The sequence below is a fragment of the Cupriavidus sp. Agwp_2 genome (genome assembly GCF_040784895.1).
Taxonomy (GTDB): Bacteria; Pseudomonadota; Gammaproteobacteria; order Burkholderiales; family Burkholderiaceae; genus Cupriavidus.
On the sequence record NZ_CP088083.1, the window covers coordinates 2,767,438 to 2,822,951 of the forward strand.

General features: G+C 66.8%; 54 protein-coding genes, 2 tRNA genes and 1 riboswitch (1 of these 57 running past the window's edge). Of the genes, 28 read left to right on the forward strand and 28 right to left on the reverse strand.

The features are described from left to right. Positions 1–65 precede the first annotated feature (65 nt). Positions 66–1,259, forward strand: a complete 1,194-nt coding sequence (locus tag LPA45_RS12975; protein WP_116320795.1) for an acyl-CoA dehydrogenase — start codon at positions 66–68, stop codon at positions 1,257–1,259. Between the two features lie 169 nt (positions 1,260–1,428). On the opposite strand, the gene LPA45_RS12980 is transcribed toward LPA45_RS12975, so the two are convergent. After that, positions 1,429–2,070, reverse strand: a complete 642-nt coding sequence (locus LPA45_RS12980; protein ID WP_317924938.1) for a peroxiredoxin — start codon at positions 2,068–2,070, stop codon at positions 1,429–1,431. 252 nt (positions 2,071–2,322) lie between these two features. Here LPA45_RS12980 and LPA45_RS12985 point away from each other — a divergent pair, with 252 nt between their 5' ends. The 3 genes from LPA45_RS12985 to LPA45_RS12995 all read left to right on the forward strand — a co-directional run bounded on the left by LPA45_RS12985 (position 2,323) and on the right by LPA45_RS12995 (position 3,712). Continuing rightward, positions 2,323–2,649: a YqjD family protein gene (locus LPA45_RS12985; RefSeq protein WP_317924939.1), complete on the forward strand. Its 327-nt coding sequence runs from the start codon at positions 2,323–2,325 to the stop codon at positions 2,647–2,649. Positions 2,650–2,822: 173 nt separating this feature from the next. Next, on the forward strand, positions 2,823–3,203 hold the full coding sequence (locus LPA45_RS12990) for a phage holin family protein (RefSeq protein ID WP_317924940.1): 381 nt from the start codon (positions 2,823–2,825) through the stop codon (positions 3,201–3,203). Then, entirely contained in the window at positions 3,200–3,712 is a 513-nt protein-coding gene (locus LPA45_RS12995; protein WP_317924941.1) for a DUF3318 domain-containing protein, read from the forward strand. Before LPA45_RS12990 ends, LPA45_RS12995 begins: the two co-directional genes overlap by 4 nt. Before the next feature lie 16 nt (positions 3,713–3,728). Here the strand turns inward: LPA45_RS12995 and LPA45_RS13000 are convergent, their stop codons facing one another. The 11 genes from LPA45_RS13000 to ybgC all read right to left on the reverse strand — a co-directional run bounded on the left by LPA45_RS13000 (position 3,729) and on the right by ybgC (position 14,587). Next, positions 3,729–6,560: an EAL domain-containing protein gene (locus tag LPA45_RS13000; RefSeq protein ID WP_367394579.1), complete on the reverse strand. Its 2,832-nt coding sequence runs from the start codon at positions 6,558–6,560 to the stop codon at positions 3,729–3,731. A 282-nt stretch (positions 6,561–6,842) separates the two neighbouring features. Further along, a tRNA-Lys gene (locus LPA45_RS13005) sits at positions 6,843–6,918 on the reverse strand. 69 nt (positions 6,919–6,987) lie between these two features. Then, positions 6,988–8,103 carry a YeeE/YedE family protein gene (locus LPA45_RS13010; protein ID WP_317923052.1) on the reverse strand — a complete coding sequence of 372 codons (1,116 nt, stop codon included), beginning with the start codon at positions 8,101–8,103 and terminating at the stop codon, positions 6,988–6,990. Positions 8,104–8,148: 45 nt separating this feature from the next. Further along, positions 8,149–8,832 (reverse strand): 7-cyano-7-deazaguanine synthase QueC, encoded by a 684-nt coding sequence (gene queC, locus LPA45_RS13015; protein WP_317923051.1) that lies wholly within the window; start codon positions 8,830–8,832, stop codon positions 8,149–8,151. Between the two features lie 138 nt (positions 8,833–8,970). Continuing rightward, entirely contained in the window at positions 8,971–9,729 is a 759-nt protein-coding gene (gene ybgF / locus LPA45_RS13020; protein ID WP_317923050.1) for a tol-pal system protein YbgF, read from the reverse strand. Positions 9,730–9,747: 18 nt separating this feature from the next. Continuing rightward, the gene (pal, locus tag LPA45_RS13025) at positions 9,748–10,257 is read right to left on the reverse strand and encodes a peptidoglycan-associated lipoprotein Pal (protein ID WP_116320788.1); all 510 of its coding nucleotides are present in this window, start codon (positions 10,255–10,257) and stop codon (positions 9,748–9,750) included. Between the two features lie 15 nt (positions 10,258–10,272). Then, complete coding sequence (tolB, locus tag LPA45_RS13030) at positions 10,273–11,625, reverse strand: Tol-Pal system beta propeller repeat protein TolB (protein ID WP_116320787.1); 1,353 nt, start codon at positions 11,623–11,625, stop codon at positions 10,273–10,275. A 208-nt stretch (positions 11,626–11,833) separates the two neighbouring features. Then, a complete protein-coding gene (tolA, locus tag LPA45_RS13035; RefSeq protein ID WP_317923049.1) occupies positions 11,834–12,925 on the reverse strand; it encodes a cell envelope integrity protein TolA in 1,092 nt (363 codons plus the stop codon). Between the two features lie 70 nt (positions 12,926–12,995). Then, entirely contained in the window at positions 12,996–13,439 is a 444-nt protein-coding gene (gene tolR / locus LPA45_RS13040; RefSeq protein ID WP_029045462.1) for a protein TolR, read from the reverse strand. Between the two features lie 63 nt (positions 13,440–13,502). Further along, positions 13,503–14,186, reverse strand: a complete 684-nt coding sequence (gene tolQ, locus LPA45_RS13045) for a protein TolQ (protein WP_317923048.1) — start codon at positions 14,184–14,186, stop codon at positions 13,503–13,505. Continuing rightward, entirely contained in the window at positions 14,183–14,587 is a 405-nt protein-coding gene (ybgC, locus tag LPA45_RS13050) for a tol-pal system-associated acyl-CoA thioesterase (RefSeq protein ID WP_116320785.1), read from the reverse strand. The genes tolQ and ybgC overlap by 4 nt, the downstream gene beginning before the upstream one ends. A 154-nt stretch (positions 14,588–14,741) precedes the next feature. Beyond that, positions 14,742–14,843: riboswitch (ZMP/ZTP riboswitch) on the forward strand. A gap of 133 nt (positions 14,844–14,976) precedes the next feature. Between ybgC and glyA the strand changes: the two genes are divergently transcribed. After that, positions 14,977–16,224 (forward strand): serine hydroxymethyltransferase, encoded by a 1,248-nt coding sequence (glyA, locus tag LPA45_RS13055; RefSeq protein ID WP_116320784.1) that lies wholly within the window; start codon positions 14,977–14,979, stop codon positions 16,222–16,224. A 158-nt stretch (positions 16,225–16,382) separates the two neighbouring features. Next, the gene (nrdR, locus tag LPA45_RS13060) at positions 16,383–16,847 is read left to right on the forward strand and encodes a transcriptional regulator NrdR (protein WP_116320783.1); all 465 of its coding nucleotides are present in this window, start codon (positions 16,383–16,385) and stop codon (positions 16,845–16,847) included. Between the two features lie 34 nt (positions 16,848–16,881). Here the strand turns inward: nrdR and LPA45_RS13065 are convergent, their stop codons facing one another. From LPA45_RS13065 to LPA45_RS13090, 6 genes are read right to left on the reverse strand one after another with little or no spacing between them, the layout of a single operon-like run. Then, positions 16,882–17,349: a type IV pilin protein gene (locus LPA45_RS13065; RefSeq protein WP_317923047.1), complete on the reverse strand. Its 468-nt coding sequence runs from the start codon at positions 17,347–17,349 to the stop codon at positions 16,882–16,884. Then, the gene (locus LPA45_RS13070; RefSeq protein WP_367394580.1) at positions 17,346–20,900 is read right to left on the reverse strand and encodes a pilus assembly protein; all 3,555 of its coding nucleotides are present in this window, start codon (positions 20,898–20,900) and stop codon (positions 17,346–17,348) included. The genes LPA45_RS13065 and LPA45_RS13070 overlap by 4 nt, the downstream gene beginning before the upstream one ends. A 41-nt stretch (positions 20,901–20,941) precedes the next feature. Further along, positions 20,942–21,568, reverse strand: coding sequence for a pilus assembly protein (locus LPA45_RS13075; protein WP_317923045.1), 627 nt, complete (start codon positions 21,566–21,568; stop codon positions 20,942–20,944). Beyond that, on the reverse strand, positions 21,569–22,393 hold the full coding sequence (locus LPA45_RS13080; RefSeq protein ID WP_317923044.1) for a PilW family protein: 825 nt from the start codon (positions 22,391–22,393) through the stop codon (positions 21,569–21,571). After that, positions 22,366–22,956 carry a type IV pilus modification protein PilV gene (gene pilV, locus LPA45_RS13085; RefSeq protein ID WP_317923043.1) on the reverse strand — a complete coding sequence of 197 codons (591 nt, stop codon included), beginning with the start codon at positions 22,954–22,956 and terminating at the stop codon, positions 22,366–22,368. Before pilV ends, LPA45_RS13080 begins: the two co-directional genes overlap by 28 nt. Next, positions 22,947–23,579, reverse strand: coding sequence for a GspH/FimT family pseudopilin (locus LPA45_RS13090; RefSeq protein ID WP_317923042.1), 633 nt, complete (start codon positions 23,577–23,579; stop codon positions 22,947–22,949). Before LPA45_RS13090 ends, pilV begins: the two co-directional genes overlap by 10 nt. A gap of 710 nt (positions 23,580–24,289) precedes the next feature. Here LPA45_RS13090 and LPA45_RS13095 point away from each other — a divergent pair. From LPA45_RS13095 to LPA45_RS13145, 11 genes are all read left to right on the forward strand, one after another. Then, complete coding sequence (locus LPA45_RS13095; RefSeq protein ID WP_317923040.1) at positions 24,290–25,177, forward strand: PilW family protein; 888 nt, start codon at positions 24,290–24,292, stop codon at positions 25,175–25,177. 11 nt (positions 25,178–25,188) lie between these two features. After that, complete coding sequence (locus LPA45_RS13100) at positions 25,189–25,743, forward strand: pilus assembly protein (RefSeq protein ID WP_367394581.1); 555 nt, start codon at positions 25,189–25,191, stop codon at positions 25,741–25,743. Next, positions 25,740–27,566: a PilC/PilY family type IV pilus protein gene (locus LPA45_RS13105; RefSeq protein WP_317923038.1), complete on the forward strand. Its 1,827-nt coding sequence runs from the start codon at positions 25,740–25,742 to the stop codon at positions 27,564–27,566. The genes LPA45_RS13100 and LPA45_RS13105 overlap by 4 nt, the downstream gene beginning before the upstream one ends. After that, the gene (locus tag LPA45_RS13110; RefSeq protein ID WP_317923037.1) at positions 27,563–27,997 is read left to right on the forward strand and encodes a type IV pilin protein; all 435 of its coding nucleotides are present in this window, start codon (positions 27,563–27,565) and stop codon (positions 27,995–27,997) included. Before LPA45_RS13105 ends, LPA45_RS13110 begins: the two co-directional genes overlap by 4 nt. Position 27,998: 1 nt before the next feature. Continuing rightward, positions 27,999–28,535, forward strand: coding sequence for a GspH/FimT family pseudopilin (locus LPA45_RS13115; RefSeq protein ID WP_317923036.1), 537 nt, complete (start codon positions 27,999–28,001; stop codon positions 28,533–28,535). Positions 28,536–28,605: 70 nt separating this feature from the next. Further along, entirely contained in the window at positions 28,606–29,721 is a 1,116-nt protein-coding gene (gene ribD / locus LPA45_RS13120) for a bifunctional diaminohydroxyphosphoribosylaminopyrimidine deaminase/5-amino-6-(5-phosphoribosylamino)uracil reductase RibD (protein WP_317923035.1), read from the forward strand. Between the two features lie 39 nt (positions 29,722–29,760). Continuing rightward, on the forward strand, positions 29,761–30,381 hold the full coding sequence (locus LPA45_RS13125; RefSeq protein ID WP_317923034.1) for a riboflavin synthase: 621 nt from the start codon (positions 29,761–29,763) through the stop codon (positions 30,379–30,381). Between the two features lie 222 nt (positions 30,382–30,603). Beyond that, complete coding sequence (gene ribBA / locus LPA45_RS13130) at positions 30,604–31,713, forward strand: bifunctional 3,4-dihydroxy-2-butanone-4-phosphate synthase/GTP cyclohydrolase II (protein WP_116320771.1); 1,110 nt, start codon at positions 30,604–30,606, stop codon at positions 31,711–31,713. A 72-nt stretch (positions 31,714–31,785) separates the two neighbouring features. Further along, positions 31,786–32,283: a 6,7-dimethyl-8-ribityllumazine synthase gene (gene ribH / locus LPA45_RS13135; RefSeq protein ID WP_029045447.1), complete on the forward strand. Its 498-nt coding sequence runs from the start codon at positions 31,786–31,788 to the stop codon at positions 32,281–32,283. Further along, positions 32,276–32,803: a transcription antitermination factor NusB gene (nusB, locus tag LPA45_RS13140; protein ID WP_317923033.1), complete on the forward strand. Its 528-nt coding sequence runs from the start codon at positions 32,276–32,278 to the stop codon at positions 32,801–32,803. The genes ribH and nusB overlap by 8 nt, the downstream gene beginning before the upstream one ends. A 121-nt stretch (positions 32,804–32,924) precedes the next feature. Beyond that, positions 32,925–34,109: a pyridoxal phosphate-dependent aminotransferase gene (locus LPA45_RS13145; protein WP_317920763.1), complete on the forward strand. Its 1,185-nt coding sequence runs from the start codon at positions 32,925–32,927 to the stop codon at positions 34,107–34,109. A 72-nt stretch (positions 34,110–34,181) separates the two neighbouring features. On the opposite strand, the gene LPA45_RS13150 is transcribed toward LPA45_RS13145, so the two are convergent. After that, positions 34,182–35,264, reverse strand: coding sequence for a lytic transglycosylase domain-containing protein (locus LPA45_RS13150; protein WP_317920761.1), 1,083 nt, complete (start codon positions 35,262–35,264; stop codon positions 34,182–34,184). A 671-nt stretch (positions 35,265–35,935) separates the two neighbouring features. On the opposite strand from LPA45_RS13150, the gene ubiD reads away from it, so the two are divergent. Together ubiD and LPA45_RS13160 are read left to right on the forward strand one after the other, a co-directional pair. Further along, a complete protein-coding gene (gene ubiD / locus LPA45_RS13155) occupies positions 35,936–37,465 on the forward strand; it encodes a 4-hydroxy-3-polyprenylbenzoate decarboxylase (protein ID WP_317920759.1) in 1,530 nt (509 codons plus the stop codon). 121 nt (positions 37,466–37,586) lie between these two features. Further along, entirely contained in the window at positions 37,587–39,611 is a 2,025-nt protein-coding gene (locus tag LPA45_RS13160) for an acetoacetate--CoA ligase (RefSeq protein ID WP_317920757.1), read from the forward strand. Between the two features lie 15 nt (positions 39,612–39,626). Here LPA45_RS13160 and LPA45_RS13165 read toward each other — a convergent pair whose 3' ends face one another. Further along, positions 39,627–40,280 carry a glutathione S-transferase family protein gene (locus LPA45_RS13165; RefSeq protein WP_116320766.1) on the reverse strand — a complete coding sequence of 218 codons (654 nt, stop codon included), beginning with the start codon at positions 40,278–40,280 and terminating at the stop codon, positions 39,627–39,629. 240 nt (positions 40,281–40,520) lie between these two features. On the opposite strand from LPA45_RS13165, the gene LPA45_RS13170 reads away from it, so the two are divergent. Then, positions 40,521–41,735 (forward strand): polyhydroxyalkanoate depolymerase, encoded by a 1,215-nt coding sequence (locus LPA45_RS13170; protein ID WP_317920755.1) that lies wholly within the window; start codon positions 40,521–40,523, stop codon positions 41,733–41,735. A gap of 78 nt (positions 41,736–41,813) precedes the next feature. Then, positions 41,814–42,716 (forward strand): aldose epimerase, encoded by a 903-nt coding sequence (locus tag LPA45_RS13175; RefSeq protein WP_317920767.1) that lies wholly within the window; start codon positions 41,814–41,816, stop codon positions 42,714–42,716. A 33-nt stretch (positions 42,717–42,749) separates the two neighbouring features. On the opposite strand, the gene LPA45_RS13180 is transcribed toward LPA45_RS13175, so the two are convergent. The 3 genes from LPA45_RS13180 to LPA45_RS13190 form a co-directional block, all read right to left on the reverse strand. Further along, on the reverse strand, positions 42,750–43,127 hold the full coding sequence (locus LPA45_RS13180) for a DUF5594 family protein (RefSeq protein ID WP_317920754.1): 378 nt from the start codon (positions 43,125–43,127) through the stop codon (positions 42,750–42,752). Positions 43,128–43,197: 70 nt separating this feature from the next. Then, positions 43,198–44,331: a CoA transferase gene (locus tag LPA45_RS13185; protein ID WP_317920752.1), complete on the reverse strand. Its 1,134-nt coding sequence runs from the start codon at positions 44,329–44,331 to the stop codon at positions 43,198–43,200. Between the two features lie 8 nt (positions 44,332–44,339). Continuing rightward, the gene (locus LPA45_RS13190) at positions 44,340–45,353 is read right to left on the reverse strand and encodes a tripartite tricarboxylate transporter substrate binding protein (RefSeq protein WP_317920750.1); all 1,014 of its coding nucleotides are present in this window, start codon (positions 45,351–45,353) and stop codon (positions 44,340–44,342) included. Positions 45,354–45,443: 90 nt separating this feature from the next. Between LPA45_RS13190 and LPA45_RS13195 the strand changes: the two genes are divergently transcribed. Beyond that, a complete protein-coding gene (locus LPA45_RS13195; RefSeq protein ID WP_317920748.1) occupies positions 45,444–46,424 on the forward strand; it encodes a LysR family transcriptional regulator in 981 nt (326 codons plus the stop codon). Between the two features lie 29 nt (positions 46,425–46,453). Here LPA45_RS13195 and LPA45_RS13200 read toward each other — a convergent pair whose 3' ends face one another. Both LPA45_RS13200 and LPA45_RS13205 read right to left on the reverse strand, forming a co-directional pair. Then, positions 46,454–46,912 carry a hypothetical protein gene (locus LPA45_RS13200; protein WP_317920746.1) on the reverse strand — a complete coding sequence of 153 codons (459 nt, stop codon included), beginning with the start codon at positions 46,910–46,912 and terminating at the stop codon, positions 46,454–46,456. Between the two features lie 438 nt (positions 46,913–47,350). Beyond that, positions 47,351–48,238 carry a phage integrase N-terminal domain-containing protein gene (locus LPA45_RS13205; RefSeq protein ID WP_317920744.1) on the reverse strand — a complete coding sequence of 296 codons (888 nt, stop codon included), beginning with the start codon at positions 48,236–48,238 and terminating at the stop codon, positions 47,351–47,353. 1,553 nt (positions 48,239–49,791) lie between these two features. On the opposite strand from LPA45_RS13205, the gene LPA45_RS13210 reads away from it, so the two are divergent. From LPA45_RS13210 to trmB, 4 genes are all read left to right on the forward strand, one after another. Next, entirely contained in the window at positions 49,792–50,007 is a 216-nt protein-coding gene (locus LPA45_RS13210) for a helix-turn-helix domain-containing protein (RefSeq protein ID WP_116320757.1), read from the forward strand. Positions 50,008–50,026: 19 nt separating this feature from the next. After that, positions 50,027–50,179, forward strand: a complete 153-nt coding sequence (locus LPA45_RS13215; RefSeq protein WP_158577674.1) for a hypothetical protein — start codon at positions 50,027–50,029, stop codon at positions 50,177–50,179. Between the two features lie 561 nt (positions 50,180–50,740). After that, positions 50,741–50,815 (forward strand) — tRNA-Gly (locus LPA45_RS13220). A gap of 75 nt (positions 50,816–50,890) precedes the next feature. Further along, positions 50,891–51,679, forward strand: coding sequence for a tRNA (guanosine(46)-N7)-methyltransferase TrmB (trmB, locus tag LPA45_RS13225; RefSeq protein ID WP_367394582.1), 789 nt, complete (start codon positions 50,891–50,893; stop codon positions 51,677–51,679). Between the two features lie 74 nt (positions 51,680–51,753). On the opposite strand, the gene LPA45_RS13230 is transcribed toward trmB, so the two are convergent. The 3 genes from LPA45_RS13230 to LPA45_RS13240 form a co-directional block, all read right to left on the reverse strand. Continuing rightward, positions 51,754–52,635, reverse strand: coding sequence for an undecaprenyl-diphosphate phosphatase (locus LPA45_RS13230; protein WP_317920765.1), 882 nt, complete (start codon positions 52,633–52,635; stop codon positions 51,754–51,756). An 89-nt stretch (positions 52,636–52,724) separates the two neighbouring features. Then, positions 52,725–53,285: a DUF1439 domain-containing protein gene (locus LPA45_RS13235; protein ID WP_317920740.1), complete on the reverse strand. Its 561-nt coding sequence runs from the start codon at positions 53,283–53,285 to the stop codon at positions 52,725–52,727. Between the two features lie 52 nt (positions 53,286–53,337). After that, complete coding sequence (locus LPA45_RS13240) at positions 53,338–53,643, reverse strand: hypothetical protein (protein WP_029045432.1); 306 nt, start codon at positions 53,641–53,643, stop codon at positions 53,338–53,340. Between the two features lie 284 nt (positions 53,644–53,927). On the opposite strand from LPA45_RS13240, the gene LPA45_RS13245 reads away from it, so the two are divergent. Continuing rightward, positions 53,928–54,758, forward strand: a complete 831-nt coding sequence (locus LPA45_RS13245; RefSeq protein ID WP_367394583.1) for a TetR/AcrR family transcriptional regulator — start codon at positions 53,928–53,930, stop codon at positions 54,756–54,758. After that, positions 54,755–55,514, forward strand: the 5' portion of a protein-coding gene (locus LPA45_RS13250) for an efflux RND transporter periplasmic adaptor subunit (RefSeq protein WP_367394584.1). It continues 353 nt past the right edge of the window; only the first 760 of its 1,113 coding nucleotides appear in the window; the start codon lies at positions 54,755–54,757; its stop codon lies off the right edge, out of view. Before LPA45_RS13245 ends, LPA45_RS13250 begins: the two co-directional genes overlap by 4 nt.

The window sequence follows — 55,514 nt, forward strand, 5'->3', positions numbered from 1 at the left end:
AACCACACTCCGGAAGCACCCGCGCAAGACGCCCCGCTTCCGCCGCGCCACCGAAGGAGACCTGCATGGCTGCCAACGCCGAATTCCACTGGGCCGATCCCCTGCTGCTCGACCAGCAACTCACCGCCGACGAACGCGCCGTGCGTGACGCCTCCGCGGCGTACTGCCAGGACAAGCTGATGCCGCGCGTGCTCCAGTCCTTCCGCAACGAAAAGACCGACATCGAGATCTTCCGCGAGATGGGCGAACTCGGCCTGCTCGGCCCGACCATCCCCGAGCAGTACGGCGGCCCCGGCCTGAACTACGTCAGCTACGGCCTGATCGCCCGCGAAGTCGAGCGCGTCGATTCGGGCTACCGCTCGATGATGAGCGTGCAGTCGTCGCTGGTGATGGTGCCGATCTATGAGTTCGGCACCGAGGAACAGAAGCAGAAGTACCTGCCCAAGCTGGCCACCGGCGAGTGGATCGGCTGCTTCGGCCTGACCGAACCGAATCACGGCTCCGATCCGGGTTCGATGGTCACCCGCGCCAAGAAGGTCGACGGCGGCTACGAGCTGACCGGCGCCAAGATGTGGATCACCAACTCGCCGATCGCCGATGTGTTCGTGGTGTGGGCCAAGCTGGCAGGCGAAGACGGCAAGGAAGACATCCGCGGCTTCATCCTGGAAAAGGGCTGGAAGGGCCTGAGCGCCCCGGCCATCCACGGCAAGGTCGGCCTGCGTACGTCGATCACCGGCGAAATCGTGCTCGATCAGGTCTTCGTGCCGGAAGAGAACATCATGCCGGGCGTGAAGGGCCTGAAGGGCCCGTTCACCTGCCTGAACTCGGCCCGCTACGGCATCGCCTGGGGCGCGCTGGGCGCCGCTGAGTTCTGCTGGCACACCGCGCGCCAGTACACGCTGGACCGCAAGCAATTCGGCCGTCCGCTGGCCGCGACGCAGCTGGTGCAGAAGAAGCTGGCCGACATGCAGACCGAGATCACGCTGGGCCTGCAAGGCTGCCTGCGCCTGGGCCGCATGAAGGACGAAGGCACCGCCGCGGTGGAAATCACCTCGATCATGAAGCGCAACTCGTGCGGCAAGTCGCTCGACATCGCCCGCGTGGCGCGCGACATGCTGGGCGGCAACGGCATCTCGGACGAGTTCGGCGTGATCCGCCACGTGGTGAACCTGGAAGTGGTCAACACCTATGAAGGCACGCACGACATCCACGCGCTGATCCTGGGCCGCGCCCAGACCGGCCTCCAGGCGTTCTTCTGAGGCATCCGGAACCAGGCCCTTACGGACAGGACCTCCTGAAATGAAAAAAGCCCGGCTGCGAAGCCGGGCCAAGCACACTACCAAGGAGACGACGAGGCTGCCCCCGTCGATAAAACACCTGTTCTGGACGCCGGCCCCGCACCATGCGGGGCCGCGTTCATTTGTGGGGTTACGCTTTGTTGGGTTGCGGCGTCAGCCGCAGGTACGGCCGCACCGCCGTATAGCCCTTCGGGAATTTCTCACGGATCACGGCCTCGTCCTTCAGCGAGGGCACGATCACCACGTCGTCGCCGTCCTGCCAGTTGCCAGGCGTGGCCACGCTATGGTTGTCGGTCAGCTGCAGCGAGTCGATGACGCGCAGGATCTCGTTGAAATTGCGCCCCGTGCTGGCCGGGTAGGTGATGATCAGGCGCACCTTCTTCTTCGGGTCGATGACGAACAGCGAGCGCACCGTCAGGGTCTCGTTGGCGTTCGGGTGGATCATGTCGTACAGCTGCGACACCTTGCGGTCGCCGTCGGCCAGGATCGGGAAATTGACCGTGGTCGACTGGGTCTCGTTGATGTCGCGGATCCAGCCGTGGTGCGATTCCACGCCGTCGACTGACAGCGCGATCGCCTTGACGCCGCGGCGCGCAAACTCGTCCTTCAGCTTTGCCGTGAGGCCCAGTTCGGTCGTGCACACCGGCGTGTAGTCGGCCGGGTGCGAGAACAGCACGCCCCAGCCCTCGCCGAGCCACTCGTGGAAGCGGATGTGGCCTTCGCTCGAGTCCTGCTCGAAGTCCGGGGCGATATCGCCGAGACGCAATGCCATGTTCAGATCTCCTGATTTCGAAGTGGAACCAGAGTATCCCGATTGATATCCAACCCAAACGAATATAAAGTCACTACAAAATCACTCGTAGTCATATAGACATTTTCTGACAGTCTTTTCGCGCGCTTTCGGGCATGCTGGCAATGGCCTCGCCGATACCGGCGTTGACGCGCGTGGCCTTGAAACCACCGTCGCCCGCCACATATGCTAAGTATCAGACAGACAATTGCCGTTAGCCTCGGAGCGTAGAAAATGTCAGAATCCGCACAAACCGAACCAACCGCCCGCAAACAGGAGAAACTGATGAGCGATGTCAAGACCGTACTGTCCGACGCCGAAGAGCTGCTGAAGCAAGCAGCTTCGACCACCGGCGAAAAAGCCGCCGAACTGCGCGAACGCGGCATGGGTCTGCTCAAGCAAGCCAAAGAAAAGGCCCAGGACCTGCAAGATGCCGTCGTGACCAAGAGCAAGGCGGCCGCTCGCGCCACCGACGACTACGTGCATGACCACCCCTGGCGCGCCGTAAGCGTGGCGGCCGGCGTGGGCCTGCTGGTCGGTCTTCTGCTGAACCGCAAGTAAGCGGCTGAAGTCCCGGTGCGGCGCCAGGTGCCGCACCATAGCGGCAACCCGGGCGAGGCGCGGGTTGCCAGAGGCCCGGGGGCCCGCACTGCGGCGCCCGGCCCCGTCCGCAGAAAGGCACGCGCGGCTTGCGCCGGCGTGCCGCTTTCACGCCGGAGCCGCCGAGCGAATCCATGAGCGAATCCACCCCCTCTCCCAAATTGCTGGAATCCGTGCGCAACCTCTTCCACTCGGTGGTTGCCATGGTCCAGACCCGCCTGGAGCTTGCCAGCGTCGAATTCGCCGAGGAGCGCACGCGCCTGATGAAGGTCGCACTGCTGGCCTGCTTCGGGCTGGTGTTCTTCGGCATCGCACTGGTCACCTTCACCGCGCTCGTCGCGATCCTGTTCTGGAACAGCTACGGCTGGCAGGCGCTGGGCGTGCTGGTGGTCGTCTACCTGCTGCTGTGCGTCGCCTGCCTGGCGTACGCCCGCAACCTGGTGCGCAACGCCCCGCCGATGTTCGAGGCCACGCTCGCCGAAATCGACAAAGACCGGGAGATCCTGCGCCGATGACCACCCTGGAACCCGAAGAAGGCGCGAACGAGCGCAACCGCCGCGAGCAGACGCGGCCCGTCCGCTTCACGCAGGAAGTCCGGTTGCCGCTCGACGTGCGCAAGGAGCTGCTGCTCACGCGCGCGGCGCTGGAACGCCACGACTGCCTGCAGGCGCTGCACCAGGTGCGCGGCGGCGCACGCCGGCTGGGCAGCGTCGCCAGCTGGCTGCCGCGCATCGCGCGGCCCGGCTCATGGATGAAGGTTGCCGGCGTGACCAAGGACTATCCGCTGCTGAGCACCGCGGTGACGCTGGCCTTGCCCTTGCTCCGGCGCACGCCGGTGCTGCGTTGGACCTGGAAGCTGTCCAAGGTCGGCCTGGCGGCTGGCGCGGCGTACTGGGTCTACAACACCTGGCGCGATGCCAAACGGCAGGCAATCCCTCCCGCCACCGCGCCGGAAACCACGACGTCCCCCACGCCGGGCGCGGCTCCGGCCGACAGCGGCTTCCGCGACCCGCTCGTTCCCTGAGTCTCGCGTTTGCGCCCTAGCCCGTCCGCGCCGCCGCGGACGGCACCATCGCGGCCAGCCCGCACGGGGCGAACGGCTGCGGCGGGCCGATATGAAAGCCCTGCACCAGGTCGATACCCAGTTCGCGCAGCCGCTCCAGCATGGCCTCGCTCTCGACGAATTCGGCGATGGTCTTCTTGCCCATGGCATGTCCGATGCGCTGGATCACCTCCACCATCACCAGGTTCACCGGGTCGGCCAGCATGTCGCGCACGAAGCTGCCGTCGATCTTCAGATACGCCGCCGGCAAGTGCTTCAGGTACGTGAACGACGACATGCCGGCGCCAAAGTCGTCCAGCGCGAAACTGCAGCCAAGCTGCTGCAGCTGCTGGATGAATGATCCCGCCTGAGCAAGGTTGGCGATCGCCGCCGTCTCCGTGATTTCGAAGCAGATGCCGTCCAGCGCGATGCCGGCGCGCTGGGCCTGCTCGCGCACGAACTCAGGGAAGTGGATGTCCCCCAGCGACGAGCCCGACAGGTTGATGGCACAGGTGGCGATCTCCCCCTGGCGGCCCGCCAGCGCGTGGAAGGCGGTTTCGACCACCCAGCGGTCGATCATCGGCATCAGGTTGTAGCGCTCGCACGCCGGGACGAACGCCATCGGCGGCACCAGCCGGCCGCGCTCGTCGAGCATGCGCAGCAACAGTTCGATATGGCGACCGCCTGGCCGCGCCGCGGCGTCCGGCTGCGCCGGCACGATCTCCTGCGCGAACAGGCAGAAGCGCCCGGCCGCCAGCGCGGCGTGCACGCGGCTGACCCATTCCATCTCGCCGTGCCGCGCCTGCACGACGCCGTCCTTTGGGTGGTAGACCTGCACGCGGTTGCGCCCGCCCTCCTTGGCCACATAGCAGGCAGCATCGGCCGCGCTGAGCGCTTCGGCGACGCTGCCGGTCTGGGCGTCCAGCGAAATCAGGCCGATGCTCACGCCCAGCGTGAAGGTGCGCTGCCGGTGCGCGAAGCGGAAGCACGCAATGGCGTGGCGCAGCGCCTCGGCCACGCGCTCGCCGTCGCTGGTGGAGCAATGCTCGAGCAGCACGCCGAACTCGTCGCCGCCCAGGCGCGCCAGCGTATCGTTGCGGCGCAGCTGGCTGCGCATGACCTCGGCCATCTGGCGGATCAGCTCGTCGCCGGCGGCATGGCCGCAAGTATCGTTGACCACCTTGAACTGGTCGAGGTCCAGGTACATCAGCGCATGGCGGACACCCTGCGCATGCGCTCGCGTGATCGCGGCACCGACGCGGCGCTCGAACTCGGCGCGGTTGACCAGGCCGGTGAGGCCGTCGTGGCTGGCCTCGTACGCCAGCCGCGCGGCATGCGCGCGTTCCTGGCTGATATCGTGCAGGACCACCACCACGCCGATCGCCTGCGCCACGCGGTCGCGGATCAGCGCCACCGAGGGCTTGACCGCCAGCGCCTGACCGGGCTGTCCCGACCCGGCGCGCTGCACCAGCTGTGCCGACTGGCTGCGCCAGCGCCGCCTGAGCGCGAGCGTGACGATATCGGGCAGCGGCGCCAGGCTGTCTTCGTCGCGCAGCACGCACACCTTGCCCAGCGGCTGCCCGAGGGCATCGGCTTCGCGCCAGCCAGTCAGCGCCTCGGCAGCGGGATTGAGCGACTGCACGCGGCCCCAGACATCGGTAGTCACCACCGCATCGCCGATCGCTTGCAGCGTGACCTGGGCACGCTCCTTCTCGGCGAACAGCTGCGCCTCGTAGCGCTTGTTGTCCGAGATATCCGTCAGCGAGCCCGCCATGCGCGAGTGCTGCCGCGCGGCGGCACGTACCAGCCGGCCGCGCGCGCGCACCCACAGGTAATCGCCGTCGCGCTTGCGCAGCCTGAACTCGGCGTCATAGGGCTCGCCGCCGCGCAGGTGCCGCGCCAACTTGGCCTCGAAGGCTTCGAGGTCCGACGGATGCAGCAGGCCGAGCACGGTCTCGCGCGCATGCGGCAGCTCGCTTGCGCCATAGCCCAGCATCTGCGCGCATCGCGCGGAAAAATACAGTTCGCCGCTGCCAAGATGCCAGTCCCACAGGCCATCGTTGCTGCCCTCCACCGCCAGCTGCAACTGCTCCTCGCGCTGGGACAGCGCCTCGCGCAGCCGGCGCTCGCGCCGCAGCGGACCGTGCGACAGCAGGATCGCCGACATCAGCAGCAGCGTCGCCACCACCGCGCTGCCGGTGGTCAGCAGCCGCGTCACCCGGCGCGAGGCCTGTCCGAGGTGTCCCGAAAACTCGCGTTCCAGCGGGGTCAGCCGGGCATCGATCTGCGCGATCCGGCGCAGCACGGGCGCCACGCAATCATCGTCGCAGCCGGGTCGATCGACCAGCCGTCGCAGTGCCAGCGCCTGCTCGTGCAGCGCGGCGATTTCTGCATCGCCGGCAGCCCAAACGCGGATCGCGGCATCAACCTCGTGGATATGACGGAAATTGCGGTATAGCCGGACCATCCGCGGGATGTCTTCCGGGTGGTTGCCGCCGGCCAGCAGCCCTTCGCGCACGCGCTCAAGGTCCGGCTCGTCCCGGTCGAGTTCCAGCCGGGCGCGCTGGTCGCCCAGCGGGATGGCAATGGCGGCGCGATAGGAAGCGAAGTCTTCGGGGTTGCGGTCCTCGCCGTAGCGCAGCAGGTGCAGCACCGCGTTCTTCTGGCTCCTGGACCACTGGCTCTCGCCCGCGACGAATGCGCGCGCGGCCGACAACAGGTCCAGGCTGGCGATGCTGAACAACGCCAGCGCGACCACCACCGGAACGAACGGCCAGATGATGCGCAGCACATGCCCGCTGGCCGGTAACGATTCACCCGCTTGCCGCATATGGAATCCTGCCGGGTGCTTTCCCGGCTTAGTGCATTCTGTGTCTCCCCCGCCGCCCCCCATGGCAGGGCGGCATTTCATTGTCCTGTGTGCAAGACAACAAGTCTCTAACTCGATCTGGTTAATACGCCGCTTTGCCGGCCGGATTGCGGCCCCTTGGCGCACCTTGCATGCGTGCGTGAGTCTTCGCGCTGAGGCCGCGTTACCACCACTGAGGGGAATGCCAGCGCCGTAAACGACAAAGGCCTGCGCAATGCGCAGGCCTTTGTGTACTTCGAATGCTGGTGGGTCGTGCGTGACTCGAACACGCGACCAACGGATTAAAAGTCCGCTGCTCTACCGACTGAGCTAACGACCCGAAAAAACAGAACCGCGATTATAGTGACACACTTCTCGAACTGTCAAGAGCGCGCCGCGCGGGCGGTGTTCACATCATGCGTTCCAGCCGCCACATCTGGTAGCGGAACGCCAGCACCGCACCCGCCAGGATGCCGGCCAGCGCGATAAAGGAGCCGATCGCCAGCGTCGAGACGCCCGACAACCCCTGCCCCACCGTGCAGCCCAGCGCGGTCACCCCGCCCGCGCCCATCAGGATGCCGCCGACCATGTGGTTGGCCACGTCCTCGGCATTACCGAAACCTTCCCAGCGGAACGTGCGCGTCGCCAGCGCATAGACCGCCGCGCCGGCGATCACGCCGAACACGCTTACGATGCCGATGGTCAGCACCTTGCTCTTGTCGCTGAACATCATCAGCCAGTCGAGCGTATAGGCGTAAGGCGCGACGAAGCTCAGGCTTTCCATGCGACCGGAGTTGGTCGACACAAACAACTCTTCAAGAGTATTCGGATCCTCGGCAACGTAGCCCAGGTGGCCCGACACGTACCACATCGCCACGATGATCAGACCGACGCCGATGCCGCCGAGCAGGTTGTCGAACGAGCGGAAGCCGCGGCCCGCCAGCGCCCACACCACCAGCACGCCCCCCAGCAGCAGCCCTAGGCCAAGCTGCAGCGCGCCGCGCGCCATGCCCGTGCCCTGCGCCAGCACCGACGGCAGGTCCTGCGTGGTCGGCAGCGTGACCGTCACCGCGTCGACGGTATTGACGCGCACCACGCCGAACAGGCCACGCAGCGTCATGTAGGCCGACAGCCCCAGGAACACGAACACCACCAGCGACTTCAGGTTGCCCGCGCCGATGCGCACCAGCGTCTTGCTGCCGCATCCCGACGCCAGCACCATGCCGAAGCCGAACATCAGCCCGCCCGCCAGCGCCGACAGCCAGCCCAGCTTGCTGGCGGTATAGATGGTCTTGGTCGGATCGACGGCGCCGGCCCACGCCAGCACGCCGGTGCCGATCATGGCCACGCCGATCGCCAGGCCCCACATGCGCGCGCGGCTCCAGTCGCCCATGTTGACCACGTCGGACACTGCGCCCATCGTGCAGAAGTGCGTGCGCTGCAGCACCGCGCCGAACAGGAAGGTCAGGACGAACGTGCTCAGCAGCACGGTGCGCGAGAGCGCGGCAAGGTCGATATCAGGCATGTCGTTGGGAGGGGACGGCTTCTGGCGGCGGTCGGTTCGGAATATTCAGGCGGCGCCCTGGTAGCGGGTCGGGTCGGGCACGCCGGCGGCCTCGAAGCCGGCGCGGCGGATGCGGCAGGAGTCGCACACGCCGCAGGCGCGGCCGTCGTCGTCGGCCTGGTAGCACGACACCGTCAGGCTGTAGTCGACGCCCAGGGCGATGCCGGCACGGATGATCTCGGCCTTGGTCATGTCGATGATGGGCGCGTGCACGCTGAAGCGGTCGCCCTCGACGCCCGCCTTGGTGGCGAGGTTGGCCAGCGTTTCATAGGCGGCGACGTATTCCGGGCGGCAATCGGGGTAGCCCGAGTAGTCCACGGCGTTGGCGCCGAAGAACAGGTCGCGCCCGCCCACGGCCTCGGCCCAGCCGAGCGCCAGCGACAGCATGATGGTGTTGCGCGCCGGCACATAGGTGACGGGAATGCCGTCGGTGGCGCCGTCGGTCGGCACTTCCAGCGCGTCATCGGTCAGCGCCGAGCCGCCGAAGCGGCGCAGGTCGAGGTCGACGATCTCGTGACGGGTGGCGCCCAGCGCCGCGGCCACGCGCCTGGCAGCCTCCAGTTCGGAGGAATGGCGTTGGCCATAGCGCATCGACAGCGCATAGGTCTCGAAACCCTGGGCGCGGGCCATGGCAAGTACGGTGGCGGAGTCGAGTCCGCCGGAAAGCAGGACGATGGCGCGTTTGGTCATGGTGCGGGCAGCGCACCGGGGGCGGCGCGCAAGAATCGTTCAGGCGAATCGCATATTCTAGCGCGACAAACGAAAAAGGCCCGCCAAAGCGAACCTTGGCGGGCCTTGCAGCAGCGGGCGGCGCGCCGCCGCCGACGCTTACTTCAGCGTCTTGAGGCGGTTGCTCGCCGCCTGCGCGCCTTCGGTGCCAGGATACTTGGCCACCACCTGCTCCAGCGTCTTGCGCGCGGCCGCCTTCTGGCCGGACTCGAGCTGGTTGTTGGCAATGGCGATCATCGCGTCCGGCACCTTGGGGTGCGTCGGGTTGGCGTTGACCATGGTCTGCAGCACCGAGGTGGACCCCTTGTAGTCGCGCTGCGCATACAGCGAGTTGCCGAGCCAGTATTGCGCCAGCGGCACGTACGGGCTCTGCGGGTACTTCTTGACGAACGCCGAGAACGAAGTCCCGGCACTCTTGAAGTCGCCCGCCTGGAACTGCTTGAGCGCGGCGTCGTATTCGGGCTTCTCGCCCGGCTGCGACAGGCCTTCGCGGCCATCGACCGTGACCTGCTGCGGCTCGAATTTCTTCAGGCGCGCATCGAGGTCGGCGTAGTAGTCCTTCTGCTGCTTCTGCAGCGTGTCCACCGTGTTCTGCAGCACTTCGTTCTGGCCGCGCAGCCGCGCCACTTCCTGGCGCATGCCTTCGAGCTGGTTCTGCATGTCGAGTATGGTGCGGCTGTTCTGCTCGATGCGCTGGGTGGCGGTCGCCTGGAAACCATTGAACTGGTCGCGCAGGCCGATGACCGCCTTGCGGGCCTCGTCATCGTCGAACACACCGGCATGCACCTGCGCGAGCGGGAGCATGCCGCCGCCGGCGACAGCGGCAAGCCACAACAGGGTGGAAACGCGTGCTTTCATGGAGGGTCAGTCCGCAGATCAGTAGTTGATGTCCGCGCGGCGGTTTTCCGCCCACGAGGCTTCATCGTGGCCGGCGGCCTTCGGCTTTTCCTTGCCCAGGCTCACGGCTTCCATCTGGCCGTCGGCCACGCCCATCGTGGCCAGCGAACGGCGCACGGCTTCGGCGCGCTTCTGGCCCAGCGCCAGGTTGTACTCGCTGGTGCCACGCTCGTCGGTGTTGCCCTGGATCAGGATCTTGCGGCCCTTGTTGGTGCCGAGGTACTTGGCGTGCTCGGTCAGCATGCCCTGGTAGTCGGACTTGACGGAGTAGCTGTCGAAGTCAAAGTACACGCTGCGCTTGGCCAGCGGGCTGTTCGGGTCGTTCAGCGGATCGGCGGCGGTCACCGGGGTCACGGCGCGCGGGTCCGCACCGGTGCCGGCCTTGCCGGCGCCGGCGTTGGCAGTGTCGTCCAGCTTGACGCCGGAGCTGCAGGCACCCAGGGCCAGCAGAGCGGCGACGGCAAGGGTTTTGCTCATCAGTTGGGGCATGTTGAATGACTCCTGTTATTGCATGAAAGGACCCCAGGACGGCTCGCGAACATCGCCGGACTGGAGGGACAGAACCTGCCGGGTACGCCCGTCAGTGGACACCGCCGCCAGCACCGCGCGGCCGCCCACGCGGGTGGCATAGAGAATGTACTTGCCGTTGGCGGCGAAGCTCGGAGCCTCGTCGTTGGCCGTATCCGTCAGCGACGTCACGTCGCCGTTGCTCAGGTCCTGCAGTTGCAGCTTGAAGCCGCCCGCGCGCGAGATGTACGCCAGGTACTTGCCGTCCGGCGAGATCCGCGGGCTCACGTTGTAGCTGCCCTTGAAGGTGACACGCTGCGCCGCGCCGGCTTCTTCGCCGCCGGCGGGCATGCGATACACCTGCGGCGCACCGCCGCGGTCGCTGGTGAAGTAGATGCTGCGGCCATCGGGCGAGTACTGCGGCTCGGTGTCGATGGCGCTGCTGCGCGACAGGCGGCGGATGCCAGAACCGTCGGCGTTCACCTGGTAGATCTGGGTATTGCCGTCGCGCGACAGCGCCAGTGCCAGGCGCTGGCCGTCAGGCGACCACGACGGCGCGCTGTTGTTGCCCTTCTGGTTCGACACCAGCGTGCGCTTGCCGCTGGCGAGGTCATGCACGTACACCACCGGCTTCTTGGCTTCGAACGAAACATAGGCCACGCGGCGGCCGTCCGGCGACCACGACGGCGAGATGATCGGCTCGTTGCTGCTCAGCGCAACCTGCGAATTCTGGCCGTCCGAATCCGAGATCAGCAGCTGGTAGCGGCCGCCCACCTTCGACACGTACGACAGGCGCGTGGCAAACACGCCGCGCTCGCCCAGCAGCTTTTCATAGATGTAGTCGGCAATCTTGTGCGCGGTCACGCGCAGCTGGCTCTGGTTGACCGTGAAGGCCAGCCCGCCCAGGCTCTGGCCCTTGACCGTGTCGTACAGGCGGAAACGCACCTCGTACTGGCCACCGGCGGCCGGCGTCACGCTGCCGGCGACAAAGGCGTCGGCACCGCGCGACTTCCAGCTGCCCAGGTCGACATTGGCGGATTCCGCCACCGTGGCGCCGCCCGGGTCGACATTGCGCAGGCGGCCGCTGCGCGCCAGGTCGGCGCGAATGATCGCGGTCAGGTTCTGCGGGGCCTGGGCCTCGCCCTGGAAGTTGGCGGTAGCGACCGGGATCTGGCTGGAGCCGACCCCGGAGATTTCAACGTTGAGCTGCGCGTGCGCGGCGCCGGCGGCCACGGTCAGTGCCGCAGCCAGCCACGCCATCAGCGCGCGGCGTCCCGCCCTGTGGGCGGCTCGTTGGTTTGCATGGTGCCGCCTCGCGGACAGCCAGTTGGGGGCCCAAAGCTTTCGCATGCTGCTCCTCAGTCGATTTCAAGATTCGTCGGGCACGGCAGGAAATCCAGGCAGACGGCAACACGGGCAGGACCGCGCATGGCGCATCCCCGTTGTGCGTGCGGTCTGCACACTGCCGGCTGCGTCAGGCAACCTGCCATCGTAGCGATGGGACTGAAAGCCGGCGATGAAGGTTGCATTATGTTGCAATTCATGGCGCCCAGGTCACTCAGTCCTTTGGCCGGAAGGTAATGGTAAAGCTGGCCGGCGCCTTGCCATCTTCGTCGCGCGGCAGCGGGTCGGAACGCTCGACCGCGCGCAGCACGGCGTTGTCCCACGACGAATCGCCGCTGGACTTGGACAGGCGCGCCGACATCAGCGAGCCATCCGGCGCCAGTCGCACCGATACCACCGCGCTCGGGTTGCCCGGCACGTCTTCCGTGAAGACGATGTTCGGCTTCACCCGACGGCGCACGCGGTCGGCATAGCCCGGCGACGCCTTGCCGCCACCACCGGCACCCGCCCCGGTCGTGCTGCCCACGCCGCCGCCGCCGGCGCCGCCGCCGGCCATCGCCTGCAGGCGCGCCAGCTCGCTCTTGCGCTGTGCATTGGCAGCCGCCTCCGACTGCGCCTTGGCCTTGGCATCGGCCTGTGCCTTGGCCTTTGCCTCTGCCTGGGCCTTCGCCTTGGCGTCGGCCTGCGCGGCCTTGGCCTTCGCATCGGCGGCTTCCTTGCGCTCGCGCTCAGCCTGTTCCTTGCGTTCCTGTTCCTGCTGCGCGACCTTCTTCTTCGCGTCGTCCTTGCGCTGCGCTTCCTTGCGCTCGGCTTCCTTGCGCTCGGCCTCTTTGCGCTCGGCTTCCTTGCGCACCGCGTCCTTGCGGGCTTCTTCCTTGCGAGCGTCTTCCTTCCGTGCCTCTTCCTTGCGCGCCGCGTCCTTGCGCTCGGCTTCCTTGCGGGCCGTTTCCTTGCGCTCGGCTTCCTCGCGCGCGGCGGTCTCGGCCTGGCGCTTCTTCTTCTCGAGCGCGATGTCGGCGTCTTCCTCGACCTTGCTCTTCACCTGCGGGGCCGGCGGTGCGGGCACCGGCCGCGGCTGCACCACCGGCTCGGGCTCGGGCTCGGGCGGCGGCGGCGGCGGCGCGGTGGCGGCGGGAACCTCTTCCCACAGCTCGGCCTCGGCGCCAACCGGCGTGCTGCTCTGCCAGTGCACGCCGTAATACAGCACGATGCCCAGCAGCAGGTGCATGGCAAGCGCGAGCACGAAGGAACGCATGGTTCCCCGCTCTCTCACCGGCTGGTAGGGATAGGCGGCGACGGTATTCATCGGGCGCAACGGCAATCGCGGTGGCTGTCAGTCGGGCGCATCAATGCGGCTTCAGTACGGGTTCAACGCGTCAGGAAGTCTTGGACTTGACCATCAGGCCCACGCGCTTGATGCCGTCGGCCTTCAGGACTGACATGACATCGAGCACGGCTTCATACTTCACCGAACGGTCGGCGGCGATCACCACCGGCTGGTCCGGATTCTCGTTCTGGCGCTGGTGCACGAAATCGAGCAGGCCCTGCTTGTCGAGCTTGCGCTCGAAGGCATTGCCGGCATTGTCCTTGCCACGCGCGGTCAGATCGCCGTTCTCGTGCACGGTGACCACGATCGGCGGCGCCTTCTGCTGGGGCGTGGCGTTGGCCACGGTGGGCAGGTCCACGGTCGCGGGGCTCACGATCGGCGCTGCCACCATGAAGATGACCAGCAGCACGAGCATGACGTCGATATAGGGCACGACATTGATGTCGGCGCTTGCCCGGCGGCGCGAACCGCCGCGGCGCTGAATGGCTGCCATTGCAGGACTCCTGGAAACGACGGGGGCCGGGCCGGTTGCCCATGCCGCCCGTGCTGGATTCGGTTAGCGCGCCTGCCGTTGCAGGATGTTCAGGAACTCTTCCATGAAGCTCTCGAAACGGATCGCGAGGCGGTCGATTTCGGTGGCATAGCGGTTATAGGCGATCACCGCCGGGATCGCCGCGAACAGGCCGATCGCCGTGGCTACCAGTGCTTCGGCGATGCCGGGCGCCACTGACGCCAGGGTCGCCTGCTGCACATTCGACAAGCCGCGGAACGCGTTCATGATCCCCCAGACCGTGCCGAACAGGCCGATATACGGGCTGACCGAGCCGACCGACGCCAGGAACGGCAGGTGCGACTCCATCACGTCCATCTCGCGCTGGTACGCAGCACGCATGGCGCGGCGGGCCGCGTCGAGCAGCGCGCCCGAATCGTTGCCGCGCTCGCGCGCCTTCAGGAACTCGCCCATGCCGGATTCAAAGATCCGCTCGAGCGCGCCGGTGTTGTGGCGGTTGTTGACGGCACTGTTATATAGCGCCTGCAGGTCGCCGCCGGCCCAGAAGTCGCGCTCGAACCCCTCGGTCTGGGTGCGCGCCGAGCGCAGCGCCAGGTGCTTGCGGAAGATATAGGTCCACGAAAACAGCGACATGACGAGCAACAGCGCCATGACGGCCTGTGCCAGCAGGCTGGCGTGGAGCACCAGCGATACGATCGACAGGTCTTGCGTGACGGTCACGGGATTCATCGGGCGGACTTGATGGTAGCTAGGACGGGGGCGGGAATCGGGGCGGGACGAAAAGTGCTTCGATCGACGCATCCAACGCGGATGACGCCGGTCGCCAGCATCAGCTCGCCACGCCAGGCTTCCTGCGTGAACTGGACCGAAGCCGGGCCGACCCGGTCGATGCGCGTACGGATCTCGAGCTGGTCATCGAGGCGGGCGGGCGCATTGTAGTCCACCGCCGTACTACGGACGATAAAGACCACGCCGGCCTCGTCGGCCAGCGCCTGCTGCTCGATACCGAGCGAACGCAGCCACTCGGTGCGGGCCCGTTCGAAGAACTTGAGGTAGTTGGCGTAGAACACTACGCCGCCCGCGTCGGTGTCTTCCCAGTACACCCGCAGGGTCCAGACAAAATTTGTCATGGCCGCGATTGTAACGGAGAGAGATCGCGGTTTCGTGTAAACCCGCAGTACGAGTTTGCAACAGCAAGTTGCTGGCCAGCCCTTGACCAGCCTTGGCTGGCGGGTTGACGGCTTGCGGCGGGCGCACTCTACGCGCTACACTGCGCCCAACCATTCCATCTTGCGCGACTGGCGAAGTCAGTGGGCACTACCACGAGGAAGCGCAAGTTCTCTGGCGTGTTGTTTCTAACGCCTGCCGCTCGCCTGGGCAGCGAATGGGAAGCAGGGTGCGCCCTGCGCCGACGGTTAAAGTGCCGCCAGCGCCGGTCGCCGCTAGCCTTCCCCGCGCGCCCTAACCCGATGCTCCCGATGCTTGAATCGGATTCCCCTTTTTTCAGACGAGTTTCGCCATGTTCGAACGCAGCCGTTTCACGATCGACCAGATCGACCCTGAAGTCTTTGCCGCTATCCAGAAGGAAAACCAGCGCCAGGAAGACCACATCGAGCTGATCGCCTCCGAAAACTACACCTCGCCGGCCGTGATGGCCGCGCAGGGTTCGCAGCTGACCAACAAGTACGCCGAGGGCTATCCCGGCAAGCGCTACTACGGTGGCTGCGAGTTTGTCGACATGGTCGAGCAACTCGCCATCGACCGCGTCAAGCAACTCTTTGGCGCCGAAGCCGCCAACGTGCAGCCCAACTCGGGTTCGCAGGCCAACCAGGGCGTGTACTTCGCCATGCTCAAGCCGGGCGACACCATCATGGGCATGAGCCTGGCCGAAGGCGGCCACCTGACCCACGGCATGGCGCTGAACATGAGCGGCAAGTGGTTCAACGTGGTCAGCTACGGCCTGAACGCCCAGGAAGACATCGACTACGACGCGCTGGAAAAGCTGGCGCAAGAGAAGAAGCCCAAGCTGATCATCGCCGGTGCCTCGGCCTTCGCGCTGCGCATCGACTTCGAGCGCATCGGCAAGGTCGCCAAGTCGATCGGTGCCTACTTCATGGTCGACATGGCCCACTACGCCGGCCTGATCGCCGCGGGCGTCTACCCGAACCCGGTGCCGCACGCCGACTTCGTCACCACGACCACGCACAAGAGCCTGCGCGGCCCGCGCGGCGGCGTGATCCTGATGAAGGCCGAGCATGAGAAGGCCATCAACTCGGCAATCTTCCCCGGCATCCAGGGTGGCCCGCTGATGCACGTGATCGCCGGCAAGGCCGTCGCGTTCAAGGAAGCGCTGACGCCCGAGTTCAAGGAATACCAGCAGCAAGTGGTGAAGAACGCCGCCGTGCTGGCCGAGACCCTGATCGCGCGCGGCCTGCGCATCGTTTCGGGCCGCACCGAAAGCCACGTGATGCTGGTCGACCTGCGCGCCAAGAACATCACCGGCAAGGACGCCGAGCGCATCCTGGGCGAGGCGCACATCACCGTCAACAAGAACGCCATCCCGAACGATCCGGAAAAGCCGTTCGTGACCTCGGGCGTGCGCCTGGGCTCGCCGGCCATGACCACGCGCGGCTTCAAGGAAGAAGAAGCCCGCATCGTCGGCAACCTGATCGCCGACGTGCTGGAGAACCCGCACGACGCCGCCAACATCGCCAGCGTGCGCGAGCAGGTGGCCGCCCTGACCAAGCGTTTCCCGGTCTACGGCTGATGCATCGAGGCCGCTCCCGCCCTTGCGCGTGAGCGGCCGGCAGCCCCGCAAGCCACGCCCTTCATGGGGCTCCGGCTTGCGGGCCTCGCCAACCCGCCCCGCCACCGCAGAAGACCCAACGGAAATGGCGACGGGGTGTTAACTGAAGGTGGTCCGGCATGAAATGCCCCTTTTGCGGTCATTCCAATACCCAGGTTCTCGACACGCGCATGTCCGAAGACGGCGATGCCGTGCGCCGGCGCCGCCGCTGCGAGTCCTGCGACCGCCGCTTCACCACCTATGAGCGGATCGAGTTGTTCTTCCCCGCCATCGTCAAGAAAAACGGTTCGCGCGTCGACTACACGCGCGCCAAGCTGAAGGATTCGATGCGCCTGGCGCTGCGCAAGCGTCCGGTTTCGGCCGAGGCCATCGATGAAGCCATCACCCGCATCGAGGAAAGACTGCTGTCGCTGGGCGAAAAGGAAATCGCCAGCAGCCAGGTCGGCGAGCTGGTGATGATCGAGTTGCGCAAGCTCGACAAGATCGCGTATATCCGGTTTGCGTCGGTGTACCGGAGTTTCGAGGATGTTTCCGAATTCTCCGATGTACTCGCCGAAGTGACCGCGGGCAACAGCAAGCGCTGAGCGCCCTTCCCTTCCCCGACTTTCCACTCGTCTCTCAGCGCTCCCAGCAGTCCTGCCGGTACGCGGCGGGATTAGCCCCGACCGCGTTCAGCCGAGTGCCGGCCTGGTCCAGCAGGTAGGTGCCGCACGCGTCCGCCGCATCGACCGGGACCGCCTGCAGTACATAGCCGTTCGCTGTCAGCGAATTGGCCACCAGCGAGATGTTGTAGCGGACCCGGTTGCTGTCGCGCGGCGAGGTGCGGAACGCCGCCGGCAAGGCAAACGCCGCTTCTGCGGTGTCCTGGTCATAGCGCCCATTGACCGAACGAAAGCGCTCCAGCTGCTGCGCCGCCTCGGTCATCATGCCGCGCGCATCGGTGCGATAGCCGCGCCTGACGTATTCGGTGTAGTTGGGGATGGCGATCGCGGCGATGATGCCGAGGATCGATACCGCGACCATCAACTCGATCAGCGTCATGCCGCCCGTGCCCGGCATGCAGCGGCGGCCAGGGAACCTGTTCATTGCGAGATCTGCCTCCACGACAGCCGGTTGCGGGCGATATTGCCCTTCTCCACCACGCTGATGACATCGCCCGTGGTGGCGCTGGCGACCTTGAGGTGGTCGCTGCTGCCGCCGCCCCCGGTAAAGATGGTCGAGCCGAAGTTGCCCTGCTGGGCGATGCCCGATACCACCAGCACCCTGTCGTTGACCTTTATGTTGTCGTCTCCATCGACCTTGCCGTCGCCATTGACGTCGAGCACCGCATACGGCAGCGCGGCGCCGGTCAGCGCGGCAAAGTCGAGCAGGTTGGAACTGATGCCGCCGACGCACTCGTCGGTCGATGGCGTAAGCGTGGTGATCACCAGCCGTTCCGCGTCGGTCTTCGGCTTGACCACCACGCGCTCGCCCTGCGTCAGCAGGTCGATGTACCAGCCGCGCCGGGTGGTGTAGTCGACCGCATTGCTACTGAGCGTCAAAACGGGACGCGACACCCCATCCACGATTGTCGAACCAGGCGTCAGCGTCTGCGCGCGCAGGTCGCTGCGCGTCGCCGCTGCGGCATTGTTGTCCCACACGCCGTAGACCGAGTTATAGCCCGTGGCCGCGGTGTCAGCGGCGTCGTAGAAGCGGCCGGTGCCAAAGGTCAGCAGGAAGCCTTTCTTCGGATCCTTGGGATTGACCAACGCAGTGGGCGCTGCGGTGATCGGCTGAATCACGCCCGCGGCGCTTTGCGCGGTGAACAGCGGCGCGCCCTGCGTGGTGCCCATGCGGGCGCTCCAGGCCGCCGGGTTGTCGCCGGCGAGATCGAACTTCCACATCCGGCCTTTCAGGTCGCCGGCATAGACTGCCTGGATGGTCAGGTTGTCGTCGTAGACCACTTCAGGGCTGCCCAGCCCGTTGTTGTTGCCGCTCGCGGCGGTCTCCTTCGCATCGGCATAGATCTTCTGGATGCCATTGCTGGCAAACGGGTTGGCCAGATCGACGATGTACAGCACCGCCTTGCCCGTGCCGCTTTCATAGCCGTTGCCGAAGATCGCCACCCATTTGCCATTGTTGACGCGGCCGATCGCCGGCGTGCCGAGGGTGTAGCCCAGGTCATTGTCGTTATCGGCGGCAATTTCCCACATGACCTTCTTCTCGTCGAAGGCCGACGGGTCGGTCACGTCGAGCGCGAACATACCCTTGCCGCCGGCGCCCATGCCGCCGACCAGCACCGTGCGCCAGCTGGCGGTGCTGTCCGTGCCGCGCCGGATAAATACGTCGCCGGCGCTCGGCGTGGCATCGACCAGGAAGCGGTGGACGTAGTCGGGAGAGGCCAGCGCCTTGACCGAATTGGCACCGACGATCGCCTGGTTGGGCAGGTAGGCAAACTTTTCCACCCCGGTCAGCGCATCGAAGCCGTGCAGCATGCCGTCGTTGGCACCCACATAGATCATCGCGCGGCGATTGGTGCGGTTGTTGGCGAGAAAGCTGAAATAGCTGTTGCCGCCGTCTCCGTTCAGGTAGTCATAGCCGGCATCCGCGGCCTTCACGTAGATCGGCGAGGAGTTGACGATGTCGCCCAGCACGTTCGACACTGAACCGCCGGAGCCGTTGTCGGTCACCCGGTCGCGGTACTTGCCGCCGTTGCGCCTTTCCAGCGTGGTGTCGCCGCGCAGGTAGGCGACGATGGCCCTGTCGCCCCCCAGTGCGGTCTTCTGCGCGGTGGTCAGCGAGGCGTCGCTGTCGCTGGTCCACTGGAACGGCTTGCCGGCCGGCGCGGTACCGGGCGACCACGTATAGATCTTGCGCGACGCCGCGGCAGGCATCTGCTGGTAGGCATTCCAGTTGAGGTTCGTGAAGGCTCGGTCCGTGGCGTTATAGCTTTGCGACAGCAGTTCGCCGGTCCATGCGCCCGAGCGGAAGCGCGTCAGGAACAGCGCGGTGTCTGTGTTCAGCGTGGTCGAATTGGTCGCCGCCGACGAGGACGAGCCGCTGCGCGAGGCGATCTGCGTCAGCGCGTTGTTCAGCGCCGCGGCAAGCCCGGTAGCGTCTCCCGCGCTGTAGTTGTCGGCGCGCGTGTTCACCGCGGCATGCCAGAGATCGTCGATCTTGTTCTGGTCGCTGCTGGACGGCCTGGGCCAGCTGATCGTGCCCGCCTTCAGCTTGGCCAGGATGGCGTCGAGCACATCGCTGCGCGTGGTATTGGCGTTGGCCGGCTTGTTGGCCGGGTCGGATTCCAGCGAGCCTTTCACGCCCAGCCCCAGCGTGAAGGTGACCAGGTGCTGCCAGAAGGCTTCGTCGCGCGCGTTGGTCGGCACGCGGTTCTCGGCGGTGCGCAGGTCGTTGACCCAGTACTTCATCGCCACGTCGGCGAGGGTATTCGAATAGCCGTCCTTGTACGGCGCCACTGGCTGGTACTGGTAGGCCGTGCCTGACACCGGCGTGATCTTTGAACCCTTGCTGCTGTCGACATCGCCGACCGAGGTGCTGTCGCCGTAATAGCCGTCGGTGGACAGGATGTGGTAGCTGGCACGGCAGGCGCTCTCCCTGGTGCCGCCCGGCTCGACCCACGGCTGGGCGTTGTTCTGGAAATACTTGCCCACGGTGTCCATGCCGCCCAGCAGCGGCGTGCCGTTGGCGCCGAGGTCCAGGCTGTAGAAGTCCTGGTAGAACTGCGTCTTGTTGGTGGTGCTGAACGGCGCCACCGCGCGTCGGATGCCGGTAAAGCTGGACGAGCCGGAGCGGGTATTGTCATTGATGGTGGTGAAGCCCACCCGGATGGCTTCATTCTGCCCCGCGAAGGCCTGGCCTACCGCCGCGCGCATGGCCAGGATGCGCGAGCGGTAGTACTGGAACCAGTTGGCGAAGTTCTGGATTTCTTCGTCGTAGGTGCAGCTGGCCGATGATGCGCAGTCCATGCGCTTGCCGTTGTGCGGAAACGTCGACCCCGAACGGATCTCGTAGCGCTTGAAGCATTTCAGGCTCGACGTGCTGGCGTTGCAGCCGCTGAGCGTGCTGTCGTACCGGTAGTAGAGGGCAGGATAGAACGTGACCTTCTTTTCGCTGAAGCCCTTGCCATCGTCGTCCAGCCAGTACGTCTTGACGGTGTTGTCGGCGGTCAGGTCGATCGAGCCGTTGTCCGGCAGCATCGGGTTGTAGTAGGCCTTCTTTGGCGACGCCTTGGCCAGGCTGCCGGACGGATCGAACCATGCGCCGTAGGTGACGTCCGGGTTGTAGTACGACACATTCAGCGCCGCGGTCCGGTAGTGTGCCGCCGCCAGCGAGGTGCTGCTGAAGTTGACGACCGACGCGTTGGCGTCCTTGTAGTAGGTGGCGCCGGTCGAATAGACCTGACCGCCGCTGGGCAACGGGAAGGTATAGATCAGCCAGTTGCCGCGGTCGGGCGTCAGGTCCCAGCTGGATTCCGTGCCATTCGGCGACAGGCTTTCCGGCGTGATCTCGAACATCATCGAGCCGGAATCGTCCAGCGTGAACATCACGTTGGGCGCCACCGAGGTGCTGAAAATCAGCGGCTGCTGCGACACCGCCGCGCCGCCAGCGACCGGCAACAGCGCGATCGCGACAGCCATCGTCGCTGCGACGCCCTGGCGGAACCTCCTGTTGAAGCCTGTCATTGCCGTACCTCCGACTGGAGCGAGACCTGCGTGCCGGGATTGATGCCGGTGCCCAGCGCCGTCACCCGGTAATGGATATTGATCGGCATGCCGGTCTGCGGATTCCTGACCTTGGACGGCTTGCGGATCTCTTCGATAAAGCAGCGCGGCGCCGCCGCGGCTTCGCGCAGCGTGACGCCGTCGCTGGCGGGAATAACGATCACGTTGGTATTGGGCTCGGCGTTCACGCTGGTATCCCAGTTGGCCGGCACCTCCCAGAACTGGCGGCCGCTGGCATCGAGATAGCCCAGCTTGAGCTGGCCGCTGCTGTCCACCGGCGGCTTGGCTGCGCTGACGATGGCACTCATGTCCTTGCGGTACATGCGGTTGAACAGCGCGGCCGGCTGTCCCGTGACCACCACCCCTTCGCAAAAGCGCAGCCCCAGCTCCGCCGCCTGGAACGCGACCTGATGGTCACGGTTGTTGCCCGCCAGGCGTTCGTCGAACAGGCTGCCGCGCATGCTCCATACGGTCAGCAGCGACACCACCGCGATGATCACCAGTGCCACCACCAGCACCACGCCGCGCGCGCGGCGCCTGCGCAGCGCCGGTCTGCACTCTTGTCTGTCCGTGCGCTGGCTCATCTATCCCACCCGGTTGCGCAGTGCAAAGCTGCTGGTAAAGCGCCGGCGCAGGCGGCCGTCGGCAGTGTTCTGCACGTTGTCGGCGCAGTCGCGGTAAGTGGTGGCGATATCCGCATTGACCGGGCTGGGATCCGTCACCAGCAGGCATACGCGCACGCTGACCACGCGGCTCCAGTCCGCCGCCGCCAGCGCGCTGGCCGGCTGGTATTGCGTGACGTTGGCGGAGTCGGCATCCTGCGCCACGCCGTAGGTCAGCTGCAGGTCCTGGACGTTCTCAAGGATCGGCTCGGCACGCGATGCGGCCATGGTCGCGCCATCCGAGCCGCGGCACATCAGCGTGTTGCCGGCCACGTAGAAGGCGTTTTCGGCCACGCCGCGTGCCACCGGGACCGCGCGGCCGTTGCAGTCGGTGACGCTGGCGAGCGAGCCATCGATGCGCAAATAGCGCACCGTGATCGCATCCGCATTCGTGGTCGCCGGCGCCACGCAGGCGCCCGTTCCGACATCGGCGATCCCGCCGTCGCAGCCGACCACCGGCGCGCCATCGAAGGTGACCGGGCGCGCGCTCAGCAGCGACAGGTCGACGCGCCCCAGTCCGGCCAGGCGCAGCTGGTCGCCCATGACCGACAGGGCCCAGCGCGCGCCGTCGTCGGCGCTGCGCAAGCCTTCCTGCGTGCGCGTGCTGCGCTGCGTGGTCAGGTAGAACGCGGTGATCGATCCCAGCAACAACAGGCTGAGCACCAGCGCGACCATGATTTCCACCAGCGAGCGCCCGCGGCTGGCGATGCGGCGCCGGATCAGGGCCGGAGCGTGACGGTCGCGCATGTGACTCCCCTGGTGTCAAACCCGGCCAGCGTGGCGAAATAAGCGTTGGCCGCCGCGGAGCAATCCACGGCGGCAATGTTCGATGCGGGATCCTTCCAGTACAACTCCAGCCGGTAGCTGACAAAGCCCGCTGGCACCGTGCCGGCAGGTGCCACGACCGCGGGGGAAGTCCATGCCGCGACGCCGGCGCCGGGCAGTTGCGCCGACAGCGCGCGCCACCATTGCGACACGTCCCAGGCGGCATATTCGGCACCGTCGCACGTAACCCGGCTGCAGTCCTTGGCCGGCGCGGCGGGAGGCTGCACGGCCAGCGCATCCAGGTAGGCGTTGGCGCCTTCGGGCACGCCTTCGGCCAGGCCTGAGGTATTCGCGCGGATACGCTCGGACAGGTCCGTGGCCGCGTCGACAATGGTGTAGCGCACGCTGGCCCCGGAGCGGTAGCGCAGCGATGCCGCCTGCAGCGACATCATGCCGATCAGCACGATGGCGACCAGCACCATGGTGATCAGCACCTCGATCAGGCTCGCGCCGCGCTGGCGCAACGCGGATCGGCTCAACTGCATGCCGCGGCCCTCTGGTCGACGCGCCCGGCATGCGATACGCAGATATTCAGCGCACGCTCATCCGACCCGGAAGCCACGCGCAACGCGAGCGCGCCATCGGCGGACAGGAAGCCGCGTGCGCTGACCTGGATCGCCTGCACCGGCGCCGCCAGCAGCAGCGACAAGCCGCCATTGCCGGCATCGCGCATGCGGATGATTTCTTCGCCGGCCGCACGGACCTGGTCGTTGTTGGTGTCCTGGAACAGGATCCAGCGGCCGCCCCAGTCAGCCTGCGCATCCTGCGCGCAAACGGTGCTGGTCGCCGTGGTCGCCCGGCAGATCGTCACCGGCACGTTGCGGCGAATCGCTTCGCTGCGCGCCAGCGAGAACAGGCCCGCGACCTCGGCCGCCGCCGCATCGGCGCGGGCGCGTTCGAGAAAGCGCTGGAAGGATGGAATGGCGATCGCGGTCGTGATCGCGATCAGCGCGATCACGACCATCAGTTCGATCAGGGTAAAGCCGGCTGCAGGCCGGGCGCATGCCAGCGGTGAAGCGCGCCCGCCGTCGATGCCAGCGCGATGCGCGCGGGCAAACGGCGAACGCCCTCCACACCCGGCTGCGCGGGTGCGAATCGGGCTGTCCATGTCAGCGCAACCGGCTGACTGGCAAGCCTTGCTGCCAAGCTCGTGGAACGACCCTGCTCATGATGACCCCCGGAAAATTCCGTTCTGGCGACGGGTGCCTCTCTGCGGAAGCACGCCATTGCCACACCCGACTGCGTTCTTTTGATTTTTTCAGCTTGCCGTGGCGGCGAGCGTGAGCCGGAAGACTGTGGATCAAGTTCCGGCCAAAGCGATACCCCGCCATAGTGGGGAATTCAATATGCGGTGTCAATACCACTTTACAAGGAGATGATTCTCATTTGTCGCCGGCGGACAACGCTGTAATTCGCAGCTGGCGAGCGGTTCAGCGCGGCCTAACCAAATTTTGCGCATCCATATCAGTCGGCTACAAACCACATCGCGGCGGCGGGATACGGTGGAGGTCCCGAAACGTCCTGACGCCTCGCGATGCGCCCATCCTGTGCCCTGCCCTGCCGCCCGCCTCGCTGCCATCCCCTCCCTGGCGCCGTCCGCGGCTACATCCTGTTCGAAGCGCTCTGCGGGCTGGTGATCTTCACCGCCGGGCTGGCATCGCTCGCGATCCTTGGGCCAACGGGACTTGGCTGGCAGCGGACGCTGGATCAGGCCACCTATGACACGCGCAGGACAGCAGAGTCTGCCGAACTGGCGCCATGGCCGGCCGGATTGCCGCTGAACCGCGTCGGCGCGAGGTTGCCATGAGAACGCTCCCGATGCGTCGCAACGCCCCGGGCTTTTCGCTGACCGAAGCCATGGTCGGCCTGGCGCTCGGGCTGATCGTCGCCGCCGTCGCCACGGCGGCGTGGCAGGTGGCGCTTTCCGCCTACCGCAGCGCGGCGGAGCGCATGCTGATGGAGGAGCGCGGCCAACGCGCGCTCGCCATCCTGACCGCGCTGCTGCGCCAGGCCGGATGGCATCCAGGCCCACTCGACGCGGCAGTGCCGCCCGCAGTCAGTGGCGCCGATGACTGCGGGCAGCCGGGCATCGCCGAGGTGCCGACATGCGCCCGCCGCGGTGTCGCACAAAGCGATGCCCTGCTGGTGCGGTTCAGTGGCCAGGGACAGCCCGGCGATCCGAGCCAGCCCGACGAGACGATGATCGATTGCAGCGGCTATCCGCTGGCAGCACGGGGGGCCGGGGCGGAGAGCACCACGGATTTTGTCGCGGCAAACATGCTTTACATCGCCGCCGCGTCGGACGGCGAGCCGCAGCTGCTGTGCCGCTACCCGTCCCGTCGCAACGGCCAGGTCGACGGGCACGGCTGGACTTCCGGCGCATTGGTCCGTGGCGTGGCATCGCTGCAACTGCGCTACGGGGTGGACATGGATGGCGACCGGCAGCCCGACGCGTACCTGCCTGCCGCACGGGTCCAGGCAATGGGAGCGCATGCATGGCACCGCGTGCTGGCGGTGCAGGTCGCGCTTGCACTGCAGGGCGAGCAGCGCGGACCTGCCCGCGACGCTGCCGGGCTGGCGCGCGCCGACGATGCCTGGGCCGATCTGCAGGCCGCGCCGGTCGACACGCACCGCGCCCACCGTCGCGTGTTCGCCACGACGGTCCGCTTGCGCAATGCCGCGCGCTGCGAGGAGACGCTATGTTGAGGCGCCATGCCATGACGCAACGCGGCGGCATCACGCTGCTGTTCGCGGCGACGATGCTGCTGCTGGTGTCCGCCACCGCGGCGGCAATGCTGCAGATGCTGTTGGCAGGCCGACAGCTGGCGGTTGCCGGCCGCGACCGCGAGATCGCGTTCCGGGCAGCCGAAGCGGCGCTGTTCGAGGCGGAGGCCGAACTGCTCGCCGCCGCCGGAAGTGGCGACCGCTTCGGCCAATGGCCCGCTGCCGGCGAATGCGGCCGCGGCGCGCAGGCAGCGCTGTGCAACACTGCGCAGGCACGAACGCCGGTATGGCAGCCGTGGCTGCATGACTCGGCAACGGACCTGGCGATTGGCGTGCCGGTGGGCAGCTTTGCCGGCGTGTCGGAAGCTTTCCTGCCGGAAGCCTTTGCAGGCTCGCACACGGCGCCGCGTTACGTTGCCGAGCTGCTTGACGACGGCCCCGTGATCGACGAAGGCCGGCCAGCCTTGCCGCGGCTGCGCGTCACCGCTGTCGGCTTCGGCCGCTCGCCCGCGGTACGGGCCGTCGTGCAGAGCATCGTGCAGCCATGAACGCACGCGCCGCCTTCCTGCTTGCCTGCGTGCTTGCGCTGATTCCCGCGCCCGCGACTCCGGCCGGCAATGACAGCCCTGCAGGCCGCCTCCCGCTCGCCTACCTGATCGAACCCGGCGCCAGGCCCTGGACTGGCCGGTTGCGCGCGGTCGGATGGCAGGCTTCACTGGCAGCAACTGACGAGGATCGCCAGCCGCTGTCGGGCCTGTGGGAAGCGGGGGCCTTGCTGGATGCCAGGCAACCCGCATCGCGCAGGATCTACACCTCGCTGCAGGCCGCCATGCCCCAGCCGGAGCGGCTGGCGGCGCTTCAGTGGCCCGACCTGGACGAGTCCACGCGCGAGCGCCTCGACGCCCGGCAACTGGCCTGGCTGCGCGGCGACAACGCCAGTCCCGCGCTGCGCCCGCGCGACACGCGGCTGGCCAGCGCGCGCGGCGCGCGCGTGCTGGTGGTCGCACCGCCCATATGGCGCCCGGGGCAGACAGGGCAGCCGGGCCATGCGCGATTTCGCGAGCGCCATGCCCAGCGGCCACACATGGCGTGGATCGGCACCGTCGACGGCCAGCTGCACGGCTTCGATGCCATCTCCGGCGAGGAGCGTGCCGTCTACCTGCCGCGCACGCTGCTGCCGCTTGCCGCGGCCATGGCCGATCCCAAGGCGCCGGTCGCGGTCAATCCTTGCCCCCGCCCGGAAAGCACCGACGCCGTGGTCGACGGTGCCTGGCGCACGCTGCTGCTGTGCGCGTTCCGCGGCGGACCGGAGGACATCGCCGGCGTGTTTGCACTCGACATCACCGAACCAGAGGCCGCGCTGCCATTGCGGTTGCTATGGGAGCACGCAGCCACGCCGGCATTGCCGCTTGCCGGCACCGGCCCGGTTCGCACAGCCGCGCTGGGCGACGGCCATGCGCAACGCTGGCATGCCGTCACACTGCTGGCGCCGCCTGCGGAGCCCGGGCTCGCGCTGCTGCCGCTCGACACGGCCGCGGCGCCGTGGCGCGTGTTGCGCGTGGCCGCACAAGGCTGCGACGGCAAGCTATCCACGGCCGCGCTGCGCGCCATGACGATGGCCACAGCGTTTGACGGCACGGCGCTCGCCGCCTACGCCACCGATGAGGCGGGCCAGCTATGGCGTTTTGCGCTGGGCGATGTCCTGCGGCAACCTGCGCCGCCAGCCACGTGCCTGCACCGCTTGCGCAGCGGGCCCGGCATTGCAGAGCCCGCGCCGCCAGTGGTGCTCGGCACGCCAGCGCAACCGCTCGTCGTCTATGGGGCCGGCAACGAATTGGCTGCCGTGGCGGATGGCACCCATTCCGCCGGCCAGCCCGCCCGTATCGAAGCGCGGGCACAGGGCGAGGGTTTTGTCCTGCAGGCCGCGCCGGGCCAGCGCCCGGCGGCACAAACGTTGGGGTGGCACCTTGTCCTGCCCGATGCCGGCGAACAGGTCGAGCACGTCAGCCTGGCCTCGCCCGGCTACCTTGTCTTCGTGACACGGCTACCGGATGGCCGGCAACGGACCTATCTGGTACTGGCTGCCAGTGGCGAGTCGGCCGGCCGCAAGGCGGACGGCGCGCCGGTGCTTCCCTTTGTCACGGGGCTAGTCAGCGGCACCGCCGACGCAAGCGCACCGACCCTCACCCGTGAAGCCCTGCCTGGGATAACGCCCCAGGCCGGCAGCGCCGGCCGCGAGGTCTACGCGCTGGCGCTATGGACGTTGAAGGACGGCGCCGCCACGCGCCTGGCACAGGTGGTGGCAAGCCGGCGCACCGGCCGCCTGTCATGGCGCGAACTCGCCGGACCGGCGAAGGAGACCGCACCATGAGATCCAGCGGCTTTTCCCTGATCGAACTGATGGTCGTGGTGGTGATCGCAGCCCTCTTGGCCTCCCTTGCCGTGCCCGCCTGGCACGAGCATCTCCGGCGCGGCTGGCGCGCCCAGGCACGCGCGGAACTGGCTGCCGCATTGCTCGAACTCGAACGGCACGCGGCGCAGGCCATGAGCTTTGCCGGGCAGCCCGGAGACGACACCGTTGCCGGCGACTGGCCGCGCCCGGTGCCCCCCGCCGGGCAAGCACGCCACATCATTTCGGCGACAGCCTGCCCGGCGGCAAGCCTGGATACCTGCGTGGAACTGCGCGCCACGCCGCGTCAGCACGACCGGCAGTGCGGCGTGCTGATCCTGCGCAGCACCGGCCAGTGGTTGTCCTGGCCAGACAACGCGGACCGGCCCGGCCCGCTGCCGGCCGAATGCTGAGATGCGCCCAGCTTCCCGCTGCACCGGCCTGAGCCTGGCCGAGCTGCTGGCCTGCCTGGCCATCCTGTCGGTGCTGGCTGCCACGGCCTGGCCATCCTTCAGCGAACTGCTGGCGCGCCAGGCGGTGGAGCAGGCCGCCGACCGGCTTGCCGCGTCGCTGGCGCTGGCGCGCTCCACCGCAATGGCGCGCCGCAGCGAAGTGACGTTACAGCCACTGAATGGGCAACCCGGTCTGGACCGCGGCTGGCAACTGTTGGCTGGAACCGGCCCGGACACGACGCCCCTGGCAGTGGTCGAGCCGGGCACGCCCTGCCTGCGCGTGGCGCTGCGGCAGACCGGCCGCGAGAGCCATACGGTGCGATTCACAGCTGTGGGATACTCTCGGTCTGAACAAGGCGGCTTCCAGGCCGCCACCTTCGCGCTCAGCTGCCGCGGCGCGCAGCGCCAGGTGCGCCTTGGCGCCCAGGGCCGCATCCGGCTCTGCACGCCAGGTCGCGACAGCGACTGCGACGCGGCCGACGGCCCCGAGCCGCCGTAACCCTGGAACCCCGGACAGACTTTCAGCTTTCCTCCCATCCACAGCAAACCGGCCAAGAGCTACAGGCGCCATGTTTTCCGATACCGACCACGCCGCCATGCAACAGGCCCTCGCGCTCGCCGCGCGGGGCATGTTCACCACCACGCCAAATCCGCGCGTCGGCTGCGTGCTGGTCAAGGACGGCCAGGTCATCGGCCAGGGTTTCACCCAGCCAGCTGGACAGGACCATGCCGAAATCCAGGCGATGAAAGACGCGCTGGCGCGCGGGCTGGACCCCGCCGGCGCCACTGCCTACGTCACGCTGGAACCGTGCAGCCACTTCGGGCGCACGCCGCCATGCGCCGATGCGCTGGTGCGCGGCGGTGTGTCGCGGGTGGTGGCGGCAATGGAAGACCCCAATCCGTCGGTATCCGGGCGCGGCCTGCAGCGGCTGCGCGATGCCGGCGTCGACGTGCGCTGCGGCCTGCTGGAAAAGGAAGCGCGCGACCTCAACATCGGATTCGTGTCGCGCATGACGCGCGGGCTGCCGTGGGTGCGCGTCAAGGTGGCTGCGTCGATGGACGGCGGCACCGCGCTGCATGACGGCAGCAGCCAGTGGATCACCGGTCAGGCCGCGCGCGACGACGGCCATGCCTGGCGCGCCCGCGCCTGCGCAATCCTGACCGGCATCGGCACCGTCCGCGACGACGACCCGGCCCTGACCGTGCGCGCGCTCGCCACCCCGCGGCAGCCGCAACGGGTGCTGGTCGATTCGCGGCTGGAAGTGCCGCTCGATGCAAAGATCCTGACCCCGGACGCCGGCGAGTTTGCCAAGCCGGCGCTGGTGTTCTGCGCGGTGGAGGACCGCGAACGCCAGCGGGCGCTGGAAGCGCGCGGCGCCGAAGTGGTGGTGCTGCCCAACCCCCACGGCAAGGTCGAGCTGCCCCGGATGCTGCAGGAACTGGGCCGGCGCGGCATCAACGAGCTGCACGTCGAAGCGGGCTTCAAGCTCAATGGCTCGCTGGTGCGCGAGCACTGCGCCGACGAGCTGCTGATTTACCTCGCACCCAAGCTGCTCGGCGACGCGCAGGGCATGTTCAACCTGCCGCCGCTGGCGCGGCTGCAGGATGCCGCGCAGTTCCGCTGGCACGAAATCCGGCAAATCGGCGACGACCTGCGGCTGATCGCGCGCCGCAACGACGCCTGACCCGCCCATCCAAGATTGACCAAGACAGAAGACACCACCATGTTCACTGGCATTGTCGCGGCTGTCGGCCGCATTGAAAACGTAACCCCGCTGGGCGCCGCCGATGCCGGCGTGCGCCTGCATATCGCCGCCGGCGGCCTGGACCTGTCCGATGTGATCATCGGCGACAGCATCGCGATCCAGGGCGCCTGCATGACGGTGATCGCCATGGGCGCGGACAGCTTCGACGTCGAGGTCTCGCGCGAGTCGCTCGACAAGACCGTCGGCCTGGAGCGCGCCGGCCGCGTCAACCTGGAAAAGGCGCTGCGCCTGGCCGACCGACTCGGCGGGCACCTGGTCTCCGGGCACGTCGATGGGCTGGGCGAAGTGGTGCATTTCGCGCCCGTCGGCGAATCGCATGAGCTGCGCATCCGCGCGCCGCGCGAGCTGGCCCGCTACCTGGCCTACAAGGGCTCGGTGGTGGTCAACGGCGTCTCGCTGACGGTCAACCGTGTCAGCGACGAAGCCGACGGCTGCGTGTTCTCGATCAACCTGATCCCGCACACGGTCGAGGTCACCACGCTGCAGGAGCTCAAGCCCGGCGCACGGGTGAACCTGGAAATCGACCTGATCGCCCGCTACGTGGAGCGGATGCTGTCGACCACTGACGCGGTCAGGTAAGTCCCGACCGGCCGCCGCACTTTCCCGCGCGGCGGCCGCCCGCACCGCCTGCCTTGGCGTACAATAGCGGGCTTGACTGGGCATCCTGCCGGGCGTATATGCCAGGGCCGGTTGGCCCGACGCCCCGCCTCAGTCCGGCCGCCTTCCGACGCGGCCACCGTTCCCGTCCGCCTTATTCGCGGCATTTCGCTCGTTTCGCCTCAATTTGCCGTCCTGCACGCCATGACAATCGCCCGTACTGAAGACATCATTGCCGACATCCGTGCCGGCCGCATGGTCATCCTTGTCGACGAAGAAGACCGCGAGAATGAAGGCGACCTGGTGCTGGCTGCCGACTTCGTCACTCCGGAAGCGATCAACTTCATGGCCAAGCACGGGCGCGGCCTGATCTGCCTGACGCTGACCGCCGAGCGCTGCCGCCAGCTGGACCTGCACCCCATGGTCACCCGCAACGGCACCCAGCACGGCACCAACTTCACGGTGTCGATCGAGGCCGCCGAAGGCGTGACCACCGGCATCTCGGCAGCCGACCGCGCCCGCACCGTGCAGGCAGCGGTCGCCCGCGAGGCCAAGCCCGCCGATCTGGTCCAGCCCGGCCACATTTTCCCGCTGACGGCCCAGCCCGGCGGCGTGCTGATCCGCGCCGGCCATACCGAGGCCGGTTGCGACCTGGGTGCCCTGGCCGGCCTGACGCCCGCCGCCGTGATCTGCGAGATCATGAAGGACGACGGCACCATGGCGCGACTGCCCGACCTGATCGAGTTCGCGCAGGAGCACGACCTGAAGATCGGCACCATCGCCGACCTGATCCACTACCGCAGCCGCACCGAGAGCATCATCGAGCGCGTCGGCGAGCGCGCCATGCAGACGCCGTATGGCACCTTCCACAGCATCGCCTACCGCGACAAGCCTACCGGCCAGGCCCACCTGGCGCTGGTACGCGGCACGCCCTCGCCGGACAAGGAAACGCTGGTGCGCGTGCACGAGCCCTTCTCGGTGCTGGACCTGCTGGAAGTGAAGTCCACGACGCACTCATGGAGCATCCCGGCGGCGATGCAGGCCATCGACCAGGCCGACAGCGGCGTGATCGTGCTGCTGAACTGCGGCGACACCGTCGAGCAGCTGTTCACACAGTTCACCGCGCTCGACGCACCGCAGAGCCGCCCCCGCCGCAAGCCGGACCTGCGCACCTACGGCATGGGCGCGCAGATCCTGAAGGACGTCGGCGTGGGCAAGATGCGCGTGCTGGCCGCCAGGCAACGCATGCCCAGCATGACCGGCTTCGACCTGGAAGTCACCGGTTATCAGCCCATGCAGGGCAAGGACGACTGAGCCTTCCTACCCCAATACCCCGTCCGCGGCGCCATGCCGCCGCGGACGCCCCGAAAACTGGAGAACTGAACAATGGATCACGGCTTCTACCCCAGCAACCTCGACGGTGAAGGCCTGCGTATCGGCATCGTGCAGGCCCGCTTCAACGAGCCGGTCTGCGCCGAACTGCTCGAAGCCTGCGTGGCCGAGCTGGAAAAGCTCGGCGTCGAAGGCGAGGACACCCTGGTAGTGACCGTCCCGGGCGCGCTGGAAGTGCCGCTGGCACTGCAGAAGATGGCCGAGAGCGGCCAGTTCGACGCGCTGGTCGCGCTGGGCGCCGTGGTGCGCGGCGAGACCTACCATTTCGAGCTGGTCTCGAACGAATCCGGCGCCGGCATCACCCGCGTCGGCCTGGATTTCAACGTGCCGGTCGCCAACGGCATCCTGACCGTCGATACTGATGAACAGGCCCATGCCCGCACCCGCGAGAAGGGCCGCGACTGCGCCCGCGCCGCGGTGGAGATGGCCAACCTGGTCGACGCGCTCGACTCGCTGCGCGGCCAGGAAGACGATGAGGACGATGATGAGTGATACGTCCAACGCCCCCGAGAATACGGGCGGCAATGACGGCGGCAAGCCCGCCGGCAACAAGCCCGCGGCCCGCACCGAAGCCAAGGCGCCGCCCAAGAGCGCGCGCCGCCGCTCGCGCGAGCTGGCATTGCAGGGCCTGTACCAATGGCTGCTGAACCGCAACGACATCGGTGCGATCCAGGCCCACCTGCATGACGCGCAAGGCTTCAACAAGGCCGACCGCGAGCATTTCGACGCGCTGCTCAACGGCGCCGTGCGCGAAGAGGCCCGCCTGACTGCCGCGTTCGAGCCGTTCCTGGACCGCACCGTGGACGAGCTGTCGCCGGTGGAGCGCGCCGCGCTGCTGGTCGGCAGCTACGAGCTGGTGCACTGCGTCGACATCCCGTACAAGGTCGTGATCAACGAAGCGGTCGAGCTGACCAAGACCTTCGGCGGCGTCGAAGGCTACAAGTACGTCAACGGCGTGCTGGACAAGCTTGCCGCCCAGGTGCGCGCTGCCGAGGTTGCGGCGCGCCGCTGAGCGGTCACCCGGCTGGTGCCCGCACCGGCCAGGACCTGACGAAACACCCGCCGCGGCGGGTGTTTTCGTTCTTACCTATTCTTTTTGCTGAACGGGCCCTTGCCCGCCTCTCCCGATCGCCATGGACATGCAACGTCTTGCCACCGCCGCCCGCGTCGCCAACATCAATGCCTTCCACGTCATGGAACTGGCCAAGCAGGCCGCCGAGCTCGAGCGCGCCGGCCGCCACATCGTGCACATGGGCATCGGCGAACCGGACTTTACCGCCGCCGAGCCGGTGGTGCGCGCGGCCGAGGCGGCAATGCGCCGCGGCGTCACGCAATACACCGGTGCGCTTGGCATCCATCCGCTGCGCGAGGCCATCGCCGGCTATTACAAGACGGCCTACGGCCTGGACATCCCGGCGCGCCGCGTCATCGTCACGGCGGGCGCTTCCGGCGCACTGCTGCTGGCGTGCTCGGTGCTGGTCGAGATCGGCGCGGAAGTGCTGATGCCCGATCCCAGCTACCCGTGCAACCGGCACTTTGTTGCCGCCTTCGACGGCGCGGCGCGCATGATCCCTAGCGGCCCGGCCGAGCGCTTCCAGCTCACCGCCGCGCAGGTCGAGGCCAACTGGAGCGAGCAGACCCGTGGCGTGCTGCTGGCCACGCCCTCCAATCCGACCGGCACCTCGATCTTGCCCAACGAGCTCGACCGCATTCTGCGGGCGGTGCGCGCGCGCAACGGCTTTGCCATCGTCGACGAGATCTACCAGGGCCTGTCGTACGACGCGGCGCCGGTCTCGGCGCTGAGCCTGGACGACAACGTGGTCACGGTGAACAGCTTCTCCAAGTACTTCAACATGACCGGCTGGCGGCTGGGTTGGCTGGTGGTGCCGGATGCACTGGTCGAGGCATTCGAGAAGGTCGCCCAGAACCTCTTTATCTGCGCCTCCGCCGTGGCGCAGTATGCGGCGCTCGCCTGCTTCACCCCCGAGGCGCTGGCGATCTACGACGACCGCAAGGCCGAGTTCCGCCGCCGCCGCGACCTGATCGTGCCGGCGCTGGAATCACTGGGCCTGCGCGTGCCGGTACGCCCGGACGGCGCCTTCTACGTCTATGCCGACTGCCGCGGCGTCAACCACCCGGCCGCCGGCGACGCCGACCGGCTGACGCAGGCGATGCTGCACGATGCGGGCGTGGTGATGGTGCCGGGACAGGATTTCGGGCCGCATACCGCCAGCGACTACATCCGCATCTCGTATGCGACTTCGCGCGAGAACATCGAAGAGGCGATGGCGCGGCTGGCGAAGCTGTTCCGCGGCTAAGTCGATAGCGGCCGCGGAAAAAGAAAAAGCACCCCGCGGGGTGCTTTTTCTTTTGAGGGCCAGTTGCAAGCCTCAGGCGTTGTTCGAGCCGTTGCTCGCTTCCAGCTTCTCGGCCGGCGCGGCATGCTCGGCCGGTGCCTTGCCGCTGCCTCCCGCCTTGCCGTTGTCGGCCGGCGCCGCGCGCACGCCGAGCAGCTGGCGCAGGCGGGCACGCTCGGCCAGCACCTTGGCGCCGTAGCCGCCATCGGTCGCCGTGGTGGCGCCGACGTAGTACTTCAGGCCGCCCTCGATCGAGCCGGCGCGGGCGATGCAGTCCTTCAGCACCAGCGCGCCGATCTTGATGTTGGCGTACGGGTTCAGCGCCGCGGCGACGCCGCCCACGGCCTCGTACTTGTCCTGGTGGACCTTGGTCATGACCTGCATCAGGCCCTGCGCGCCCACACCGCTCTCGGCGTACGGGTTGAAGCTGGACTCGATCGCGATCACGCCCAGGATCAGCAGCGGGTCGATGCCGACCTCGCGGCCGGTCAGGTAGGCTGCCTTGACCAGTTGCGCGGTGGCCTGCGCCGCCACGCGGTACTTGCGGGCGATGTATTCGGCCACGGCCGCCTGCTCGCGCGCGGTGCCGAGCGTGGCAGTGCTGCGGGCGTCCGCCGCCACGCGCGTGACCGGGATGCGCTCGGCCAGGTGCGCCACAGACGGCACCTTGGCATTCGCCGCCAGGCCATATTCGTCCACGCCCGAAACCGTCGGCAGGCCGCCCTTGCCGCGTGCCAGGCGAGCAGCCGCGGCGTCGGCCGACAGCGCCGGCACGGCTGTGCTGGCCATGGCCGGCGCGGCTTCCTTGGCCGCTACCTTGGCCGGCATGGCGGCGCTGACCAGCACCGACGGTGCTTCGTCGCCAGCCAGCAATGCCGCCAGCGTGGTGCGCCATTCCTGGCTCAGCCACAGCGACACGGCCGAGACGACCGCTACCACGCCAAGACTGTTCAGCGCGTACTTCAGCGTTGCGCGGCCACCGCGCAACGCGCGGCCCGCGACCGGATGCGCGAGACGGACCTGCAATGCCCGACTCACTCCGGGTACCGGCTGTCGGAGGCGAACCTGCAAGGCGCGCCCGATGCCGGGAAGATGAAGGGTTTTCCAACCGCTCATGCTTACCTCCATCCGTTGCCCGCTTCGCATGCCAGACTGCGGCATACGCCCGATCTCAACGTACTCAAGTAAGGATGCCGCGCCGTCTAGCAGTGACAGCCAAGCATCTGTTGGCAGGCGCTCCCCATGCGCCCAACTGGAAACAGGGTCGACTCTGGGGGAGCCCACCCTGCCACGACTAATCTCGACAACCGCAAAACGCTCCGGCTCCCTGCCGGAGGCAACCGCCTCGGCCCGCGTTACATCGGGCCGGTAACCTCGGTCTGTTCGATCTGACTGGAGCGAATCGTGCGATCCCCCTGCACTTTTTCTATGTGCACCCCTTGACACAAGGGTGAAATCTATGTTGCGACGCAACACTCCATCAGCAAGACCGGATTGTAGGAACGGTGTTATACCTCGTCAAGAATAAGAAAAACGATTCACACTACTTTTAGTTATTTGTAACAAGCCTTATCTTGTCGTGCCAGCGTCACTCGTTGGCCCGCAAACGTAGGCCACGCCTAAGCTCGCCGTCCTTGGCGCTGCGCTTGAAGCGACAAAAAACTTACAATTTGCCCCACCGCGATTCGCTTATTTTTTTGCTGCGGCGCCGGTCTATGTGTATCGTCACCGACTTGGATGCCGTCTTGCGCCGGCCGCACACGGCCTGCATCACAACCGAATTCACTATGCAATACAAAGACTTGCGCGACTTCATCGGCCAACTCGAGAACATGGGCGAGTTGCGCCGCATCAATCGTCCGGTCTCGCCCAACCTGGAAATGACCGAGGTCTGCGACCGGCTGCTGCGTGACGGCGGCCCCGCGGTACTGTTCGAGCGGCCCGCCGGCGCGCGCGCCGGTGACGGTATCTATAACGTCCCGGTACTGGCCAATCTGTTCGGCACGACACACAGGGTCGCGCTCGGCATGGGCGCCGAATCGATGGAAGACCTGCGCGACATCGGCCGCGTCCTGTCAGCCCTGAAGGAACCTGAGCCGCCGCGCGGACTGCGCGAAGCGGGCAAGCTTTTCACGCTCGCCAAATCTGTGTGGGATATGGCACCAAAGCGCGTCAGCAGCCCGGCCTGCCAGGAGGTGGTTTGGGAAGGCAATGACGTCGACCTGGCGCGCCTGCCGATCCAGACCTGCTGGCCCGGCGACGCCGCGCCGCTGATCACCTGGGGCCTGGTCGTCACCAAGGGCCCGCACAAGAAGCGCCAGAACCTTGGCATCTACCGCCAGCAGGTGATTGGCCGCAACCAGGTCATCATGCGCTGGCTGGCGCACCGCGGCGGCGCGCTCGACTTCCGCGAGCATGCGCTGGCCAACCCCGGCAAGCCGTTCCCGATCGCGGTGGCGCTGGGCGCCGACCCCGCCACGATCCTGGGCGCGGTGACGCCGGTGCCCGATACGCTGTCCGAGTACCAGTTCGCCGGCCTGCTGCGCGGCAGCCGCACCGCGCTGGCCGGCTGCGTCACGCCGACCCTGTCCGAGCTGAGCGTGCCCGCGTCGGCCGAGATCGTGCTGGAAGGCCATATCCAGCCCGACCCCAACCACCCGTCCGGCTACGAGCATGCGCTGGAAGGCCCGTTCGGCGACCACACCGGCTACTACAACGAGCAGGACTGGTTCCCGGTGTTCACGATCGACCGCATCACCATGCGGCGCGACCCGATCTACCACTCCACCTACACCGGCAAGCCGCCCGACGAGCCCGCCGTGCTGGGCGTGGCGCTGAACGAGGTGTTCGTGCCGCTGCTGCAGAAGCAGTTCCCCGAGATCACCGACTTCTACCTGCCGCCGGAAGGCTGCAGCTATCGCATGGCGCTGGTGCGGATGAAGAAGCAGTACGCCGGCCATGCCAAGCGCGTGATGTTCGGCGTCTGGAGCTTCCTGCGCCAGTTCATGTATACGAAGTTCATCGTCGTGGTCGACGACGACATCGACGTGCGCGACTGGAAGGAAGTGATCTGGGCCATCACCACGCGCGTCGACCCCAGCCGCGACACGGTGCTGGTCGACAACACGCCGATCGACTACCTCGACTTCGCCTCGCCGGTGTCCGGCCTGGGTTCCAAGATGGGTATCGACGCCACCGACAAGTGGCCCGGCGAGACCACGCGCGAATGGGGCACGCCGATTGCCATGGATGCGGCGGTGAAGGCCAGGGTGGACACCATGTGGGAAAGCCTGTTCGACCGGTCCGCGGGCGCCTGACCGGCAACCGGCTCCATCCCCGGCTATCATGTCACGCTGATGTCCGGGTGCCGCCACAGGCGCCCGGGATCTCCATCGCCCACCATCCGATGCCCGCGACAGACGGGCGCCAGGAGGAGACATGAGCAGCACCGCCCCTCTCGCCGAAGGGAACCTGATGTGGATGCCGTCCGGGGCGTTCCGCGACAGCAGCCAGATCGCCGCCTTCCTGCGCTGGCTGCGCGCCGAGCGCGGCCTCGCCTTTGACGACTACGACAGCCTGTGGCAGTGGTCGGTCACCGAGCTGGAGGCCTTCTGGGACGCGGTGCGTGCCTACTTCGACGTCCGCTTCGACACGCCCGCGGCGCAGGTGCTGGACAAGCGCACCATGCCGGGCGCGCGCTGGTTCGACGGCGCCACGCTGAACTACGTGCAGCAGGTGTTCCGCCACGCCGGCACCGGCGCGGCCCGCGAGCGCACCGCCATCCGTTACGCCGGCGAAGCGCAGCCGCTGGCGGATCTCAGCTGGGCCACGCTCGAAGCGCAAGTCGCCTCGCTGGCGCACGCGCTGCGCCAGATGGGCGTGCAGCGTGGCGACCGCGTCGCCGGCTACCTTCCCAATATCCCCGCCACCATCATCGCCTTCCTGGCCACCGCCAGCCTGGGCGCGGTGTGGTCCGGCTGCGCGCCCGACATGGGGCAGGTGGCGGTGATCGACCGCTTCCGCCAGATCGAGCCGAAGGTGCTGATCGCCGTGGATGGCTACCGCTACGGCGGCAAGGTCTACGACCGCGCGCCGGTGCTGACGGATCTGGTAACCGCCCTGCCCTCGCTGACCGACTTGGTGCTGTTGGCACAAGTCGGCGCCGGCGTACCAGCGCTTCCCGGCGTACGCACCCACGCATGGGCTGACGTGCTCGCGCACGACGTCCCGCTGGCAATCGAACCGGTGCCGTTCGACCATCCGCTGTGGATCGTCTACTCCTCCGGCACCACCGGCATGCCCAAGCCGATCGTGCATGGCCACGGCGGCATCGTCATCGAGCAGCTCAAGCTGATGGCGTTCCATAACAACCTCGGCCCGGACGACGTCTTCCACTGGTACAGCAGCAGCGGCTGGATCATGTGGAACGCGCAGGTGGCGGGCCTGCTGCTCGGCACCACCATCGCGCTCTACGACGGCAACCCGGCCTGGCCCGACGCCGGCGTGCTGTGGCGCTTTGTCGACGATGCCGGCGTGACCATGTTCGGCGCCGGCGCTGCGTTCTTCACCAACTGCATGAAGGCGGGCATCGAGCCGGCACGGATCGCCGACCTGTCGCGGCTGCGCGGGCTGGGCTCGACCGGCTCGCCGCTGCCGGTCGAGGCCTACGACTGGATCTACCGCCACGTGCGCGAAGACATCTGGCTGGTGCCGATGTCGGGCGGCACCGACTTTGCCGGCTCGTTCGTGGCGGGTTGCCCGCTGCTGCCGGTCTATTCGGGCGAGATGCAGTGCCGCTGCCTCGGCGCCAAGGTGGAGGCGTTCGACGACAGCGGCCAGCCTCTGGTCGACCAGGTCGGCGAGCTGGTCTGCACCGAGCCGATGCCGTCGATGCCGCTGTACTTGTGGGGCGATGCCGACGGCAAGCGCTACCGCGACAGCTATTTCGACACCTATCCCGGCGTTTGGCGGCATGGCGACTGGATCAGGATCACGCCGCGCGGCGGCGCGGTGATCTACGGGCGCTCGGACGCCACCATCAACCGCCACGGCATCCGCATGGGCACCAGCGAGCTGTACCGCGTGGTGGAAGACCTGCCGGAAGTGCTCGACAGCATGGTGGTCGACCTGGAATACCTGGGCCGGGATTCATACATGCCGCTGTTCGTGGTGCTGCGCGAAGGGCTGGTGCTGGACGAGACCTTGCGCGACACCCTGCGCGCACGCATTCGCGAGGCCCTGTCGTCGCGCCACGTGCCCAACGAGATCGTGCAGGTGCCGGGCGTGCCGCGCACACTGTCGGGCAAGAAGATGGAAGTGCCGGTCAAGAAGCTGCTGCTGGGCCATGCGCCCGCCAGCATCGCCAACCGCGATGCCATGGCCAACCCGGATGCGCTGGACTGGTACTTCGACTACGCCGCGCGTTTCCTGCAGGCGCGGCAAGCCGAGTCCGCCACGGCATAGACGCGGCGGCGGCCGCTAGAACTCGACGTCCAGCTCGCTGATCTCGTCGGGTTCCGCGCGCGCCGCCGTGATCCACTCCTGCAGTTCCGGCATCGCCAGGATCTGCTTGCAGTAGGCGACCGGTTCCGGGTCGAGCATCACGCCGTAGGTGACGAAGCGCGTCACCACCGGCGCGTACATGGCGTCGGCCATGGTGCGCGTGCCGAACAGGTAGGGGCCGCCGTAGCGCGTCAGGCACTCGGTCCAGATGGCGGTGATGCGGTCGATGTCCGCCTGGGCGCGCGACCACACCTTCATCCCCGGGAAATTCCCCTTCAGGTTCATCGGCAGCGCCGAGCGCATCGCCGCAAACCCGGAATGCATCTCGCCACAGATGGCGCGGCAATGCGCGCGCGCTGCGCGGTCCTCGGGCAGCAGGCCGGCCTTGGGGCGGATCTCGTTCAGGTATTCGGCAATGGCCAGCGTGTCCCATACCGTGACGCCCTGATGGCGCAGGCAAGGCACCAGGATCGACGGCGACAGCAGCAGGATTTCGGCGCGCGCGGCGGCATCGTCCGGCGGGACCAGCACTTCCTCGAACTCCAGGCCGGCAAAGCGGGCCAGCAGCCAGCCGCGCAGCGACCATGACGAATAGGTCTTGCTGCTGATGGTGAGTGTGGTCTTGCTCATCACGCCTCCTTAGCGGCGCACTTGAACGGTGCGTTCGTGCGGCACATATGGCACCAGTCTGATGCCAGCGCCCCGGCGCGCATCATGAGGCGGTGCCCCGCCGTTCGGCAGGCGCAGCCGGCACAACTTTACGCATGCCCCCGCAGCCTTCCGCGTGGCACCGCGCAAAGCGCATGCCAGGCGCGCGCCGATGGCATATATATTGCGGCATGGGAACACCAGAACCACGAGGGCCCAGCCATGCTGTACCACGCGTACCAGACCTTCGCGGACATGATACTGCCGGCGTGCACGCTGGCGGAACTGGCCGCCGCGACGCTGGCCGCCCACCCCCGGGCGACCAGCTTCGACGCCGTACGCACGCTGCGGGCCGCCTGCGAGATCATCGCGCTCGGGCGCCTGACGCACCACCGTCCGGCCTTCGGCATTGACAGCGCCATGGTTGCAGGCCGACCGGTGCCGGTCACAGAGGAAGTGGTGCTGCGCACGCCGTTCTGCTCGCTGCTGCACTTCCGCCGCCAGGGCATCGGCGCCCAGCCGCGCGTGCTGCTGGTGGCGCCGATGTCAGGCCACTTTGCCACGCTGTTGCGCGGCACCGCGCAGACCATGCTGGCCGACCACGACGTCTATATCACCGACTGGCATAACCCGCGCGATATCCCGCTGATGGCCGGACGCTTCGGCTTCGATGAATTCGTGCAGCACCTGATCCACTTCCTGCAGGCCCTTGGTGGCGGCACGCACGTGGTGGCGGTATGCCAGCCCACGGTGGCCGCACTGGCGGCGGCGGCGATCATGGCCGAGGACGGCGACCCGGCCCAGCCGCCCAGCCTGACGCTGATGGCCGGCCCGATCGACGCGCGGGTCAACCCGACCAAGGTCAACGAACTGGCCATCAGCCAGCCGATCGACTGGTTCGAGCGCACACTGATCAGCCTGGTGCCACTGCGCTTTGCCGGGGCGATGCGGCGCGTCTATCCGGGCCATGTGCAGCTGCTGGCCTTCATGAACATGAACCTGGAGCGCCATGAGCAGGCGCTGCGCGAACTCTACGCCTATCGCGAGCGCGGCGAGCATGACAAGGCCGACGCCATCCGCGACTTCTATATCGAATACTTCGCCACCATGGACCTGACGGCGGAGTTCTACCTCGAAACCGTCAGCCTGGTGTTCCAGCGCTTCCTGCTGGCGCAGGGCCTGCTCGACGTGGCCGGTCGCCGCGTGTGCACAAGCGCCATCCGCCACACGGCGCTGCTCACGGTGGAGGGCGAGCGCGACGACATCTGCGCCATCGGCCAGACCATGGCCGCGCAGGATCTCTGCCCGAGCCTGCGGCCATACATGCGCATGCATCATGTGCAGACCGGGGTCGGCCACTACGGGGTGTTCAACGGCAAGCGCTGGGAGACACAGGTGTACCCGCTGGTGCGCAATACGATCTACACCAGTAGCTGACGCCGGCGCGCCGCGGGCACTGCGATGCGGTGGCTTATCATGGCGGCTGCACGCGCCGGCGCGGCGCTTTCGACCACCATGCCACTGCTTCCGACACAAGACTTCCAGGGCCAGACGCTGGTCCGCGTCGGCGATGCCGACAACTTCATGCTGCTCGCTCCGCAACACGGCGGCCGCCTGGTGCGCTGGGTGCATCGCGGCGAGGACATCCTGTACTGGCCCGACAACGCCGACTGGAGCCGCCCCGCCAAGGTTCGCGGCGGCAATCCACTGCTATTTCCGTTTATCGGCCGGCATTTTGTCGACAGCGTCGCCGGGCAGTGGCGCGATCGGCAAGGCACCGTGCGGACGCTGGCGCAGCACGGCTTTGCGCGCGACCTGCCGTTCGACGTCACCGCGATCGATGCAGCCGGGTCAGTCACGATGACGCTGCGCGACAGTGTGCAGACACGGCCCGGCTACCCCCATGCGTTTGTGTTCGACGCGGTGTATGCGCTGCTGCCCGACGGGCTGGAGGTCACGCTGCGCACCACCAACACCGGGGACCAGTCGCTACCCTGCTATCCCGGCCACCACTTCTACTTTGCGCTGCCGCGCGCTCAGCGCGCCGCGTCGACACTGGCATTGCCGCCGGCCGATCGCGTGCGCCAGCTGCCCGATGGCACTCCCGGTCCGGGCGATGCGGGCGAGCCCGCCTACCGGCTCGACGACCCGCGCCTGCAGGACACCTACCATGTGTTCCGCGGCGGTGCCGGCGCCATGCTGTCCATGCCGGGGCGCACCATCTCGTTCGAACTGGACGTTGCCGGCAGCGTGCCGTGGCACGCCGTGACGACGTGGTCCGAAAGCGAACAGTCTGATTTCTATTGCGTGGAACCTTGGGTGGGATTGCCCGATGCGATCCACCACGGCCAAGGGCTGCGCTGGCTCGCGCCGGGCCAGTCGGAAAGCGCCGTGTGCCGGCTGCGGGTGACGGCCTGAGGCAAAGCGAGGGGGCGGCGGCTCAGTGTTCGCTCAGTGTTCAAAGTCCAGCCCGCCGATCAGAATGGCCGGATCCGCCTGCGACAACGAGCCAAAATCGATGCCGCGCGGCTCCTGCCACGCGCGCAGCTTGCCCGGCAGTGCCGCCAGGTAGCCGGCAAAGCGCGCCTCGCCACCAGCGGCGAACAGCCGCTGCACCTCCAGGCCATCCCACGCCAGCGTGACATCGAGCGGATAGGCATGGCGCCGCAGTTCCGCCGGTCCGTCGCCCGTCATGCGCAGACTCGGGGGACGGTTCGGCGCCTCGGCAGGCAAGGCATGCAACTGCACGCGCCGGTGCAGCTTGCCGATGGCTTCGACGATGCGAGGCAAGCATTCCGCTTCAAAGCGGGCGTAGAAGTCCGTGGTCAAGGTCGGCCGTCCTGACGTTGCGAGTCGAAGGCGCCGGCTGCCCGGTATGGCGCGCCGGCGCTGCCAGCCACTATACGCCGCCGTGCGCGCCAGCGGACGACCGGTACACCTGGAAGCCCAGCCCCGGCGACCGCACCTCGGTCTCCCCCTCCTGCAACGTCACCGGCCGCAGGCTGCCGTTCGCCATCGATTCCGCCGCAAACTCCGCGATGTTGCGTAGCCGGGCCGCCGGGATGCCGCGCGCGCTAAGTCGCGCTTCCAGCTCTGCCGCAGTACTGCCTGCCACGGCCCGCGCAATCGCCTGCTTCAGCGCGGCCGGGTCGCGCGAGCGCACGAAGGCAGGCAAGGTGCCTGCATCAAGCGGAGCCTCGAACAGCGCCGGGTCTCGTGCGAGGTCGCCCTGCCCGAGCACATCCAGCAGCGCCAGCAACTGCCTCGGCGTATTGGCGCCAATGGCAAGCCAGCCGTCCTGCGTGCGAAAGAAATCCGCCGACGGGCTGCCCGAGTAGCCCTGGTTGCCTTGCCGGACCGGCACCGAGCCGGTGGTCATGGCATCGCAAGTCATTGGGTACATCAGCTGCATGCCCGCGGTTGCCATCGACACATCGAGCAGCACGCCGTGTCCGCAGCGCTCGCTTTCGCGCACACCCGCCAGGATCGCAAGGGCCGCCAGCATGCCGGTCGCCGAATCGATCACCGGGAAGCCCGTCTTCAGCGGCGGATCGCCTTCGCTGCCGCCCATCCAGGCCATGCCGGTGGCGGCCTGCACCACATGGTCGTACGCCGGCCGGCCATGCCAGTCCGGCGCACCGCGGCCAAACCCGGAAATGCTGCAATAGACCACGCGCGGATTGCGCGCGCGCACCGCCTCGTAGCCCAGGCCGAAGCGCTCGAGCACGCCGGGCCGCAGGTTGTCGACAAAGACGTCGCAGCGGCTGGCCAGCTCCAGTGCGTGCTCGCGCCCGGCTTCGTCCGACAGGTCCAGCGCCAGCGACGACTTGCCTGCATTGAGCGCGACAAAGGCGGCATGGCCCCGGCCGGCGCGGCGCATCACGTCGCCGCCGCCGGCATGCTCGACCTTGGTGACCTGCGCGCCCAGCTGCGACAGCAGGAACGTGGCGAACGGCCCGGCGATCACGTGCGAGAAGTCGAGCACGCTGATGCCGGACAGCGGTGCAAAGGCGGTATGTTGGGTAAGCGTCATGGCGAGCCTTATTCGATGGTGATGCGGTTCTTGTCGATGACGCGGCGCATGCGCGCGGTCTCGTCGGCGACCTGCCGCGAAAACGCTTCGGGCGTCGGCGTCGGCGCGATCACCGCGCCCATTTCGGTGTAGAGCCGGCGCAGGCCGGGATCGTCCAGCGCCTTCAGGATCGCGGCATGCAACCGAGCCACGATTGGCGCCGGCAGGTTGGGCGGCGCCCACACGCCGCTCCAGGCATCGAGGTCGAGATCCTTGCGCCCGAGCGCTTCGTCCAGCGTCGGCACCTGCGGCAGCACTGCAGCGCGGCTGGCCGACGTCACCGCCAGCGCGCGGACCTTGCCAGCGCCGAGCTGTGGCAGAGCCGTCGTCGCCACGGGGAAGCCGAACTGGGTATCGCCCTTGAGCAGCGACGGCACGATTTCCACCGAGCCCTTGTACGGCACGTGCACCACGTCGATCCCCGCGGCCGCAGCGAATGCCGCGCCCGACACATGCGCCGCCGAGCCGATCCCGCCGGAAGCGAAGTTCAGCGCGCCCGGCGCCCGCCGTGCCGCTGCAACGAGATCGGCCACGGTCCGATACGGCGAGCCAGCGCTGACTATCAGCACCGCCGGGCTGACGCCGACGCGGACGATGTGGGTGAATGCCGCGGGATCGAATTTCGCGCCCGGCTGCAACAGCTTCTGCGTCACGTGGGTGGAAGCGCCAAGCATCAGGGTGTAGCCATCGGCCGGCTGCTGCGCAACGAACTCGGCCGCCAGGATGCCACCGGCCCCCACCTTGTTCTCGACCACGACCGGCTGGCCGAGCTGTTGCGCCAGCACCTCGGCCAGCTTGCGGGTCTGGATGTCGGGGCCGCCGCCGGCCGCGTAGGGCACGACCAGCCGTATCGGCCGGCTTGGATAAGGCTGTGCCGCGCGGCTTGCGCCGGACAGGCCCAGTGCGCCGGCGGCCGGCAGGGCCAGCATCGACTTCAGCAGCAGGCGGCGCATGGGGCTGCGCCCACCGGGATTGGTTTGCATCGCAGGTCTCCTCACTGGTTTGACCCGATTGTCCGGCCCGACGTCATTCGAAACAATTATCCAGTTCTGATGGAGCCATCACGATTCGTTATGAGCAAAGCCCCTTCCGCACCGGCATCGGCAAACCGCATCGACCGGCTGCGCATCCGGCACCTGCGGTTGCTGGACCTCGTCGCTCGCAGCGGCTCGCTGACCGCGGCGGGCGAAGCGCTGCACATCAGCCAGCCCGCCGTCACCAAGATGCTGCAGGAGCTGGAGCACGCCTTCGGCTGCCGGCTGATCGAGCGCACCACGCGCGGCGGGCGCCTGACAACGGCGGGCGAACGCGCGCTGGAACGGCTGCGGGTGGTGCTGGGCGCGATCGATGCCGCCAGCGAGGCGCTGCAGGCCAGCCCGGAAGTGCCGCTGGTGCGGCTGGGCATGCTGCCGCTGGTGGGCGTCGAGGTGCTGCCGAAAGTGGTCGCGCTGCTGCGCAGCCAGGGCACGCTGCCCCGGCTGGCCGTGCGCGAACATACCGTGGGCGGCCTGACCGCATTGCTCGGCGACGGTGAACTGGACTGCGTGATCGGGCGGCTGCAGAAGGAAGACGTCGACCAGCTCCAGGCGCAGTTGCACATCACGCCATTGCGGGACGAATACCTGGCAGTCGCCTGCGCACCCGACCACGTGCTGGCCCGGCGCCGCGATATTACGCTGGCCGACCTGCACGCCGGTCCATGGATCCTGCCACCGCGCGGCACCCACACCCGCGACGTATTCGAGCAACCCTTCCTGAATGCAGGGCAACTGCCGCCGACGCCGCATATCGAATCGGCCTCCTTCCACAGCAACCTGGCCATGACTGCCGCAGGCAGTTTTCTTACCGTGGCGCCGGCAAGCGCGCTTGCTCCCTATGTGGCGATGTCGATGGTGCAGGAAGTGCGGCTGCGCACGCAGCTCGCCTCTGGGCGGCTGGTTTTCATCACGCCAGCGGATACTGAGACGCCGCCCGCCGTTACGGCTCTGCGGCAGGCCCTGGAAGCGGTGGCGCGCGAGCCCGCGCAACCGACGGGGCGCTCGCCGCGCCGCTGACCGCGCGCCGCACCCGCCAAATAGCTTCGTTATGGTGCGATGCAAACTGGCAAATTGCAGGTGCCGGCCGCGCCCACGCAAGGTCCCCGTTTAGGACCAGTGGAGACAGTTGATGACATGGACACTAGGCAACTGGCCACGACGCTGCTTGGCAGCGGCGCCGCGCAGGCACAGGCGATCGGCCCCGGCTTGTTCGACATGATGGCGGTACGTGACGAAAGCACGCTCGCATCGGTGATTTCCCGCGCGATGCCGTGGTGCCCTGCTGGGCGTGCCCCCGCAAGCGCGATATCGTACTGCGCTTCGAAGGTCGCGATGTCGTCGCGGGCCTTGGCAAGTCCATAGTCCAACATAGCCTCCACCGAAAGAAACAACGCCGCTCCCAAATTCAGTTCATGGAGCATGACGGTCGGAGATTCGGACGCATCGGCGCGCCGTTGGTAGCTGCGCTGGGTATCGTCGTACTCCCACTTGTTGAGAGTGGCCATGGCTCATTGCCATTTCTTCGTGCGACGATGCAGCAGTCCTCGCACCCTCGCACGGTTCGTTGCCGGGCTTAATGAGACACGTACGGAGCAGACTATGACACGTCTGGCCAAACGTTCAGATGCACCATCACGCGGATGCAGCCCAACTCGCGTAGGTACGCCAAGGTCTTTTCCAGCCGATCAAATCGGTGCGGGCACTCACGAGACGAGCGCTCACTGGTAACCATTGATGCGCACGTGCCAGCCTTCCGGCGTCGGCAACAGCTCGACAAATCCCACTAAACCACGCTCGAGCGAGGCCATGAACTGGTGTTCTAACAGGTTGGGCAAAGTATCTCTCCTTCGCAAAAAACATCGAACTAGGTCAAAGGAAATTCGCATCGCAGCCTCCGAATGGGCAGCAGCGTGGGTTTTATTGAGCAGGGCCACAGCAACGCATTAGCGGCCCAGATAAACGGCAGTAATCTCCTCGCGATTGTGACCGAGTTCTGCTGAAACCTGCAGTCGCGCTGAACGATCTACAGCCCGCTGTTGCTGCGTGAGCTGCGCTGAAACTGGGCCACCTGCGGCAGGAGCTGGCCAGCCAGTGAGCTGCTGGTAACGACGCTGTGCATACGCATGCCGAAGTCCATGTAACTTCGACAGGCCAGCCTTTTCAACCGCCGACTTATAGCGATGAAGCTGATCGACATACTTGAGATCCTTAGGAATCATCGACCCGCTTTCACAGAAGGCAGTCGCACGCGCAAGTACGGCCCGCTGATGCTCATCGGTGATAGGTATAGCGCGTGCCCGACCTCCCTTACACCACGTTGGCCCGAGGTGAATCTCCTGCACTACATCCGCCGTCAGACCTGCCAGCGCATATTTCGCCTGAAACTTGAGGCACTCCTCTCGACGCAGGCCAAAGGCCTGCTGCAACTCGACAGAACAGCGCAGACGCTCGTCGGCAATCTTCTCAAGATCCCCCGACGTGAGCACCAGTGCCTTCGAAATGTTGGTGACATAGCGGCGCCTACCAATACCCGACTCGGCATTGGTGCGTGGGACGCAATTTTGCTTGCCAACCTTCTCTGCCCACCACCGCACATGTGACATACGGTTTTTCATGGTGCCCACAACAATACCGGAGGCCTTCCAGCGCTCAACCAACGCGGCAACATGTTTTGGCTTCAACCCGGTAGCGGGAAGCGTCCGGAAGCCCATATCTTTAAGGTCATGAGCCACCTGTGCGAGCACTTCCCTGCGGGCCGCTCGGGTCGCATACGAGCCATCACGATTGCGCTCAACCAGGCGCATTAGGTCAGCAAATATATCGATCTTCATCGGGATCCTCACTTGGTCAGTCTTAACGTTGGTCAGTGTTAACTGCGGCTGGCTAAACCAGCCCTAGCACCGTGACCCTTGGGTACGCGGTACGGGTACAACGACCAGCCTCGGCATTACCAGCCGGCCTGTGCGTCCCGTCGGGCACACACAGACGTTCTGGCGACAACATGCCGGGGCTACGTGAGGCGGAGCCCTATGTCCACCTTCATTGCTTTCCAAACGGGCAACCGGTTGGTTCCGTTGGATGTCTGCGTTGAGAGTGCAGACGAACTCGCCAGAAGAGTTCTGGCTATGCTCAGATGTGCTGAGGAAATAAGGAGAGGGGAAGGGCGTTGCCCCCTTATCGACGCTGCCGGATACGGCTATAGCGAAAGGGCAAGAATGACGTGACAGCGAGGCATGCGAAGCCCTCGGCTAAGGTCAGGAAAGGCGGGAAAGGGAATGACCTCCGCAACTGCTACGGTACGGAGCACCATCGAAGGATGGTTGACCAGAAATTGGACGGACTTAGACAGCCCAGCCGATCAGCCAAAAAATGTAGACGGGTTATGACTAGAACAGTAGTTACAGCGCCAAGCGCCTCACCACATAGTAGTCACGCCACGTCCAGCTGTGGCACGCAATGCCAATGTCGATGCCCAAAGGGCGAGAAGTGCTCAGTAGATTAATGTGTCACATCGATTTTGGCAAGCCCGTCAATATCCCGTGCTGCCATTCGGAGACCCTCTCGTGTTATCGGACTGCCTGCGCAGCAGTCAACGGGGTCCATACACGGGGTGATTTGGAACAAACACCCCACCTCAAGGAGGGTCGCAAGGGCGCGAATTACGCATTAAATGACGGCGATGGGCTTTTAGGACAAATCGTGATCTGCACAATCCTGACGACATCGACAACGGCAGCCTCGCAGATGGCGCTCTTCGCGCTCTTTCTCCTGAACGCGAAGACCGTTCCGAGCAACCCAAATGAAGAAGGCCGCGATGGGGGCCCCTATCACCAAGACAGCTAAACCGATCGTCATAGCAATCCTCCCGAACTTCAGTGTGAAATATAGGGATATAGCTCCTGCCTAACAGCGTAAATGCGGCTCGACAGAAAGAGGGGACGTGCTAGGCTGAATTCGAAGCGCAGCACCTGGTTTCGTATCCTGCGCCAGTAGCAAGGCAACATGCCCTTACCCTGCCAGTAGGCAGTACAGGCGGCAACACATTGCACAGCTGACTGATAGTGGGCGAGCTTGCCCTCCTCGTATTGCAGGTAGGCTGCCACGAGCGAGTGGAGTTGCACTGCAATAGCCTCCTGGGAAGCCGGAAGGCGAAATGGCCGATGCGCCAAGGTAGCGCCTAAGGTGTGGTACGGTGCAGCCGCCCGGGCGAGATTGCCGGCGTGGTGCGCCGTGTGCCAGAGGACAAACATGCCGCTCATGGTAAGAGTTGGTCCGGTTCGGCGCCGCCAAGGATACCGACGCAGACGTAGCATAGCCAATTCGGCCCAAAATGTCACGATTAGTGTGTGGCCGATTAGTGTTCATGCTTTGACAGTGGGGGGGTATGAAAAGAACCCTACGCCATCGCTTCGGCAAGCGAATACGTGAACTTCGGCAAGCCACCGGCCTCTCCCAAGAAGCATTTGCGGACCATGTAGGCTTTGCGCGTACCTACATGAGCCGTATCGAAACCGGCGCTGCCAACCCCTCGCTGGATGCGATCGAAACACTGGCCACGGCGCTTCAGATTAGCGTGGCTGAACTCTTCAGTACGCTATGAGCGTAGTGATCTGGGCGACATGAGCGTGACCGGATTTACGCCGGGTCCGCGGGCATTTGCCGCGACCGCTGCCGACCAGCGCAGCCTGATCGCCGTGCGCGCGGAGCGGCTGGACGGCTACAGGAAGGCGGACGCGATCGCCGAGGGAATCGAGTCGGACGACGATGGCTGAAAGTCCTACGCTGGTGGCTCTTGTGTACGGCCTTTTCCTACCACCAGCTACGCATCGCTATGAGACAGCATCAGCCGCTGCGCGACGCCATGTCCTGACAGGCACCTGGTGGTCAAGCAACCCCAGAAGGGCGACCCTGCGCATCCATCATCGGCGAGCTAAAGCCGCGCATGGACCGGATCAAGGTCCACAAGGCCGGGTTCGATGTCAGCGAAATCTACCTGCTGGTCAACGAACGCGGCCTAAGGCTGAGCCAGCCGGCGCTGCTGGCACTTCCATAACGCCAAGGACACCACAGTGTAGGAATGCCCCGGCCACGCAGAGCGCCTGGCCAACTTCTGGCTGTATGATGCGCGCGAAGGCCTCAGTGACCAGAGGGGGCAAAGCCGCAGCGGCCGACCTGCTTGGGCATGCCGACGTACGCACCACTAAGACTAAGCGCCACTACTCGCGGCGCGGGAAACGGGTGACGCCGACGAAGTGAATTGCGGAGCGGAGGTTCAGTTGCTGAGCATGGACCGCTGCCAGAATCGTGCTAGAATCCGCTCCCAACAAGCCATAGCGGGCGTCGTATAATGGCCATTACCTTAGCTTCCCAAGCTAAAGACGTGGGTTCGATTCCCATCGCCCGCTCCACCTCAAGTCGAGACAAGCCGCCATTGCCACCGTTAACACTGTTACGGTGATCTGCCCGGCGGCTTTTTTGTTGCCATGCTTCCCCAAGACCCCAGCACCGGACCTACGCCGTCCGATGACGCCTCGCCGGTGGACAACGCCCAGCAGCCGTCCGCCCCCTCTCCTGCCGATCCCGAAGGCGTCGCGCATCCGCGCCGCATCCGCTCGTTCGTGCGCCGTGCCGGCCGCACGTCGACCGGGCAGCAGCGCGCCATCGATGAAGTCGGTCCGCGCATGCTGGTGCCGTACGCGCCACAGCCGCTGGACTGGGAAGCCACGTTCGGCCGCAAGGCGCCGTCGATCCTGGAGATCGGCTTTGGCATGGGGGAGACCACCGCGCATATCGCCGGGTTGCGGCCGCAGGACAATTTCCTGGGTTGCGAGGTGCATGAACCCGGCGTCGGCGCCCTGCTCAAGCTGATCGACGAGCGCGGCCTGGAAAACATCCGCATCCTGCAGCACGACGCGGTCGAGGTCATCGCCCACATGCTGACCGACGACTGCCTGGACGGCGTGCATATCTATTTCCCGGATCCGTGGCACAAGAAGCGCCACAACAAGCGCCGGCTGGTGCAGCCGCCGCTGGTGAAGCTGCTGGCCGCGCGGCTGAAGCCGGGCGGCTATATCCACTGCGCCACCGACTGGGAAGAGTACGCGCACCAGATGGTCGAGGTGCTGGCGGGTGAGCCGCTGCTGGAGAACACCTCCGGCGCGGCGGATGGCTTTTCGGAGCGGCCCGACTACCGGCCGGTGACCAAGTTCGAGCGCCGCGGCGTGCGGCTCGGGCATGGGGTGTGGGACGTGGTGTTCCGCAAGCGCGCCTGAGCGCAGGCATCCGGCGCAAACAAAAAAGCGTGGCAGGTGCCACGCTTTTTTGTTGCCTCCGCGTTGTGTGCCGCTTATGCGTGCCAGGACACCAGCCCCGAATAAGCGGTAAATAGCACCACGATGCCGAAGGCAATGCGATACCACGCAAACGGCTTGAAATCGTGCGTGGCGACAAAGCGCAGCAGCCAGCGCACGCACAGGAACGCGGACAGGAAGGCGAAGACAAAGCCGACAGCGAAGATGCCGAGGTCATCCCCGTTCAGCAGTGCGCGCGCCTTGTACAGTTCATAGACCGTCGCGCCGAAGATCACCGGGATCGCGAGGAAGAACGAGAACTCGGTCGCCACTTGGCGCGACAGCCCGAACAGCATGCCGCCGATGATGGTGGCGCCCGAGCGCGAGGTGCCCGGCACCAGCGCGAAGCACTGCGCCAGGCCCACCTTGAGGGCATCGCGCCAGTTCAGGTCATCGACCGATTCGATGCGCGGCGCGCCCGCCTTGGCCGCCTCCAGCAGCGCATTGCCCTGCGGGTGCGAAACCGTGCCGCGGCGCGCGTCGCGCCACTCGGCCAGCAGGATCACCACGCCGCCGACGATAAAGGCCAGCGCCACCGAGATCGGGTTGAACAGGTGTGCCTTGATCCATTTGCCGAAGATAAAGGCCAATACGATTGCCGGCGCACTCGCGATCACCACGTTGATGGCAAAGCGCTGCGCCTTTGGCTCCGACCCGAGGCCGCGCACCACGTTGGCGATACGGGCGCGGAATTCCCAGCAGACTGCCAGGATGGCACCGAACTGGATCACGATCTCGAAGATCTTGCCCTTCTCGTCGTTGAAGTCGAGCAGTTGGCCTGCCAGGATCAGGTGGCCGGTGCTCGAGATGGGAAGGAACTCGGTCAGTCCTTCGACAATGCCGAGGATCACGGCTTTCAGGGCAAGTGCGATTTCCATGCGGAACGGAGAAACGTTGTCATCGGCGTTGCCCGGCATGCGCCGGACCGCCTGGTTTGTTGTTCGAGCGCCCGGATACCCGAGGGCGATCAGGGACGGTTGACCTTGACGTTGATGCCGTCAGGCAAAACGGTGATTGTACCGGGCTCGACTTGCGAGCCGGCAACCCGCAACTGGTCTTCGCGGAAGGTATAGAGCGGATAGCCCTGCAGCAGCTGCTCGGCCAGGATGCCGCCCAGCGCATTGAACTGACGCGAAAACTGTGCCGGCATGCCCTGCACGTCGAAGCGCTGCACCTCGGGGTCCTGCAGCACCACCGAGCGCGTGGGGGCGTCATAGCGCAACCCGCTGTCCAGCGCGAAGCGCCCCGTCAGCGCCTGGCGGAAAAACAGCTTGTTGTCGATGGTGGCGTCGAACTGCACGTTGACGCGGTTGCGCACCGAGTCCAGCGTCAGCTGCGGATTGGTGAGCTGGATATCGAACAGCTCCATATACCGCTTGTTGAACGGGAACTTGCGTTCCAGCGCAGCCTGCAGCTGGCTTTGCGAGAACGTGTACTCGTTGCGGAACGCGCCGCAGGCGGCGAGGCCGGCGGCCAGCGCGGCCGTGCCAGCGACGGCCAGCCAGCGCCGTCGGGATGTCCGGATCATGTTGCCTCCGAGTTCAGGAGTTGGGACGGGCGTGCCGGCACGGTGGCCGATGTCACCCGCGCGAGCCGGGCCGGGCAGGCGTGGCCTGCGGCGCGGTCAGGATTTCGAGTCGGGTCAGCCAGTGCAGCGCGGCTTCGCGCGAGTCTCCGCACATTTCCGCCGAGGGCTTCAGGCCGGCACAGAACGCCGGCCGGTCAGGCCGGCCGAACACCGCGCAGCGCATGTCAGGCAGCAACTGCGCGCACGGCACGCCCGCGGGCTTGCCCTCCGGCATGCCGGGCAAGGCCGAGGCAATCGATGGGGCAATACAACAGGCGCCGCAGCCAGCGCGGCAGGAAAGGTGTGACCGGCAACTCATCGCATTGGTTCAGGGAACGCCGCATGCCATGGCAAGCAAGGCGGCTGACATCAAGGCGCCATTGTGCCCGAAGGGCCGCGATCGTCCTGTAAGAAAAGGAAAACGCCGCGTGCGCGATCGCACCGGCACAGCGCCGCAGGTCGTGACTTGCGCGGCATCTGCATCACATGTCTCGGATTCGCCTCGGTGAGTACCCTAGCCCGCCCCGGCCGCGCTTGACCCTCACATGGCCCTACTCTACATTAATGACCCACAAGTTATTAACATCCAGCCCCCGCCCCACCGTGCCCCGCAGTCCTCGCAAGACACCCGTGAAAACACCCGCCGAACCGCACAAGGAGGCCGATGTGCCGCGCTGGAGCCGGCGCAAGGCCGCGCGCCCGCAGGAGCTGGTGGCGGCGGCGCTCGACCTGTTCGTCGAGCGCGGCTACGCGGCCACGCGGCTGGAAGACGTGGCGGCGGCCGCGGGAGTGTCCAAGGGCACGGTCTACCTGTACTTTGCCAACAAGGAAGAGCTGTTCAAGTCCGTGGTGCGCGCAAACCTGGTCCCGACCCTGTCGCGCGGCACCGAGCTGGTCGACCGCTACGAGGGCAGCACCCCGGAACTGCTGCGCGAGCTGCTGCGCGGCTGGTGGGGCCTGATCGGCGCCACGCCGGTGGCGGGCCTGACCAAGCTGATCATGGCCGAGTCGGCCAACTTTCCCGACATCGCCCGTTTCTATAACGAAGAGGTGATGGTGCCGGGCGACGAACTGTTCGCCAGGGTGCTGGCGCGCGGCGTGGCACGCGGCGAATTCCGCCCGATGCCGGCCAACCCGACCACCACGCTGATCTGTGCCCCGCTGGTGTTCCTGATGATGTGGCAGCGCGCACTGCGTGCCACCTCTGAAAAAGACATCGACCCCGAAGCCTTCCTCGACAACCTGCTCGACATGCTGCTGTTCGGCCTGACCACCGGCGAGGCGCGCGAGCGCCCGTTGCCACCGCAGCAAGGCCCGTACGTGTGGGAGCGCATCCGCGACGAGATGCTGGCGCAAGGCGCCAAAGATGCGGAAGGCAATGCGGACGCCGATGCCGCCAACGACCCGGGCACGCGCCCGGCGAAACCAACATGAAACGAAAGACCCTGCTGATCGCCGTGGCCTGCGCCATCGTGGTCGTGAGCGCCGTGGCTGCCGTGCGCAAGGCCAGCAGCGCGCGCCAGCCGCAACCGCCAGTACAGGCCGCCGCGAACGTGGTGGAGTTCCTGCAGACCGATCTCGTCAACGTGGGCCGCCAGGACCTGCAGGTGTCGCTGCCGCTGTCAGGCAGCCTGCGCGCACTGAACCAGGCGTCGGTCAAGGCCAAGGTCTCGGGCGAAGTGCAGCAAGTGCTGGTGCGCGAAGGCGAGCCGGTACGCGCCGGCCAGGTGATCGCTCGCATCGACCCAACCGAATACGAGGCCAAGGTGGCGCAGGCCCGCGGGCAGATGCTGGCCATGCAGGGGCAGTTCCATAACTCGCGCCAGACGTGGGAGCGCAACCGCGAGCTGGTCGGCAAGGGCTTTATCTCCAAGACCGCGTTTGACAAGTTCCAGTCCGACCTGGACGTGGCCCGCGCCAATCTCGATGCCGCACAGGGCGGCCTGGCAGTGGCACAGAAGGCGCTGGCCGACACCGTGGTCAAGGCGCCGCTCGACGGCATGGTCGCCGCGCGCGCGGTGCAGCCGGGCGAGAAGGTGTCGCCCGATACCCGCCTGGTAGACGTGGTAGACCTGCGCGTGCTGGAACTGGAGGCGCCGGTGCCGATGGCCGACGTGGCGCGCGCGAGCGTCGGCCAGGCGGTCGAGCTCGACGTGGAAGGCGCCGGGCGTTTTACCGGCAAGCTGGTGC

What these genes read in the sequence shown, in the direction of transcription:
- LPA45_RS13000 (WP_367394579.1), bottom strand. Translation starts at nt 6,560, where the DNA reads ATGCGGCAAGCGGGTGAATCGTTACCGGCCAGCGGGCATGTGCTGCGC.
- LPA45_RS12995 (WP_317924941.1), top strand. Translation starts at nt 3,200, where the DNA reads ATGACCACCCTGGAACCCGAAGAAGGCGCGAACGAGCGCAACCGCCGC.
- LPA45_RS12985 (WP_317924939.1), top strand. Translation starts at nt 2,323, where the DNA reads ATGTCAGAATCCGCACAAACCGAACCAACCGCCCGCAAACAGGAGAAA.
- LPA45_RS13230 (WP_317920765.1), bottom strand. Translation starts at nt 52,635, where the DNA reads ATGGAAATCGCACTTGCCCTGAAAGCCGTGATCCTCGGCATTGTCGAA.
- LPA45_RS13080 (WP_317923044.1), bottom strand. Translation starts at nt 22,393, where the DNA reads ATGCGCGACCGTCACGCTCCGGCCCTGATCCGGCGCCGCATCGCCAGC.
- LPA45_RS13175 (WP_317920767.1), top strand. Translation starts at nt 41,814, where the DNA reads ATGCCACTGCTTCCGACACAAGACTTCCAGGGCCAGACGCTGGTCCGC.
- nusB (WP_317923033.1), top strand. Translation starts at nt 32,276, where the DNA reads ATGAGTGATACGTCCAACGCCCCCGAGAATACGGGCGGCAATGACGGC.
- LPA45_RS13185 (WP_317920752.1), bottom strand. Translation starts at nt 44,331, where the DNA reads ATGACGCTTACCCAACATACCGCCTTTGCACCGCTGTCCGGCATCAGC.
- queC (WP_317923051.1), bottom strand. Translation starts at nt 8,832, where the DNA reads ATGACCAAACGCGCCATCGTCCTGCTTTCCGGCGGACTCGACTCCGCC.
- ribH (WP_029045447.1), top strand. Translation starts at nt 31,786, where the DNA reads ATGGATCACGGCTTCTACCCCAGCAACCTCGACGGTGAAGGCCTGCGT.
- LPA45_RS13190 (WP_317920750.1), bottom strand. Translation starts at nt 45,353, where the DNA reads ATGCAAACCAATCCCGGTGGGCGCAGCCCCATGCGCCGCCTGCTGCTG.
- nrdR (WP_116320783.1), top strand. Translation starts at nt 16,383, where the DNA reads ATGAAATGCCCCTTTTGCGGTCATTCCAATACCCAGGTTCTCGACACG.
- glyA (WP_116320784.1), top strand. Translation starts at nt 14,977, where the DNA reads ATGTTCGAACGCAGCCGTTTCACGATCGACCAGATCGACCCTGAAGTC.
- LPA45_RS13075 (WP_317923045.1), bottom strand. Translation starts at nt 21,568, where the DNA reads ATGAGCCAGCGCACGGACAGACAAGAGTGCAGACCGGCGCTGCGCAGG.
- pilV (WP_317923043.1), bottom strand. Translation starts at nt 22,956, where the DNA reads ATGCAGTTGAGCCGATCCGCGTTGCGCCAGCGCGGCGCGAGCCTGATC.
- LPA45_RS13160 (WP_317920757.1), top strand. Translation starts at nt 37,587, where the DNA reads ATGAGCAGCACCGCCCCTCTCGCCGAAGGGAACCTGATGTGGATGCCG.
- LPA45_RS13215 (WP_158577674.1), top strand. Translation starts at nt 50,027, where the DNA reads ATGAGCGTGACCGGATTTACGCCGGGTCCGCGGGCATTTGCCGCGACC.
- LPA45_RS13105 (WP_317923038.1), top strand. Translation starts at nt 25,740, where the DNA reads ATGAACGCACGCGCCGCCTTCCTGCTTGCCTGCGTGCTTGCGCTGATT.
- pal (WP_116320788.1), bottom strand. Translation starts at nt 10,257, where the DNA reads ATGCCCCAACTGATGAGCAAAACCCTTGCCGTCGCCGCTCTGCTGGCC.
- LPA45_RS13110 (WP_317923037.1), top strand. Translation starts at nt 27,563, where the DNA reads ATGAGATCCAGCGGCTTTTCCCTGATCGAACTGATGGTCGTGGTGGTG.
- trmB (WP_367394582.1), top strand. Translation starts at nt 50,891, where the DNA reads ATGCTTCCCCAAGACCCCAGCACCGGACCTACGCCGTCCGATGACGCC.
- LPA45_RS12975 (WP_116320795.1), top strand. Translation starts at nt 66, where the DNA reads ATGGCTGCCAACGCCGAATTCCACTGGGCCGATCCCCTGCTGCTCGAC.
- LPA45_RS13070 (WP_367394580.1), bottom strand. Translation starts at nt 20,900, where the DNA reads ATGGCTGTCGCGATCGCGCTGTTGCCGGTCGCTGGCGGCGCGGCGGTG.
- LPA45_RS12980 (WP_317924938.1), bottom strand. Translation starts at nt 2,070, where the DNA reads ATGGCATTGCGTCTCGGCGATATCGCCCCGGACTTCGAGCAGGACTCG.
- tolA (WP_317923049.1), bottom strand. Translation starts at nt 12,925, where the DNA reads ATGAATACCGTCGCCGCCTATCCCTACCAGCCGGTGAGAGAGCGGGGA.
- LPA45_RS13205 (WP_317920744.1), bottom strand. Translation starts at nt 48,238, where the DNA reads ATGAAGATCGATATATTTGCTGACCTAATGCGCCTGGTTGAGCGCAAT.
- LPA45_RS12990 (WP_317924940.1), top strand. Translation starts at nt 2,823, where the DNA reads ATGAGCGAATCCACCCCCTCTCCCAAATTGCTGGAATCCGTGCGCAAC.
- LPA45_RS13065 (WP_317923047.1), bottom strand. Translation starts at nt 17,349, where the DNA reads ATGAACAGGTTCCCTGGCCGCCGCTGCATGCCGGGCACGGGCGGCATG.
- LPA45_RS13210 (WP_116320757.1), top strand. Translation starts at nt 49,792, where the DNA reads ATGAAAAGAACCCTACGCCATCGCTTCGGCAAGCGAATACGTGAACTT.
- ybgF (WP_317923050.1), bottom strand. Translation starts at nt 9,729, where the DNA reads ATGAAAGCACGCGTTTCCACCCTGTTGTGGCTTGCCGCTGTCGCCGGC.
- LPA45_RS13010 (WP_317923052.1), bottom strand. Translation starts at nt 8,103, where the DNA reads ATGCCTGATATCGACCTTGCCGCGCTCTCGCGCACCGTGCTGCTGAGC.
- LPA45_RS13170 (WP_317920755.1), top strand. Translation starts at nt 40,521, where the DNA reads ATGCTGTACCACGCGTACCAGACCTTCGCGGACATGATACTGCCGGCG.
- LPA45_RS13235 (WP_317920740.1), bottom strand. Translation starts at nt 53,285, where the DNA reads ATGATCCGGACATCCCGACGGCGCTGGCTGGCCGTCGCTGGCACGGCC.
- LPA45_RS13195 (WP_317920748.1), top strand. Translation starts at nt 45,444, where the DNA reads ATGAGCAAAGCCCCTTCCGCACCGGCATCGGCAAACCGCATCGACCGG.
- ribBA (WP_116320771.1), top strand. Translation starts at nt 30,604, where the DNA reads ATGACAATCGCCCGTACTGAAGACATCATTGCCGACATCCGTGCCGGC.
- LPA45_RS13150 (WP_317920761.1), bottom strand. Translation starts at nt 35,264, where the DNA reads ATGAGCGGTTGGAAAACCCTTCATCTTCCCGGCATCGGGCGCGCCTTG.
- LPA45_RS13090 (WP_317923042.1), bottom strand. Translation starts at nt 23,579, where the DNA reads ATGGACAGCCCGATTCGCACCCGCGCAGCCGGGTGTGGAGGGCGTTCG.
- LPA45_RS13145 (WP_317920763.1), top strand. Translation starts at nt 32,925, where the DNA reads ATGGACATGCAACGTCTTGCCACCGCCGCCCGCGTCGCCAACATCAAT.
- tolQ (WP_317923048.1), bottom strand. Translation starts at nt 14,186, where the DNA reads ATGAATCCCGTGACCGTCACGCAAGACCTGTCGATCGTATCGCTGGTG.
- ubiD (WP_317920759.1), top strand. Translation starts at nt 35,936, where the DNA reads ATGCAATACAAAGACTTGCGCGACTTCATCGGCCAACTCGAGAACATG.
- tolR (WP_029045462.1), bottom strand. Translation starts at nt 13,439, where the DNA reads ATGGCAGCCATTCAGCGCCGCGGCGGTTCGCGCCGCCGGGCAAGCGCC.
- ribD (WP_317923035.1), top strand. Translation starts at nt 28,606, where the DNA reads ATGTTTTCCGATACCGACCACGCCGCCATGCAACAGGCCCTCGCGCTC.
- LPA45_RS13095 (WP_317923040.1), top strand. Translation starts at nt 24,290, where the DNA reads ATGCGTCGCAACGCCCCGGGCTTTTCGCTGACCGAAGCCATGGTCGGC.
- LPA45_RS13125 (WP_317923034.1), top strand. Translation starts at nt 29,761, where the DNA reads ATGTTCACTGGCATTGTCGCGGCTGTCGGCCGCATTGAAAACGTAACC.
- ybgC (WP_116320785.1), bottom strand. Translation starts at nt 14,587, where the DNA reads ATGACAAATTTTGTCTGGACCCTGCGGGTGTACTGGGAAGACACCGAC.
- LPA45_RS13115 (WP_317923036.1), top strand. Translation starts at nt 27,999, where the DNA reads ATGCGCCCAGCTTCCCGCTGCACCGGCCTGAGCCTGGCCGAGCTGCTG.
- LPA45_RS13165 (WP_116320766.1), bottom strand. Translation starts at nt 40,280, where the DNA reads ATGAGCAAGACCACACTCACCATCAGCAGCAAGACCTATTCGTCATGG.
- tolB (WP_116320787.1), bottom strand. Translation starts at nt 11,625, where the DNA reads ATGCGAAAGCTTTGGGCCCCCAACTGGCTGTCCGCGAGGCGGCACCAT.
- LPA45_RS13100 (WP_367394581.1), top strand. Translation starts at nt 25,189, where the DNA reads ATGACGCAACGCGGCGGCATCACGCTGCTGTTCGCGGCGACGATGCTG.
- LPA45_RS13240 (WP_029045432.1), bottom strand. Translation starts at nt 53,643, where the DNA reads ATGAGTTGCCGGTCACACCTTTCCTGCCGCGCTGGCTGCGGCGCCTGT.
- LPA45_RS13200 (WP_317920746.1), bottom strand. Translation starts at nt 46,912, where the DNA reads ATGGCCACTCTCAACAAGTGGGAGTACGACGATACCCAGCGCAGCTAC.